This window comes from Butyricicoccus intestinisimiae (genome assembly GCF_018918345.1).
Lineage (GTDB): Bacteria > Bacillota > Clostridia > Oscillospirales > Butyricicoccaceae > Butyricicoccus_A > Butyricicoccus_A intestinisimiae.
Genome location: NZ_JAHLQI010000005.1, coordinates 172,153 through 214,969, shown reverse-complemented (window position 1 = coordinate 214,969; position 42,817 = coordinate 172,153). Strand labels below are relative to the sequence as shown.

Sequence of the window (42,817 nt, the reverse complement as noted above, 5' to 3'; positions counted from 1 at the left end):
TGACTGGTTTGTGATGCCCTCTCGTTGAGTGCCTGAATAGAATACACCTTTTTCGACACAAAGTCAACACTTTTTTCGCGTTTATTTGCGTTTTTTTGTGTAACTATACCGTTTTTTCTCATTCTATACACAAAAGCTGTCGTCTGGCATCACTGACACCCAGACGATAAGGTTCACAGCCGTTTCACCGCTCTCTCGTATGCCTGATACGTTGCGTGGTCAAAGCAAACCATGGTGACGCGCTCCATATCCGGATGCGTCTGCAAAAACTGCGCGATGGTCTGCACGGCAATATCTGCCGCCTGTTCCAACGGAAAATGATACACGCCCGTGCTGATAGACGGAAATGCCACGGTACGGCAGCCATGCTCCCACGCAACGGCCAGACTGTTTCGGTAGCTATTGGCGAGCAGCTGCGCTTCGTTATGGTTTCCACCGCGCCAAATCGGTCCCGGCGTGTGCACAACATACTTCGCTGGCAGCTGATAGCCCTTTGTGATTTTTGCTTTTCCGGTCTCACAGCCGTGCAGCGTGCGGCACTCTGCAAGCAGCTGCTTTCCTGCCGCCCGATGAATTGCGCCGTCCACACCGCCTCCGCCGAGCAGCGAACAATTCGCCGCATTAACAATCGCATCCACGGCATATGTCGTAATATCGCCCTGTTCAATGGATAATTTCATCGTTTTTTCCTCCTGACAAAAAAACGGCGCAGGAGTCCCCGCGCCGTTTGATTTATTTTGCATTGGAAAGCATCAGCTTGATACGATTTTCCTGATTGATGCGTGATGCACCCGGATCGTAGTCTACGCTGACGATGTTTGCCTCCGGATAGATCTCCCGAATTTTGCGAATCATGCCCTTGCCCGCAATGTGGTTCGGCAGACAGCCGAACGGCTGGGTCAGAACAATATTCGGCACATTTTCCTCAATCAGTTCTACCATTTCTGCCGGAAGCAGCCAGCCTTCACCCATCTTGACGCCAGGGCTGATAATTTTATGCGAAAGCTTGCGCACGCGCTCAAATTCCATCATCGGACGGAAATGTCCATCGCGCTTGATGACATCAATCATATCCTTCTGCTTGCTGAGCAGGAATCGATAAACCGCCTGCATAACAGCCGCACTTTTTATCGAGCGTCCGTACAGCTGGAAGTCAATAATGCCATTGTAGATACAATACAGACAGAAATCCAGCAGTCCCGCCAGCACCGGCTCCGTACCCTCTCCGAGCAGGAACTGTTCCAAATTGTTGTTTCCAAGCGGAGAAAATTTGACATAAATCTCTCCGACAATGCCGACTTTCTTTTTCGAACCAAAGTTTTCCATCTCAATCTGCGCAAACCGCTTACAGATGAGCACATACATCATGCGGACATACTTATAGCGAATCAACTTATCTCCGCGGAAGTCCTTTGTGATTTTATTGAACAGCTCATCCACTGCCTTCTGGCAGTCACCCTTGTGCACCTCATACGGGCGGCACTGGTTAAAGATGTGCATGATAAAGTCACCGAGCAGCACGCCGTAAGCAACCTGAATAAACGCCTTTCGCGTCAGCTTAAAGCCCGGATTTGCATTTTTCTCCAAGCCGGAGAAGTTCAGCGAGATGACCGGAATATACCCCATGCCGTTTTTGATGAGTGCCTTGCGCAGCAGATGAATGTAATTGGACGCACGGCAGCCGCCGCCCGTCTGCGTAATCATAAGCGCAACCTTGTGCAGGTCATACTTGCCGGATTCCAGCGCATCAATAAACTGACCGATGACGAGCAGAGCCGGATAACAGGTATCGTTATGTACATTTTTCAGACCGCACTCTGCAATCTGCGGCCCTTCGGTTTCCAGAACCTCCATGTTGTAGCCGTAGTTCTTCATGATGGAAGTAATCAGCTTGAGCTGCACCGGCAGCATGTTCGGAACCAGAATGGTATAGTCTTTTTTCATGTCCTCGGTAAACGGAACATGCGGGATTTCACGCGTTTCCTGCATTCTGTTTTCCCTCCTCTACTGCGGCGAGCATACTGCGGATACGAATTTTCGCAGCACCCAAATTGTTAATCTCATCAATTTTCAGCTGTGTATAAATTTTGCCGCCTTCTTCCGTGATGGCGCGCATTTCGTCGGTTGTAACGGCGTCAATGCCGCAGCCGAAGGATACCAGCTGTATGAGCTGTGCATCCGGTCTGTGTACGGCCCAGTTGGCAGCGGCATACATGCGGGAATGATACGTCCACTGGTTCAGGACATTGACGGTCGGCATCTCTGCCAGCGGTGCGACAGCGTCCTCGGATACAATGACCATGTTGTACGACTGAATCAAGCGGTCAATGCCGTGGTTGATTTCCGGATCAATGTGATACGGGCGTCCCGCCAGCACGGCAATCTCCAAGCCGTGCTCCTCAGCGTAGGCAATTGCCTCCTTGCCCTGTGCGGCAATGTCCGCATAATAGCGATCCAGCTCTGCATAGCCCGCTTCCGCTGCCTGCTTGACCATCTTTTTATTGATATGCGGATATTTCTTGACAAACAGCGCACATGCTGTCTTGAGGAAATCCTTCTTTCTGTCCAGCTCGATATACGGCATCATAAAATCGACACCCTGCAAATGGCTCATATTCGCCTTGAGCAGCTCCGGATAATACGCTACAACCGGACAGTTATAGCAGTTTGCCGTGCGGTGTTCATCCAGATTATACGTCATGCACGGATAGAAAATTGCATCGACGCCCTTGCTCAACAGGTTTTCTATGTGACCGTGCATGAGCTTAGCCGGATAACAGACGGTATCCGACGGAATCGAGTTCTGACCCTGTGCGTACATGGCGCGGGTCGAAACATCCGACAGCACAACTTCAAAATCCAAATGCGTCAAGAACGTGTGCCAGAACGGCAGCAGTTCAAACATATTGAGTCCAAACGGAATGCCGATTCTCGCCTTGCCCGGCTGGCTCTTGCGGTATTGCTGCAAGCGATTGAGCTTGTACTCATACAAATTCGGCAGCTTGAGCTTATCTCCGCCGCCAAGCGGACGTTCACAGCGATTGCCGGAGATAAATTTGCGGCCGCCCGGGAACATGGAAACCGTCAGGGAACAGTGATTGGTGCACATGCCGCACTTGACGGAGGTTGTTTTATGTGTAAAGTTTTTCAGCTCATCCAGAGAAATCAGCGAGCTGGTCTCTTTCTCGTTTGCCATTGCGTGCAGGGCTGCGCCATACGCGCCCATCAGGCCGGAAATCACCGGACGGGTGACATTTCTGCCAATTTCCATTTCAAACGAGCGCAAAATCGCATCATTCAGGAACGTACCGCCCTGTACCACGATGTGTTTGCCGAGATCGTCCGGAGAATGCGCACGAATAACTTTATACAGCGCATTTTTGACAACACTGACGGACAAACCGGCAGAAATGGCGTCAATGCCTGCGCCGTCCTTCTGCGCCTGCTTGACAGACGAGTTCATAAATACGGTGCAGCGCGAGCCGAGGTCAATCGGATGCTCTGCAAACAGACCCAAGCGGCAAAATTCTTCGATGCTGTATCCCATCGAGCGCGCGAAGGTCTCAATAAACGAGCCGCAGCCGGAGGAGCACGCCTCATTCAGAGAAATATTGTCGATACAATTGTTGGCAATCTTAAAGCACTTGATGTCCTGTCCGCCAATATCAATGATAAAGTCAACATCCGGCTCAAAATGACGCGCTGCCTTAAAATGCGCCATGGTTTCAACAAGACCATGATCGACGCCAAACGCATTGAGAATCAGCGCTTCACCATAGCCTGTAACGGCAGAACCGGCTATGCGAATGCGGTCTCCGCACAGCTCATACAGCTTGATGAGCTGTTCTCTGACGACATCAACCGGATTGCCCTTGTTCGGGCTGTAATAGTTAAACAAAATCTGATGGTTCTCACCGATCAGCACCAGTTTTGTTGTCGTCGAGCCGCAGTCAATGCCAAGATATGCCTTGCCGCTGTACATCGTCACGTTTTCGCGCATGATGTCATGCGAATTGTGACGGCGGCGGAACTCAATGTACGCTTCCTCCCCTTGGAACAGCGGCTCCAGCGTTGCTGTTTTCACGCGAATATTCGCGGTTTTTTCCAGCGTATCCAGCAGCTCCTGATAGGTATACGTCTTTTCCGACGTATCCTTTGCGTAAACTGCCGCACCGGCAGCAATGGCATACGGAGCCAATTCCGGAAAATGCGCGTGCTCATCAGACAGCTGCAGTGTCTCCTGAAACCGCTTCTGCAAGCCCTTAAAGAAAAACAGCGGGCCGCCGAGGAACACAACATCCCCTTCAATTTCACGTCCCTGCGCCAGACCGGCAACCGTCTGATTGACAACAGCCTGAAAAATAGAAGCCGCCACATCTTCTTTGCGGGCGCCTTCGTTGAGCAATGGCTGTATATCACTCTTTGCAAAGACGCCGCAGCGCGATGCGATGGTATAAATGCGCTCTGCCTTCAGCGAGAGTGCATCCAGTTCATTCGGCTGCACATCGAGCAGCACGGCCATCTGGTCAATAAAAGCGCCCGTACCACCGGCACAGGAGCCATTCATTCGTTCCTCCAGCTGTCCGGTCAGGAACACAATTTTTGCATCCTCGCCGCCCAATTCAATGACCACATCCGCCTTCGGCACAAAGGTTCCGACGCATTTTCTCGTCGCAAAAACTTCCTGTACAAAGTCTACACCACTTGCCTTTGCCACACCGAGGCCTGCCGAGCCGGTAATTGCCACGCAAATATTTGCATCACCGATTACCTGCTTGGCGTCCCGCAGCATCTCACAGGCTTTTTCACGCACCTTCGAGAAATGCCGCTCATATTTCCGATACAAAATTTCAAGGCGTCCAGTCGCATCATTTACGCCGGCCGCCACGAGTTTTACGGTTGTTGAACCGATATCAATACCTAAATACACATTCATATAATAACCTTTTTTCTTCTCGCTCTGTCATCACAGCAGAGCCATGTGACGCACACGAATTAAAAACTATTAGTATCATATTACTCATTTTCAAAAAAATAGTCAACATTTCTGCCGGCTGTTCCTGCCATTTTCTGATTCTTTTACAAAATTATAACACTTATCTTTCGGTATGGAGAACTATTTGCACAATGCAAAAAGCCGGCGATAGGAATCGCCGGCCATTTTTTCTTGTCACTCCAACCGATCTCGATCCAGTTTGCCGTTCTCTGTCATCGGGAGCGAATCCACGATGCGGACAATGCCTGGAATCATATGTGTCGGCAGATGCGGACGCGCCGCCGCGCGAATCTGTCCCGGTGTCATCTCATGGCTGACGGTGACATATGCCACCAGATGACCATAGCGTTCGACAACGCCGCAGCCGGTGACGCCATGAATGCGCACCATGTGATTTTCTACGTCGCCCGGCTCAATGCGCACACCGCGCACCTTAATCATGCCATTCTTTCGATAGCTCCAATACAGTCTGCCGTCCTCCGTTATCAGACCAATATCACCGGTGCGGAATGCAGGCTGTCCGTCAATCGTACAGAATCCGCCCTCTTCTTCGTTGGTATATCCGCCCGTCACACTCTTGCCGATCAGGACAATTTCGCCTTCTTCACCAACCGGAACATCCTCATTGTCCTTCATAATGCGAATGGTCGTGCAGGCATCCTTTACAATGCCCACCGGAAGTCTGTCATCACACATATCATCCGTAATTTGCGCCGCACAGACATTGCAGGTCGCCTCCGTCGGACCATATCCGTTGATGACCGTCAAATCCCCGTCAAAGCACTTGAGCAGGTGGCGCACCGTGCCCGGATGCAGCGACTCACCGGACAGATAAACTACCCGCAGGTTCGGCATCATCTCTCTGCCGAATCGGTTGCTCTGCATCATAAAATGCACAAGCGTCGGCGGAAGAACCATCATCGCCGCATTGGATTTTTCCAGATGCGGATATAGCTTGGTCAAATGCTGCTGAATTTCCGAATTGGTCGTCACAAGTGTGCGTCCATGCGTCAGCGCATAGTAAATATCTGTCAGAGACAGGTCAATCGAGAACATTGCCAGATTGAGGATCGTCCCCTCTTCCTCCGGCTTGAGCGGAATGGTTTTATCCATCCAGTCAATGTAATTGTTCAAATTGCCGCGCGTTGCCTGCACGCCCTTCGGATTGCCCGTACTGCCGGAAGTAAAGGTAATATAGGCGAGCTGATCTTCCGCATATGCATCCGGCAGCTGCACTTCCTGCTCCGGCGCCTCATCGGATACCGCCATAATGTTCAGCGACAGCGCCGAACCCGCTCCCGCAAAGCCGCGGCCAACGGCACATAAAATCAAGCCTGCGTCCGCCTGCGATGCAATCGCCTTGCGGCGGCCGACCGGCTGCTGCGGGCTGACCGGAATATACGGCACGCCCGCACGCAGACAGGCAACGTATGCCAGAACCATGCTGTATTCTTTATGACCGTACACAATGACACGCTTTGCGCCAGATGCAATGATATGCTTTGCCAGATTTTCCGATCTGCGGTACAGCTCTCCATAAGTAATCGAACCGGAAGAGGAAGTAACCGCTACGACGTCCTCCGGATGCTTGTAAATTGCAGAAATATCCATTTGATTCCACTCCTGTCTTGCGTGTGAAACGGCGTAACACAAAATAACCATCACTACTAAAAATCATACCATGCCGTGCGCGTTCTTTCAACCAAATTTCCTGTATTTTTTTGCAGAAAATTTGAAATTTATCTGATTTTATCCTTGACAGACCGGCGAAAAAGTATTAGGATAGTTGCAACAAGTGAATATCCTTATCAAGAGAGGTGGAGGGAACGGCCCTATGAAGCCCGGCAACCTACTATAGCAAGGTGCCAAATCCGGCGGTATTACCAGATCGAGAGATGAGGGATCGTTCGGCGCTCTGTGTAATTTGCAGAAGCGCTTTTTTATTCGTTAAATCAAAAAACATATCTCATAGAAAGAAGGTATCCCAATGGGAAAGAACTTATTTACCTCTGAGTCCGTTACCGAAGGACATCCGGACAAAATCTGCGATCAGATTTCTGACGCAATTCTAGACGCAATCATCGCAAAAGACCCGACCGCTCGTGTTGCTTGTGAGACGACCGTAACCACCGGCATCATCTCCATCATGGGCGAGATTACCACCAACGCCGTTGTCGATTACGGCACCATCGCTCGCGAGACCGTTCGTGAGATCGGCTATGACCGCGCAAAGTATGGCTTTGACTGCGACACCTGCGCTGTTGTCACCAGCATTGACAAGCAGTCCACCGACATTGCTATGGGCGTTGACAAGGCACTGGAAACCAAGGAAGACGCTGCTCTCGACCTGACCAATGGCGCAGGCGATCAGGGCATGATGTTCGGCTATGCCTGCACCGAGACGCCGGAGCTGATGCCGCTGCCGATTTCTCTGGCACAGAAGATGGCAAAGAAGCTGACCGACGTGCGCAAGGCTGGCACTGTCAGCTATCTGCGTCCGGACGGCAAGACACAGGTTACCGTTGAGTATGACGAAAACAACAAGCCGATTCACATCGACACGGTTGTTCTGTCCACCCAGCATGATCCGGATGTCACGCTGGAGCAGATCCGCAAGGATATGATTGAGCTGGTTATCAAGCCGACGCTGCCGGCAGATCTGTTCGACGAAAACACTCGCATTTTCGTCAATCCGACCGGCCGTTTCGTCATCGGCGGCCCGCAGGGCGACTCTGGTTTGACCGGCCGTAAGATCATCGTTGATACATACGGCGGTTCTGCACCGCACGGCGGCGGCGCATTCTCCGGCAAGGACCCGACCAAGGTTGACCGCTCTGCTGCTTACGCTGCTCGTTACGTGGCAAAGAACATCGTTGCTGCCGGTCTGGCTGACAAGTGTCAGGTACAGCTCGCATACGCCATCGGCGTAGCACAGCCGGTATCCGTCCGCGTAGACACCTTCGGCACCGGCACGGTTGCTGATTCCAAGCTGGAAGATGCCGTTGAGCAGGTATTCGATCTGCGTCCGACCGCAATCATCCGCGATTTGGATCTGCGCCGTCCGATTTACCGTCAGCTCGCCGCTTACGGTCACATGGGCCGCACCGATCTGGATGTGTCTTGGGAAAAGACCGACCGCGTAGATGCGCTCAAAGCTGCTGTCGCAGGCTAATTTCCATAATAACAGACAGAGTGTGTATCTTTTCAGATACACACTCTTTTTTTGCGCATACAAAAGAGGCTGCGGACGAATCCGCAGCCTCCCTGTGTACAAGAGAATGAGAGCCTATGTTTTTTTGAATGTTTCTTACGGGCGAACAGCGTTCTTTCTCATATCAACTACTACGGATACTACGATAATCAGACCCTTGATTACCTGTGTCAGGTTATCGTTAACACCCAGAAGAACGAGGCCGTTGTTGATGATGCCGAGGATCAGGATACCGGACAGTACACCGGACATGCGGCAGATACCGCCTGTCTGAGAAGTACCACCGATGGTAGCTGCTGCGATTGCATCGAACTCGTACTGCAGACCGTTGGTGGACGGGTCAGCAGAACCGGTACGAGCTGCCAGCATTGCGCCAGCCAGACCGGACACCAGACCACACCACATGTAGGTGAGAATCAGGTTCTTTTCTACGTTGATGCCTGCTACGCGTGCTGCCTGACGGTTGCCGCCGATTGCGAAGATGTTCTTGCCAAAGCGGCACTGCGTCATCATGAACCACGAAATGATAAATACAATCAAGAAGATGAATACAACCATCGGAATGCCGCCGACTTTATAAACGGCGAAATTACGGAAGCTCTGATCCAGATTAGATACCGGCTTATTGGAGTACATCTTTGCCAAAGCTCGACATATGAGCTGTGAACCCAACGTCGCGATAAACGGATGGATATGTGTGCAAGCGACCAGCCAGCCGCAGATAATACCAACAATTGCGCCGATAACCATAGCAACGATGATACAAACAACTGCCGGCATATGCACGCTAATCAGACGACTCGGCAGATCAGCTTGCTGTGCGAGGGATGCGGATACTACAGCGGACAGAGCAGCTACAGCACCAGGACCCAGATCGATACCGGCGGACAGGATGCACCAGCAAACGCCGCAGGTAATGATGCCCTTTACGGACTCAGAAGAAATCAGCGTGGTCAGGTTGCCGACCGTCATAAACTTCGGACGAACCGCGGTCAGAGCAATTGCCAGAATAATCAGAACAAACCACATAGCGTTGTCTGACATGAATTTTTTGAAATCAAAGCCCTTTTTTGTTGCTTCCATTATGAGAGTCTCCCCTTTCTTTTACTTGGCAGTGGCGAAGTCGTTCTTTTCGCCGTGTGCATAGGTCAACAGTTCCTGTGAATCATACGGATCGCCGCCGTCACGGTTACGGTCAATGATACCCATCATGTGACCCTCATACATAACCAGAATACGGTCAGCCATGCCGGATACTTCCGGAAGCTCGGAGGAAATCATGATGATTGCCTTGCCCTCGCCTGCCAGCTGTGTGATAATCGAATGGATTTCAGACTTCGCACCGACGTCGATACCACGAGTCGGTTCGTCGACAATCAGGATGTCCGGATTGAGCAGCAGCCAGCGCGCCAAAAGCACCTTCTGCTGGTTACCGCCGGACAGGTTCATAATGCGCTGACGCATAGACGGAGTCTTGGTGCGCATTGCCTGATTCCACTTGATTGCATCCGTTTCCATCTTCTTATGATTCTGGGGGAAACCATAGTTTTTCAGGGATGCCATTACAGTATTCTCTGTGATATCAAGCAGTCCAAAGATACCATTGCCGCGACGATCCTCGGTCAGAAGACCAATCGAGTTTGCAATTGCATCCTCCGGGCTCTTGATGTTAACTTCCTTGCCATTGAGGAAAATCTGACCGGCGGTCTTTTTGCGCATACCGAAGATGGTCTCTACAATCTCCGTACGACCCGCACCTACCAGACCTGCGAATCCAAAGATTTCGCCGCGGTGTACCTGGAAGCTTACGTGCTCGAACGCCTTGCCGGATGCCAGATCCTTAACCTCAAGAATAACATCACCGATTTCGCAATCTACCTTCGGGAACATGTTGCCAACCTGACGTCCTACCATCATCTCTACAACCTTGTCCACGTTGAGGTTTGCTGCGCGGTCTGTGCCGATGTACTCACCGTCACGGAATACGCTGATGTCATCACTGATGCGGAAGATTTCTTCCATTTTATGAGAAATGTAGATGATTGCAACGTTCTTGGACTTCAGATCCGCGATAATATCGAACAGATGCTCTACTTCCGTCTCGGTCAGAGCGGAAGTCGGCTCGTCCATGACTACGACCTTTGTATCGTAAGATACGGCCTTTGCAATTTCTACCATCTGCTGCTGAGCTACCGTCAGATCTCTCATCATATCGTCCGGATTCAGCGCCAGATTCCACTTTTCAAACAGTTCTTTTGCTTCCTTGCGTGCCCGCTTGTGGTCACACATCAGCTTGTTCTTCATCGGGAAGCGGCCAAGCCACAGGTTTTCGCATACGGTACGATCCGGTACCGGAGACAGCTCCTGATGGATCATGGTAATGCCTGCGTTCATCGCCTGCAGTGGACTTTTAAACTCCACTTCCTTGCCGTCGAAGATAATCTTGCCAGAGGTGCACGGCTGAATGCCGATCAGACACTTCATCAGTGTCGATTTACCTGCACCGTTTTCACCCATCAGAGTATGAACGGTACCGGGGCGAACGTTCAGCTGTACGCCTTTCAGAGCTCTTACGCCCGGAAATTCCTTGACAATGTCGTGCATTTCGAGGATATACTCACTCACGTTTGTGTTCACCCTGCCTTTCCTACCTTCTTGCTTAAATGAGGGCGTCAGACTATGTCCGACGCCCTCAACGTCTCACTCAATCATCAGTTGTTATCCTTCTCTCTCAAAGATAACTGCTTTTACATTAGAGATAGTCCGCTACGTTGTCCTTGGTTACCGGCTCGAACGGGATCCAAACGATGGAATCGCTGTAGTCCTTGCCGCTGTCATCCTTGGTGAACGAGGTGCCATCGTTGGCAGCCTTGCCTTCAACGAGGTTCAGAGCAGCTTCGATGCAGCCCTTGCCCTGTCCCAGCGGGTTCTGGTAAACGGTCATTGCCATCTTGCCAGCCTGTACTGCTGCTGCGCCGTCCTTGGTGCAGTCGATACCAACGATCGGGAAGGAAGCCGGATCGATGCCAGCAGCTTCGCAAGCCTCGATAGCGCCGAGAGCCATTGCGTCGTTGTTGGAGATGATGCAGTCAAATTCCTGTCCGGAAGTCAGAACCGGGCTGATCTTGTTCATTGCCTCTGCACGGTCGTACTTACCAGCCAGATCTACAACGGAAGTTGCCTTGATGCCGTTGTCTTTCAGTGCCTTCAGAACGCCTGCACAGCGCTTGATCTGGGATACCTGACCCAACTCGCCCTGCAGCAGGATGTACTTGATTTCGGTCTTGCCCTGCTTCTTGAAGTGGTCAGCCAGATACTCGCCCTGGAAGTAACCGGAGGTATCCTCGTTAGAACCACAGAAGCCAACATTCTTTGCTGCCAGAACTTCCATGTCAGACGGCGGACGGTTTACAAATACCAGCGGGGTGTCGCCAGCTGCGTCTACGAGGGACTGTGCTGCATCGGAGTCTACCGGGTTTACGATAACAGCTTCGTCACCGCCGTTTACTGCGGTCTCAATGTACTGAATCTGCTTTGCAGAGTCATTCTGTGCGTCCTGAGAAGTCAGCTTAACGCCTGCTTCTTCTGCGGAGGACATAGCTGCGGATTCCAGCGTAGACAGGAACTCATCACGTGTGGACATGATCAGTGTCATTGTTCCCTTTTCGCCGGAGCCACCGGAAGCCTTGGAATCGTCGCCGGACGGTCCGCAACCAGCCATCATGCCTGCGCAGGTAACGCCTGCCAGAACGACTGCCATCATTTTCTTCAGTTTCATAGTTTCTCTCCTCTTCTTTTCTGTCTTTTGCGTTTGGGATGACGCTCTCGACTTTTGATGTATCAAGAATAACACCACAATGTTACAATTGCAAGTATTTATTTGTTGATTTTGACCAAATACGCATTTTTCATGCAATTCTTCTAAGTTTTATGCAGATTTTTTATACAACATTAACATGAAATATATTGCTTACAATTCTCGTTTATTTTTCTTGTTTAGATACTGTTCATCTTTTATAGTACATTATCGTCATTTTCTTGCATTATTTCGCATTTTTATTCTGTTATTTTTATTTTTGCTCATGAAATTTCGTTTTTTTGTCGCGCGTGCCTTTGTGCACCTTGTCACCACCGCCCCATTTTTCCCTGCGTTCTCGCACACGCTTTTCGCTATTTTATTAAATAAATTGCTGTTTTATAAAAATTTTCCTATTTTTTCGTCCAATCTTCTCTTGTGTTCCCACGCAGCTCCTTGGCAGTTCTTTGTTTATTTTTTCACTATCTTTGAAGCAGTATTTCTTTGTGTTTTTTATTATTTTTTCATATTTTGTAATTTTTCCTTCCGCATTTCCTCCCAAAAACAACACAATCTTGTCTTTTTTCCATTGCTTTTACAAAAAGTTTCCTTGTATTTTTTACCCTTTCCCTGTATACTTTTTTACAGGAATTCCATGCAATTCAATTGCTATTTCAATAGAAACACAAAAGAATCAGGAGGTCTCCCATGAGGAAAAAGTCAATATTCGTATATATTCTTCTGCTCTTGGCAATCGTCTGCGCGGCCTGCTTCGGCGCGTATCAGTATTTCTTCGGCGCACTCGAGCACGATTCTTCCTTTGAGGACGCCGTGGACAATGCAGTAGATCGTCTCGCCGTCAATGAGCAAACCGATTTAAACAACGCGGATATCAAAAACATTGCCATCTTCGGCATTGACAGTCAGGACAGCAAAAAAGGCCGTTCGGACGCGACCATGATTCTATCCATTGACCGCGTACACAACAAAATCAAGCTGTGTTCCATTGCCCGCGACACCTTGGTTTATATTCCGGATAAAGATGTATACGAGAAGTTCACGCACGCCTATGCATACGGCGGCGCACAGCTCGCCGTGAAAACGCTCAACAAAAACTTCAATCTCAATATTACCGATTATGTCGCTGTCAATTTCAGCGAAATGGCGAGCATCGTGGACATGCTCGGCGGCGTACAGGTTAATCTGAGCGAAGCTGAGATTCCGTATCTCGGCGAATGCGGCAAATCCCTGACTGCCGGCGACAGCGTGACATTAAACGGAGAACAAGCGGTTTCCTATTCCCGCATCCGCCATTTGGACAGCGATGACATGCGCACAAGCCGTCAGCGCGAAGTCATGGCCTCTCTGTTTTCCAAAGCGGGCAGTCTGACCGCGACCCAATATCCCGCACTGATCCGTCAGGGACTGGGGCTGTGCACCACATCTCTGGACTATTCCGAGATTCTCAAGCTGTCACAGTTTTTGCTCACGAGCAAACCGACCTTGGAGCAGGACGCCCTTCCGGGCAGCCATGTCGATGCTTGGGGCGGTATTATGCCGTCCAGCCGCGCTTGGTGCTACGTCTATGACCTGCGAGAAGCATCAGATTATCTGCTCTCCTTTATTTATGAGGATATTTACACCAGCGCCGGCATCAATCTGCCGAGCGCAACCGTTGACAAGAGCTTTATCAAATAACGAAATGCACGCATGCGGCGGCTGTCTGTTTTCAGACGGCTGCCGTTTTCGTTTTTTCTTTACAAAAGGATTGGATTTTGGTACACTGAAGGTAAAGATACGGGTAATTGCTGATTGCATGTTTTCAAAATACATCGGCACTCGTCACATGGAAAGGAGTCCATATATTATGTCTTATGGTATCAAGTCCCCTGCTCGCTACATGCAGGGCAACGGTGAGCTGGCAAACCTCGGCCGCAATGTCAAGAAGATGGGCGAAAAGTTTCTCGTCCTCTGCTCCCCGAACAACAAAAAGCGCGTTGGCGTACAGATTGAGGAGAGTCTGAAGTCGGTAGAAAAGGAAGTTATTTTCTGCGAGTTCAACGGCGAGTGCACCAAGGCGGAAATCACCCGCGTTATGGATGCTGTCACCGAAAACAACTGCGATGTTGTCATCGGCGTCGGCGGCGGCAAGGTCATCGACACCGCAAAGGCTGTTGTCACCAATCTGGGCGGCTATCAGCTGGTTATCATCCCGACCGTTGCATCCAACGACTCCCCGTGCAGCGGCGTTGCAGTTATCTATAACGACGAAGGCGTTGTCATCAAGGCTCTGATGATGAAGCGCAATCCGGATCTCGTTCTGGTAGATACCGCTGTGATTGCACAGTCTCCGAAGCGTCTGCTCGTAGCCGGCATGGGCGATGCGCTGGCTACTTGGTTTGAAGCACGCGCATGCAAGGCATCCGGTGTCAAGACCATGGCGCGTGGCCAGTGCTCCAACACCGCACTGATGATGTCCAAGCTGTGCTATGACATTCTGATTCGCGACGGCGTCGGTGCGCTGGAAGCACTGGAGGCCAAGCAGTCCAACGATGCACTGGAAAATGTCGTTGAGGCTTGCATCTATCTGTCCGGCGTCGGCTTTGAGAGCGGCGGTCTGGCAGCAGCTCACGCCATCAACGATGGTTTTGCTTATGTTCCGCAGGCACACGGCATGTACCACGGCGAAAAGGTTGCCTTTGGCACACTGGCGCAGCTGGTTCTGGAGCATGCTTCCGAAGGCGAGATGAACGAAGTTCTGTCATTTATGAAGCTGGTTGGTCTGCCGATGACGCTGGCTGATCTGGGCATCACCGATGTCAAGGAAGAGGAAATCCGCAAGGTAGCAGAAGCTGCTGTTGTTCCGACGCAGTCCACCAAGAATCTGCGCAAGGACATCACCGCAGACGAAGTATACGCTGCCATCATGGAAGCAGACAAGATCGGCACCGCATACAAGGCATAACAGGTTCTGCTTCTTTGTCAGACAGGAGGGAGTATCATGGCAACGGCTTACAGCCCGAATATGGAATTTCACCTGAAAATCAAGTCCGGCGACATTGGCAGATATGTTATTTTGCCCGGTGATCCCGGACGATGCGAAAAAATTGCAGCTCTGTTTGACAATCCGGTAAAAATCGCATCCAACCGCGAATTTACCACATATACCGGCACGCTGGACGGCGTACCGGTCAGTGTGTGCTCAACCGGCATCGGCGGTCCGTCCGCAGCCATTGCGTTGGAAGAGCTGGTACACTGCGGCGCAGATACGTTTATTCGCGTCGGCACATCCGGCGGTATGCAGCCGGATGTGCTGGGCGGCGATTTGGTCATCGCAACCGGTGCCGTGCGTATGGACGGCACCGGCACAGAATACGCACCGATTGAATATCCGGCGACACCGCATTTTGATGTCGTGCAGGCGCTGCATCAGGCAGCGACACAGGCCGGGCACCGGTTTCACACCGGCGTTGTGCAGTGCAAGGATTCATTCTACGGACAGCATGAACCGGAAAATATGCCGGTATCTGCGGAGCTGGAGCAAAAGTGGAATGCTTGGCTCGGCTGCGGCGCGCTGGCGAGTGAAATGGAATCCGCGACACTGTTTATCGTCGGCGCGGTGCGCCGCGTGCGTGTCGGAACGATTTTGCTCGTGCTCGGCAATCAAACCCGCCGCGCGATGGGGCTGGAGGACATACAAGTGCATGACACCACAGCATGTGTGCAAACCGCAGTACAAGCATTGCGATTGCTCATCGCATCTGACAAACAAAAACAAGCATGACAAAAAGGCAGGAGCATCGCTCCTGCCTTTCTCATTTCATATTTGTAACATAATTACGGATCGACCAAAATGCCAATGCCTACCAGTCCCGGACCGGTGTTGATCGCCAGCGTTGCGGTAATCTGATCTTCTGCCACAATCTTTCCCTGTTTGATGATCTTTTTCAGGATCGGCTTGATGGCCGCCGCTTCTTCCTGTGCGCCTCCGTTCATGAGCGCCAGCAGCGCCGGTCTGCCGCCGCAGAAAGCTTCTACATGATGCAGCAGCTTTTCTTTTCCCGCCTTTGCACCGCGGATTTTCTCCACAGTATAATAGGAGCCTTCCTCATTGCACGAAATAATCGGCTTGATCTTGAGCAGGCTGCCTGCTACGGATGCAACACCGCCAATCCGGCCGCCCTTGCGCAGATATTCCAAGGTGTCCATATAAAAGAACACCTTGCTGTCACTGACTTTTCCGCTCAGCTTTGCACAGATTTCTTCAAACGGAATCTGTTTGCTCACCTGTTCCGCTGCCCAAATCGCAAGCAGTCCTGAGCCAATCGAAATGTTTTTCGAGTCCAAAATAAACGACTGAAGTTCCGGATGCTCCTCAAAGATCAGCCGTGCCGTATTATACGTACTGCTCAGCTTGCTGGAAATAAAGACGCCGATGACATTTTCATAGCCTTCTTCCTTGATCTCCTCAATGATGTCATAATAATCCTGCATAACCGGTGTGGAGGTATGCGGAATTTCCTCCGGAAAGCGCTTGTATACATCATGTGCCAGCGCAACGCTGTCCATATAGTGCTCGTTTTCATATGAAACGCGCAGCCGAAGCACCTTCATATCGTATTTCTGAATCAAAGACTGCGGAACATCACAGCCGGAATCAACGAGAATAACGGTCTTGCTCTTCTTCATGGTATATTCCTCACGATAAACATAGTTTTGATAACCATATAGTATAGTATTACATATCCACCGTTTTTTGTCAAGTATGCACTTGCCTGTCCGTCTGTTTTCTGTTAAGATATGTCCATAAAGGAGTTGATACGATGCCGAACACCGAAAAGCCGACTTTGCATCTGACACCGCAGGAAATAGAATTTTGCATTTCCGCTCTGCAAATCGAAATAGAAAACGTTGACCACGACGCGCAAACCAATGAGCTTTCCGAGACCGATTGCAAGGAACTGGACGCTTACGCCCAGCGGCTTGGTGCTGTACAGGACCAGCTGCTCATCGGACAGACGGATTTCCGCCCCGACACCCTGCTTCCGGTCTATGACTTGATAAAAAGTCAGCGCAACGCACTCAATGATATTCTTGACTACGAGGACGTGGCGCCCGATATGCGCCAGCAGGGACAGCAGCACGTGCGCACGGCAAATTCCGTTCTGCGCAGGCTGAAAAAGTACCTGCGGGAATTTGAAATCGAAATATAAACGCATACATAGATCAAAAAACAGGCTCTCTCTGATTTTTCAGAGAAAAGCCTGTTTTCATTTTATGATTTTGCGCGCTCGCGGTTGTCTAAGCGATGTTCATACACGCCCCAGCGCCTGCATCCGCCCAGCGATGCCAACAGCGCAAGCAGCGAAAAGCCGACCCAAACCGCAATGGCTGACCCCCAGCCAAAATTTTGTGCAACTGCGCCGACACCAAAACTGGAAATCGCCGAACCAACATATGCCGAACAATTCAAAATACCCGTCACAGATGAAGCGCGTCCGACTACGCCAAAATGCACCGGAATTAAATTGATTAACATGATATTTGCGCCTGTCATACAGGTACTTGCTACAGTCAGCAGAATCAGCGACAGCACGGCGCTGACATTGCAAACCAAATCCAGCACAATCAACACGATAATCGTCACGGCAAAAAATGCCGCAGACGCTTTGAGTTCGTTTTCCGTCCATTTTTTCGGCAGCGCCTTGGTAAAGAACACACCCAGCATATTAAACACCGGAATAATAATATCCAGTGCAACAGACGCTGACGTGCCAAAGTGGAAATTCTGCGTCATCAAGGTCGGCAGCCAAGTCTGGATGCCATCGCGCAGCATACCGTGCGTCATAGCCGGAATCGTCGCCAGCACAATGCCGGAGAGCAGCAGCAAACGCAGCATGTTTTCTTTTTTCTGTGTCTGCTTCGGCTGCAGCTCAATCACTTCGATTTCATCACTGGTTTCTATCTGTTTTTCAAACCAGCTCATGCGAATCATCCAGTTGATGCCCGTAATAATAATCATGCCGCCCGCCAGCAAAAATACGCCGCGCCAGTTCCAAGCCGTCAGCAATACCGTTGCCAGCACATAGGCGAGAATGGTCGCCAGCGGATAGGTCACCGCAATGTTATTGCAGCATTTTTTGCGCTCATCCGGCGGCATCTGCTCGGCAAAAATACGTGCAATGGGAGACCACATGGTTGACTGAAACAATCCGTTGAGTGCCCAGACCACCAGCATGACCGCATATTGTCCTGTCAAACCCATAATAAGGTTCAAAATACCGGAACCAATCAAGCCCACAAAAATCATCTTTTTCGGGCTGATGCGGTCACCGATCAAACCGCTGAAAATCTGCGACACGCCGTACACGACAAACAACGCCGTGCCGATGAGTCCCGCCTGTGCCTCATCCATACTGCCGTTTGCAATCAGCGCAACCATCACCGCGGAATAACTCATTCTTCCGAATAAAGCGATAATATACGTGATGGCGCACAGCCAGAACATCTTGCCGGACACCGCATGCGGACACACGCGGCGCTCTAGTCTCGTTACCATGTTTCTGCTCCATTTCTATTCTCTAATGAACCGTACAAATATAGAGTATAGTCATCCTTGCCTGTTCCGTCAATCCGCATTCCGCTGTTATTCCTGTATAGATTCTTGCGCTTTTCCGGTAAAATGCCCACTCTTCTGTACCTTAGAAAAGTGGGCATTGTTCATCAATAAATCAAATTGTCCGGATCAAGATTGGACCAGCCGCAGCCCTGCAGATTGCTGATAACCTGCATATCGGATTCTTCGAGAGAAAAATCAAAAATCCGGCTGTTTTCTGCGATTCTGGACGGCGTTACCGACTTCGGCAGCGGAATGACACCGCGCTGTACATGCCAGCGCAGAACAACCTGCGCGACGGTCTTGCCGTATTTTTTTGCCAGCTCCTGCACTTCCGGAACAGAGAAAATACGTCCGGTTGCCATCGGGCTCCAGCCCTCAACGACAATATTGTGCTCGCGGCAGTATGCAATCATGTCATCCTGCGGCATACCCGGATGAATTTCGATCTGATCCACCATCGGCGCAATCTCACAATTGTCGACCAGATTCTCGATATGACGCGGACGGAAGTTGCTGACGCCGATCGCCTTAATCTTGCCTTCACCGTACAGCTTTTCAAACGCACGCCACGTTTCGATGTTCATTTCTTCCCAGTTGTCAAAATACTTGCGGTCATGCGGCCAATGAATCAGGTATAAATCCAGATAATCGGTCTGAAGCATTTCCAGAGAACGCGCAAAGGCATCCAGCGTGCTCTGATAGCCCTGATGCGGGTTCCACAGCTTGCTGGTCAGGAAAATGTCTTTTCGCGCAATGCCGGATTCTGCGATTGCCTTGCCGACACCCGCCTCGTTGCCATAGGCTGTCGCCGTGTCAATGTGGCGGTAGCCGACGCGCAGCGCCTCTGCGACGGACTTCTCCGCCTCTTCATTTGGTGTCTTCCATGTACCGAAGCCCACACACGGAATGGATGTCCCGTTGGAAATCGGAATACGTGTCTGTAAATTCATGGATGTTCCCTCCTGTTGTTTGTTGTTAGGTTTAGTATAGCACAAGAGGATTTATTGGAAAAGCACAATTTTATGAAGATCGACACTCACTCTATTCTGCTTCCACTGTTATTTCCGCCACTTTCTTTGACCAACGCCATGCCTCTTTCCAATTTTTCTTTGTGCCAATACCCTTTCTGTAGCAGCGGATAAGATGTATCATCCCATCAATATCTCCAGATTCCGCTGCTTTTTTATACTGCTCAAACACCTGCACGTCATCTTTTTCCCCACTGACGCTATGATCATGCTGTATATAGTTTGTCTTCTTATCCCACGATGCGTCCCGCACATATTCCGTCGGACGGTCATAGGATGCATCTCTCACATGTTTTGTTTGACGATTACGCGATGATGCTTTGGATATTGCTTTTGTCTTGAGATTGCCGAGTGCAGCGCGCAATTCTCCTATCGTCTGCCAGCGATCCTGCGGTTGAACAGCCAGTCCCTTCATCAGTGCCTCACCATGTTCCATGCCCAACGGTGCATGCATGTTATCTTGAATGCATCGTAAATACGATGGCTGTGGTTCTTTCCCAGTTATCAGTCGATATAGTACCGCACTGAGTGCATAGACGTCCGTCCAAGTACCTTGTTTTCCATGTGGATCGTATTGTTCAATCGGTGCATATCCACTGGATACGACTGCAGATTTGGTATGCGTATCTATCTGTCTAGCATTGCCAAAATCAATCAGCTTCATCGTTTGATCCAATGCGCAAATCATAATATTAGAAGGCTTAACATCTCGATGAATCATTCCTTTTTGATGTACAGTTTCCAACGCATCAAAGATGTTTCTCATCAAATTATATGCGTGTTGTTCAGAAAAAATCCGGTTGGTTCTATTAAGATAAGACTGTACCGACTCCCCTATCAAAAATTCCATCGCCAAAAAGATATTCTCTTCATCCGAAATAATATTTTCTATCTTTACAATATTCGGATGATTTAATATGAGTAATTTTCGTGCTTCTCCTATAAATGTTGCACGTTCCTTTTGCATATTCAAATTTTTTCTATTCTCTGCGGTCGGATTAAATTGCTTAAGCACAAATGGTTTTAATCTCGTGCAAGCACAATAAGTAACACTCATACCACCAGCACCAAGCACCCCATAGATCTGGTAATCTCCATGTATAATTGTTCCTTGCGGCAAAACTTTCCGATCCGTTTCTACAGTTTTTACTTTTAAAGCTCTTGGACACCGTTTTTTATTTATTCGGCAATTTGTGCAGAAGTTCATTGTCTCTCTCCCATAAAACATGGATTTTTATTTATTATATCATAGTCCCAGATAAAATACAGCACCCGCCCTCTGTTATCAGAAAGCGGGTGCGGTTGGAAATAGAATAGATAAATAAAGAATAGGGGGGATTTATCTTCACAGGGAAATTCCCTGCAAAAAACTTAGTTTTTGATCTCTAGCAGATCCTGCGATGCCTTGACGGTACCGGAAGCGACTGCCTTGATCTCCTTGTAATCATCTGTGTTGCAGACGATCATCGGTGTGGTGCACAGATAACCTGCTGCCTTGATGGCATCCATATCGAAGGATACGAGCAGATCGCCCTTCTTGACGGTCTGGCCTTCCTTGACATGCGCTTCAAAGCCCTTGCCGCCCATCTTGACGGTATCAATGCCGATGTGCAGCAGCAGTTCAACATCATCATCGACAGACAAGCCAATCGCGTGCTTGGTCTCAAAGATATTGACAACCGTGCAGTCAGCCGGAGCATACAGCTTGCCTTCGGTCGGCTCAATGGCAACGCCATCGCCGAGTGCACCGGACGCAAATACTTCATCCTTGACCTGATCCATCGGTACAACCGTGCCGTTCAGATGCGCACCGAGTACCCAAGACTTTGCTGTGCCGGAAGATTCCTTCTTCGGTTCCGGCTTTGCCTCTTCCTTCGGCTGTTCCGGCTCGCCCATCAGAGCGGCTTCAGATACAGCACCGGCACGAATCTGTTCTACCAGTTCTTCCAGATTAGACTTAACAATGGTTACAGACGGACCATAGATAACCTGAATCGCATTGCCCTTGATGACAACGCCGGATGCACCGGTTGCCTTGAGCAGCGGCTGATTGACCTTGCCGCTGTCTACCAGCGTCAGACGCAGACGCGTTGCGCAGCAGTCAATTTCGGTTACGTTTTCGGAACCGCCGATACCCTTCAGGACATTGACAGCCTTCGGATCAATGTTTGCAGCCTTGCCGCCTGCAACGCCGATGCCGGTAGCCTTGCGGTATTCGTCCTTGGTCATCATCTTAACTTCTTCGCCGTCTTCTTCACGACCCGGCGTCTTGAGATTCCACTTGCGGATGAAGAAGCGGAAAATAAAGAAGTACAGGATGAAATATACAACGATAACAGGAATCAGCGTCATCCAGTTGGACTTTGCCTGACCTGGCAGAACGCCGTACAGAATAAAGTCAATCAAGCCGTCCGAGAATGTAGTACCGATGCAGATCTGCAGGATGTGACAGATTGCGAAGGATGCGCCAGCCAGTACAACGTGTACAGCAAACAGTGCCGGAGCAAGGAACAGGAAAGTAAACTCGATCGGCTCGGTAACGCCGGTCAGGAATGCAGTCAGTGCTACGGAGAACAGCAGAGAACCAGCTTCCTTCTTCTTCTCCGGACGAGCACAAACATACATAGCCAGTGCAGCACCCGGCAGACCGCCCATCATGAACGGATATTTACCGGTCAGGAAACGGCAAGCGTCTACAGAGAACTTGACGGTGTTCGGGGATGCCAGCTCTGCAAAGAAGATGTTCTGTGCGCCCATAACGGTCACGCCGTCGATGACAGCTGTGCCGCCAACGCCGGTCTGCCAGAACGGCATGTAGAAGATATGATGCAGGCCAAACGGAATCAGCGCACGCTCGATGCAGCCGTACAGGAAGGTTCCAAAGTAACCGGAAGCCTGTACCAGACCGCCCAGTGCATAAATGCCGTTCTGAATGACCGGCCAAACAACAAACAAAATCGCGCCGGTGATGATAGCAAATACCATGCTGACAATCGGAACAAATCGCGTGCCAGCGAAGAAGGACAGTGCGTCCGGCAGCTGGGTCTTATAGAATTTGTTGCACAGCACTGCGGTAATCAAACCGGCAATGATGCCGCCAAATACACCCATCTGTAAGGTTTGAATGCCTAGGACATTCGCAATTGCGCCTTCCTTGACGCCCTCTGCGATTTGTCCGTCTACAATTGAGCCGTTTAACGTCAACAGCACATTGATAGTTGTCAGCATAATCAAGTAGAAAATGCCTGCCGACAGAACGGCAACGCCCTTTTCCTTCTTTGCCATGCCGAGTGCAACTGCCAGCGCAAAAATCAGCGCCAAGTTGCTGAAAATCGCATTGCCCGCATAGTTGAGCATGAGCATGATGGAATACAGCAGCGTACCCGGATGCAGAACGCCGCTCAGACCATAGGTTGCAATGGTCGTTTCGTTGGTGAACGAACTGCCGATACCCAGCAGGATTCCGGCAAACGGAAGCACGGCGATTGGCAGGAACAAGGATTTACCAATCTGCTGGGCAGTGGCGAATACAACACTGCTCTTTTTTTCTTTCATATAATCTCCTCCTCTTTGTTTGGCTTTTGTGACACATACTATGAGTATGTCCCAAAGAAAATATAAAAACCCATACCAATCCCACAAAGACATACCAACCGTGTCAGTACGTGTTTTGTAAGACTCGTATGGGTTTCGCCCAAATTAGGTAACGATCCCAAATCCGAATCGGATTTCAATCTTTTCTTTTTATGCGCTCATATTGATGCGCTTGAGATGAATCGTGAGATAGATCAATTCTTCCTCAGACAACGTCTTGTCCCACGTGTTTTTCAGATAGTCTGCTATGCGCTGTGCGCATTGATAATGCTTTTTGCAACTATAGGCAATCATCTGCCGGAAATTGACATCATTTGCATCGCTGTTGTCCGGCAGCGTTTTTCCCTGAAAAACGCGTTTGGCAAAGTAACGCAGATGCACGACAAATCGGCTGAAGTCCAACGACTGCCGGTCAAATTGCTTGTGATAATACGCTTCTACCACATCAATGCAGCCATCTATGAGCTTGGTGATGTCATACATCTCTGACATGTGCGTATTCATCTCCGCATTGACAATGTGCAGAGCAATAAACGATGCCTCATCGTCATTCAGCGCAATGCCGGTTTTCTGCCGGATGGTCTCCAAGCAGCGGCGTCCCATCTGATATTCCGCCGGATAGTAGCACATAATAGAACCCGCCAGCGGATTGGTAAACGCAATGCCCTGCTGCTTGCGCTGCATCGCAAAGCTGATGTGATCGGTCAGTGTGATGAGAAGCGATTCATTGAGCGGCTGGGTAATGCTGCGCTTGATGTCTGCGACGAGCTGTTCTGTCAGCTGCAAATCCTCCATCGGGATCTGCTCGACCAGCTCACGCAGCTTGCGCTGCTCCTGCTTATCTACCATACGGTAGGTCTTTTCGATTTTGCTCTTGTCAAGGGTTTCGCCGGTATGCTTTTGGAAGCCGAGACCTTTTCCGGTAACGATCACTTCGTTTCCTTCTTCATCGATCGCACAGAGGATATTGTTGTTAAAAACTTTTTTGACCTTCATATCCCCTGTCCCTTCTGCTTGTCAATCAGGAAAAAAATAAACCACCCCTACACAGCAATCTTCTCTATACGATAGATTCAGCGCTGTACAGAGTTGGTTACGCCCGCCTGACCGGTAACATTCCAACGATTCCGTTTACGTTGTATAAATAGTAACATGTTTTTTATAAACTGTCAAGGAAATCTTTACAATTTTTTCACACTTTCTGGTCTGCAGGCAGTTCCAAAACAGATCCGGCTTTCTCACCTTGTGCTGTTTCTGCCGGCAGAAAAGTCATGCGGCGAAAGCGCAGTTCTGTTTTGTTTTATTTCATTTGAAATCGTTTATTGATTTCATTGCTTGTATTATATCTAATTTTCTAAAAAATCACAAGTATAATTTGTAACAAAAGAATCTTTACTTTCATTCGTAAATTTGGTATACTGTTCTCACGAAGAAAACCGGAGGAACAAACATGAATAACCGATGTCAGACCATTCTGTCTCTGTTGACAGAGGAACAAAAAATAGATGTCTCTGCCCTTGCAAAAAAATTGCAGGTATCGCAGGTCACAATCCGTAAGGATTTGGATGAATTGGAACGCCGCGGCATTGTCATCCGCGAACACGGTTTTGCTCGCCTGTGCAGCGCGGAAAACGTCGCATACCGCATCGCCTATCACTATGAAGAAAAGCGCCGCATTGCCGTTCGTGCTGCTGAGCTGGTCTCGGATGGTGAGACACTGATGATTGAAAACGGCAGCTGCTGCGCCTTACTGGCGGAAGTTCTGACGCAGACCAAGCATAACCTGACGATTTTGACAAACAGTGTCTTTATTGCTGATTACATCCGAAATCGAACGGATTTTCAGATTATTGTACTCGGCGGTATATATCAGCCGCATGCACAGGTGCTTGTCGGACCGATGGTTCGCCAATGCGCAGAAAACTTCTACGTTCCGCATTTTTTCCTCGGCATAGACGGTTATTCACCGCGCACAGGCTTTACCAACCGTGATTCTATGCGCGCGCAGGCTGTGCGCGACATGGCGCATCAGGCAGACGAGCTGATTGTTCTGACCGAGAGTGAAAAATTTGCTCATTCGTCAACCGTTCCTCTCAACGTAAGCAGCCAAATCAAAACCGTCATTACTGACAGCAAGCTGGATGCCGAAATGTATGCTCAGCTTCAAAACAGCGGCATCACCCCGATTCTTGTATAAAGGAGATTCTACATGCGTTATCAGCTCATTGCATTCGATATGGACGGCACACTGCTCGATTCCAACAAAAAAATTCTTTCCTCCAGTCTCACTGCGATTTCCGACGCAGTCAAAGCGGGAAAAAACGTCATCTTATCCACAGGACGCTGCCTGCCGGAACTGCGGGAATATCTGCCTCAGCTTTCCGAGGTGCGATATTTAAACTGTGTCAGCGGCGCCTTGGTGGTCGACCGACAGACAAACACGGCAATTTACAGCTGTAGCTTAGCTACAACGACTTGCCGCCAAATTCTGGATTTTGTGGAGCATCAGGATATCATGGTGCATCTGCTCGGCGAGACCACTTCCATCATCCAGCGCAGCCACTGCCAAAACATGGCGCACTTCGGCATGGGACAATATCAGGGATTATTTGAGCGCAACGCGGAACAATGGGAGGATCTTTTCGCGCAGTATCGCGAGAACCCTTTTCCTGTTGCCAAGCTGAATTTATATTTCACTAACCCAGAATCCCGCCAGCGCGTCGAACAGCAAATACTGGATGCAGAGATTCCGGTCACCATGGCACATGCCGAAGCAACGTCTTTGGAAATCAGCGCCAAGGGCGTCAGCAAGGCTGTCGGTCTGCGCAAGCTGTGCGAGCATCTGCACATTCCGATTTCCGAGACCATCGCGGTCGGCGATGCGCCAAATGATTTAGAGGTCTTAAAAGCTGCCGGTCTGGCTGTTGCCATGGGAAATTCCCGCCAGCAGATTTTAGATATGGCGGATGTTGTCGTGTCCGACTGCGACCATGACGGCTGCGCCGAAGCGATTCATCAATACTTACTGCGCGCATAACAAAATCGGCATCGAGCGACAAACTCGATGCCGATTTTTTCTTGTTTATACGAGATACCGTCCCACAGTCGGGATTTTGCGGATGAGCCACGTCAGGCCGCCGGAAACCACAAGCAGCAGCACAGAAGCGCCAATGACAAACAATCCCGCCGGAAGATAGATTCCATAGTCATTGAGAACCCAGCACAAAACCGCCAGCAAAATCGGATGGATGAGATAAATGCCAAAGCTGAGCTGCGCCAATCGAGCAATCGGACGCATAATCTTGACAGACAGGCGTTTTTTTGCCAGTGTATTCTTGGTCACCAAGAAAATTGCTGTCGCAATGAGCAGTGCATCCGGAGACAGCATCAGCTGTGCCGGATCGGTTGAGAATGAATCAAAGCCCCACAGACCGCGAAATGCCAAAATCACGCAGACCGCACCGAGCAGATAAAAAATCCGCAGCTGCTTGCGCGTCAGAAATGCCGTGCGCAGATACCATCCGGCGGCAAACACGCCGAGATACCCGAAGCCCATCAGCGCATAATCCGCCACGCGCACCGAGCCAATCTGACTTTGGACAAACGGATATACGCCGCCGAGCAGCACGCCGAACACGACCAGATACGCCAGTTCTCTCGGTTGTGCCGCGCGGGTAAACACGCGCAGCACCGGAGAAAACGCATACAAAATAAACAGCACAAACAAAAAGTTCAAATAGCATGAGCTGCCGGTCAGAATGCCCTGCAAAACGTTTCCGGTCAGCGCATTGACCAGCATCGCAAACATTCCCCATACCAGATAAGCGATGACCAGACGCAGCACATAGCATTTTCCCAGCTCTTTTCCGCTCAGATACCAGCTGCCATCCAAAAAGAACATGCCGCTGAGCATGAGGAACATCGGACACACCCATGTCAGCAATCCAATCGCAGGTGTGTATCCCGCCGCAATGCACGTGCTGAAAAGGACAGTCGCAACACATGCCGCTGCACGCAGAACATCCGGATACACCAGTCTTCTCTTCATCGTATCATTCACCCTTCTTTCTATGAATATCGTTCTATTCTCTATGCCTATCATCATATCATATCAAAATGCCAATGAAAACCGCTAACGCAGGAAATTTATAACAAAACTATGAATTTTGTCGGGTTTTGTCTCTCTGCAGTCATTGACTTCCCTGTTTGCAGCCGATATACTGATAGTATCATCAAAGGAGTTACCCACGCATGAAATCTATTACCAAAATCGTCATCACCGGCGGGCCATGCGGCGGCAAGTCAACTGCTATGGCATGGATTGAGAGCAATCTCTCCAAACAAGGCTATAAAGTTCTTTTTATTCCGGAAACTGCATCTGAACTGATTCTGGGCGGTGTCGCACCGTGGACGGTCAACACCAACTATGATTTTCAAAAAGCACTCGTCTCTCTGCAAATTCAGAAAGAGCGCGTGTTTGAGATGGCAGCCAACAATATGGAAAACGAAAAAATTCTGATTGTCGCAGACCGCGGCATTTCCGATAACAAAGCTTACATGACAAACGTCGAATGGGAATCTCTGTGCCGTGAGCTGGGCGGCAGCGAGATTGCGTTCCGCGATAACTACGACGCCGTTTTTCATCTCGTGACAGCAGCAAAAGGCGCCGAAAAATTCTATACGCTATCCAACAATCAAGCGCGCACAGAAACACCGGAGCAGGCCATTGCAATGGATGAAAAAATCATTACCTGCTGGACCGGACACCCGTATTTGCGCATCATCGACAATTCTACGGATTTCACCGGCAAGATGCGGCGTCTCGTCAGCGAAATTACGCATTTTCTCGGTGAACCGAACGCCTTTGAGACCGAACGCCGCTATCTCATCCGCATGCCGGATTTACAGGCATTGGAACGCCTGCCCAACTGCCGCAAGGTCGAGATCATTCAGACCTATTTGATTCGACAGGACGGAGAACCGCTTGTGCGCGTGCGCCAGCGCGGCAGCCACGGCAGCTATATTTATGTCAAAACCACAGTCCAGCAAACCGCTGACGGACATTTTCTTGAAACCGAACAGCGGCTCACCAAAGACGAGTATCTCAGCCTGCTCATGGATGCAGATACCTCACTGCGGCAGATTCGCAAAAATCGCTATTGCCTGACGGAAAACAATCTCTATTTTGAAATTGATGTCTATCCGTTTTGGAAACAGCAGGCATTGCTGGAAATTCAGGTCAATGACCCGCACCAGCACATTGCCTTTCCGCCGTTTCTTTCTATCCTCCGCGATGTCACACACAACAGTGCATACAAAAGCTACGGCATCTCCCAGCACATTCCGCCGGAGGACGCATAATTCTTTTCAAGAAGAAATCCCCTGTACCTCTACGAGATACAGGGGATTGTTTTGTTCTGGGATTAAAATTTAATCTCCTTGCCCTGCTTCATCCAAGTGCGGAATTCTGCAGTGGCGGCGAACAATACATCGCCGGAGGAATTGATTGCGGTCTCGCAGGAATCCTGCAGCACGCCGATGATAAAGCCGACGCTGACAACCTGCATCGCAATATCATTGTTGATGCCGAACAGCGAGCACGCCATCGGAATGAGCAGCAGAGAGCCGCCGGCGACACCGGACGAACCGCATGCACCCAGCGTTGCCAGCAGTGCCAGAACCAACGCCGTCGGAATATTGACCGACATATCCAGCGTATGTACAGCGGCCATCGTCATAATGGTAATGGTAATCGCTGCACCGTTCATATTGATGGTCGCACCGAGCGGAATCGAAACGGAATAAATATCTTTATCCAGTCCCAGCTTGTCGCACAGCGCCATATTTACCGGAATGTTAGCCGCAGAGCTGCGTGTAAAGAATGCGGTCAGACCGCTCTCCTTGAGGCAGCGGAACACCAGCGGATACGGATTTCTGTGCAGGCACAGCGCAACGATGAGCGGGTCAATGATCAGCGCAATCACTGCCATACAGCCGACCAGCAGCAGAAGCAGGCTGCCGTAATCCTTGAAAATGCCCAGACCATTTTGCGACACGGTTGTAAACACCAGACCCATGATGCCGAACGGTGCCAGATTGATGATCCAGCGCACTGCCTGTGATACCGCATTGGACAGTTCCGTGAGCGATTCCTTGGTGTGCTCGGATGCAATGTTGCGCAGTGCCAGACCCAGAATAATCGCCCATGTCAGCACGCCGACATAATTCGCGTTTACCAGCGCATCAATCGGGTTGGATACGATGTTGCCGAGCAGGTTGCTGAAAATCTCTGCCATGCCGCTCGGCGGAGCTGTTTCGGAAGCAGCAGCCTCAGCCAGCTTCAGCTTGACCGGAAAGGCAAAGCTCGCGCAAACAGCCAGAGCCGACGACAGCAGCGTGCTGAACAGATACAGAAAAATAACCGTTCGGAACTGCTTACCGATGCCCGAAGATGCCTGCGCCAGCGAGCTCATAACCAAAATAAATACCAACAGCGGCGCGATTGCTTTCAGTGCACCGACAAACATGGTGCCCAGAATAGAAATGCCTGCCGCCTGCGGCACAATCAGTGCCAGAATGATACCAATGATCAAACCGATGATGATACGGAGAATCAAACTGATATCATTCCATTTTTTGATGACATTTTTCATATTTTCTTGTCCTTCTATAACAGTATTCTTTTGATTTTCTCCACAAAAACCCAAAAGCCTACTTATTGTAGCACACTTTTCTCGTTTCTACAAGGCGCGTTGACGGTTTTTGACGCGGTTTGCCTGCTTTTTTCTACAGAAAATTTCACCAAAATTTCTAATAAAAATTTTTCTATTTTTATTAACATAGGCTTACTTCTTTTTTTCAGGCAATGTTTTGAAAAATACGCAGAATTGCGAGATTTTTTGCATTAAAAACCCAATTTTTCGCAACTTTTTGCACATTAAAGTTAGACTCCGTTTAGATTTATTTCATTTTTTTGAATTTTTTTAGTTGATTTCTCGAAAATCTATGATACAATAGGTACATAAGAAATCGCACAACGTTTGTGCATCTTTCTTTATTTTATATTCTGACATTTAATATGTAAAGTTTTTTAGGAGGTATATCATTATGGCTTATCAGATTAGCGATGCATGCATTAGCTGTGGTTCCTGCGCTGGCGAGTGTCCGGTAGGTGCTATTTCCGAGGGTGACGGCAAGTATCAGATCGATGCAGGTGCATGCCTGGATTGCGGTTCTTGCGCTGGCGCTTGCCCGATGGGTGCAATCTCTCAGGAGTAATTTGCTGCCTAGCAATGTACATCAAAAGGCTTCGGTTTGATACCGAAGCCTTTTTTCATATCCATATACCGAAAGAGACCGTCTGAATCAGACGGTCTCTTTCGGTATTTATGCTTGCTCTTTGATTTTTTCCAAAATACGACAGATGAGCGCCGTTCTCTGGAACGGTGTCATCAGATAGTAGCCATCGACATACGGCGCAATGCGCTTGGCAATTTCAGCGGAAATCGTGACGGCAAGCTCCTCGCCCTCCGCGCGATTTTTCCCCTCGTACATCTGTGTGATGGTTTCATCGACGCGGATGCCGTTGATTTCGCTGTCCATAAATCGTGCATTTTTCGCACTGACAACCGGAATAATACCGCCCAAAATATACGCACCGCCGAGTTCTTCGCGTGCACGCTTGAGGTTTTCAAACGCCTGCTCAGTCAGAATCGGCTGCGTCAGGAAGCCAATGATGCCGCGCTCCAGTTTTCCTTTGGCGAGCCGCAGCTGTACATCAAAGTTCAGTGCATTGACATTGAGCGCGCCGAACAGATGGAACGGGCTCGGCAAAACCGACTGTCCCAAGGAGGACACGAACGATGCCAGCTTGCGGGAATTAAACTGATAGACGCTCTTCACCTCATCGCGCTCCGCCGTCGGAATGGGGTCGCCGGTGACCAGCAAAATATTGCGTATGCCTTCGGCGTGCAGTCCCATGAGCAGTGCCTTGGTCGCATTGAGATTGCGGTCACGGCAAGTCATATGCGGCAGCGCATCCATATTCAATTCGCGCCGAATTTTGCACGCCAGCAGGCTGGAATCCACGCGTGCCCGCGCAATCGGACAATCCGCAATGGTGATAATATCGACATCGGCGCCTTTGAGCATCCACGCGCCGCTCATAAATTTGCTCAGATCCGCGTTGGCCGGCGGATCCAATTCAACGGCAACTACCTTCTCACCCTTGCGCAGCTTTTCCCAGAACAAGCTCTCCGGCAGCGTATCGACCAGTCCGACGCGCTGCTTTTTGCTCGCCTTGGGTTCCTTGGTATGCGTGTAGCCGTCCAGTGCTTTTTTTGCCTGTGCAATGTGCACCGGTGTTGTGCCGCAGCAGCCGCCCAGAATACCGGCGCCTTCTTTTGCCATTTCCAACAGCTGTGCCGCAAAGTACACCGGATCGCCTTCATAAAACGACCGATTGTTGATGACAACCGGATAACCGGCATTCGGCATCAAGGACAGCGTGATGCCGGTGTGATCCAACTCCTGTGCCAGCTCCAGCATATGCCGTGCGCCGCAAACACAGTTAAAGCCTATCGAATCAATGTCTGTGCACGCTTGTACCTCATGCAGCAGATCCGCCGCAAAACTGCCGTCCCGCGAGAAGCCGTCCAGCTGAATCGCAAACGAGACAATGATATATGCGTCCGGATTCTTTTGCTTGATATATGCCGCTGTCTCTTTTAGCCCCTCTGCATTTGCGTTGGTCTCGAACAGAAAATGCTGTGCGCCAAGCTGCAGAAAGCAGTCCGCAACAAAGCGAAATTCCTCTCGAATGTCCATGGTTTCCGGCAGACCGGAAATCGGTCCGATATCTGCAAAGACATATGCCTGATCCTTTGCCGCTTCACAGGCGAGCTTCCAACCTGCCTGAATGGTGCGTTCAACCAGTTCTTCATTGCCCTGAAAATTGACGCGATTGACAGCAAAAGTATTGGTCTTAATCGCCTTGCTGCCCGCCTCCAAATATTCCCGATGAATGTCCGCAATCAGCTCCGGCTGGCTGAGATTGGCCAGCTCACAGCCGCTTCCCACGCTCTGATTGCGCGTAGAAAAATAAGTGCCCATACCGCCGTCAAACAGCAGAATATGATGCTTGATATAGTCTCGAATGTTTGTCATATCGCGTTATCCCAATACTTCCTTTGCCACATCTACAGATGCCTTTGCATCCTTGGTATAGTAATCTGCGCCGATTTCTTCCGCATAATCCGCCGTCAGCACGGCGCCGCCGACCATGACCTTGCAGTCATGTCCCGATGCGCGGAGCGCTTCAATGGTTCGGCGCATAGAATCCACCGTTGTTGTCATCAGCGCCGACAGACCGACCAGCTTAACATCTTCTGCAATCGCCGTGTCCACAACTTTCTGTATCGGCACATCGCGCCCCAAATCAATGACCTGATAGCCGTAGTTTTCCAGTACCACGCGCACGATATTTTTGCCGATGTCGTGAATGTCACCTTCCACTGTCGCCATGATAATCTTGCCCTTGGAGACGCTCTCGCCGCCGCGCTTCGCGATGCGCAGCTTGATCAAATCGAAGCCTGCACACGCCGCATTGGCTGCATTGATGAGCTGCGGCAGGAAAATCTTCTGTTTTTCATATTTATCACCGACCAAATCCAGCGCCGGAATCAGTTTCTGATTGATGACATCCAGTTCAGACATGGTTTCCAGCAGCTTTTCAGTCAAATCTGCGGTTTCCTGCTTGAGTCCCTTGAGCACAGCATCCGCGATATTCATCTCTTTCGATACCGCACCGGATTTCGGTTCCTCTTCGACATTGGCGAAGCGCTCGATATACGCCTCGCAGCCGACATCTTCGCCGGACAGCGCGCGATAAGAAACAACGGTGTCCATAATCGGTTTCAGATTCGGATTGATAATCGGCAAGTCCAAACCGCACCACATCGCCTGTGTCAGGAAATTGGTCGTGATATTGTTTCGTTCCGGCAGGCCGAACGAAATGTTGCTGACACCGAGCACGCAATGCAGTCCCAGCTTTTCGTGTACCATGCGAACTGCTTTGAGTGTCTCCACTGCCTGTTCCTGCTGCGCGGAAATGGTCAGCGTCAAGCAGTCAATGAGCACATCTTCCTTCGGTATGCCATGCTTCATGGCTTCCTGCATGATTTTTTCCGCCATGTCAAATCGTGCCTGTGCCGTCTGCGGAATACCGGATTTATCCATGGTCAGACCGACAACTGCCGCACCGTATTTCTTAACGATGGGCAAAATCGTGTCCAGTTTGTCCTGCTCTGCATTGACGGAATTGACAATCGCCCGTCCGCTGCACGCGCGCAGCCCCGCTTCAATGGCCACCGGATCCGACGAATCAATTTGCAACGGCAGAGAAACGACGCTCTGCACCGCTTTGACCACAGCCGTCATCATTTTTGCCTCATCAATGCCCGGCAGACCTACGTTAATATCCAAAATATCCGCACCGGCGTCCTGCTGTTCAATCGCGCGCTCCATAATATAATTGAAATCGCACTCTCGCAGTGCCTGCTGGAAGCGTTTTTTGCCGGTCGGATTGATGCGTTCACCAATGACACGCACGCCGCCAAAATCCGTCATATGGCTGGCCGAGCACACACCGCGTTTGCGCACCGGACGAACATCCTCGTTCGCATCCGGCAGCGCCGCCAGCGCCGCGATAAAGTCCGGCGTTGTGCCGCAGCAGCCGCCCAAAATTGAAACGCCCAATTCCGGAAATTTCGCCATCTGTCTGCCGAACTCTGCGGCGTCCATGTCATAGCCGCCGGTTGCCGGATCCGGCAGACCTGCATTCGGCTTGACAATGAGCGGCTTGTCCGTCCACTTACGCATCTCCTCGATGAGCGGGAAAATTTCCTCCGGTCCGAGCGAGCAGTTGATGCCCATGGCAGCGACATCCAATCCTTCCAGCGTTGCCGCCATGCTGGCAACCGTCGTACCGGTAAACGTTCTGCCGGTCGCCTCAAAGCTCATGGTGACCCAAATCGGCAGATTGCTCTGCTCCCGCGCCGCGAGAACAGCGGCTTTCACTTCGTACAAATCGGTCATTGTCTCGAAGATTACGAGATCTGCGCCCGCCTGCTCGCCGGCACGCACCATCTGCGCATAAATCTCATACGCTTCATCAAATGCCAGCGTGCCAAGCGGCTCCATCAGCTCACCAATCGGGCCGACATCCAGAGCAACTCTCGCTCTGCCGTCCGCCGCCTTTTTCGCAATGGCAACATTTGCCGCCACCAGTTCTTCCGTTGTGTGGCCGGTGCCTTCCAGTTTATGTGCATTGGCACCAAACGTATTGGCATAAATAATATCGCTGCCAGCGTCTACATAGCTGCGCTGAATGCGTTCCAAAATTTCCGGATGCTGTACACCGAAAATTTCCGGGCGTTCGCCCAACCCCAATCCGGCAGCCTGCAGCATGGTGCCCATGCCGCCGTCAAGTAATGTCAGATGATTCATGACAAGCAAGTCCTTCCTTTCGATAGGGACAGGTCAGGAACATACTGCATACCTCACAGCCCCGTTTTCTCAGTTTTTGCGGATGATCGGAGATTCCCAGAATTGCCGTGACAGATTTCCGCGGAATCATCAAATAACTTGGTGTGACGGTCAGCCCGATGCGCCGCGCTGTGTTGAGCGCCTCGCACAGTCTGCGCTGGGTGTGCAGCGGCAAATCACCGTATCCCGGGCTAAAGCGGTCGGTCAGAAATTTCCCCTCCCGCTCCAGCTGCTCTCGCAGGTCAAATTCAAAATGGTCACACACATTTTCAATTGCCGCGCTGGCGCACGCGTCCATAATCAGAGCATCCGCCATATCCGTCACTTCTCGCCGCATAAGCATCTGTTCAATCTGCGGTCCCAATGTCACGGCGAGCAAAATCGCTTCCTGACAGCCGGATAGAATCTCCGGCATGTCTTTTCCTTCCAACGGAAAGCCGGCAATTTCGCCGTTTCGAACCGGCAGTCTGCGATAGACCAATCTCGGCTGACAGCTCTCAGTCACCTGTTTGATGCAGCGCTGTATCTGCTGCTCCAGCTCCGGCGGCCGTTCCTGCCCGCGATAGCCGAGATACATCAAAATTTCATTGTAGTTTATTTGTGTCAGTCTTGCTTCCAATCACCGTTCACCTCGCATTTCCTACCATTATACCATGCAAAACGCCGTCCCGCAACCAATCCAAAAAGCAACAAAAAACTGCTGCAGTTGTGCTCTGCAGCAGTTTTATTCTGTGTTCTCTCGATGCTGTTTATCCAGCAGGCGCCGCATGTTCTGCATGCGCTCGTCCATTCGGCGCATATCGCTCGCACACGCGAGCAGTTCTTTGTGCAAAGACCGCCCGATTTTGCTTTTCTTTTTATACTGTAATTCGTGCTCCATCACCGACCAGTAATCCATGCCCATCGTGCGGATTTGGATTTCCACCTTGCGCATATTGGGAAACTGTACCTGCATGTGCAAACTCTGATACCCGCTGTTCTTTGGCTTTTTGATAAAGTCTTTGATCTTCAAAACACGGATGCCCGGCAGCTTTTCCAAAAAAGCGCGCACGCGATCCACATCATCCAGATACAAGCACACCACGCGGATGCCTGCCAGATCATTGATATACCGATAGATGTTGTCGTTGGTTTTCTCACGCTTTTTGCGCCGGAGCTTTGCCAAAATACTCTGCTCGCTTTTGAGCCGCCATGCAATCTGCGAGACAAGCTCCCGATGCAGCTCCGCTTGCTGTTGTTCGGCAAACTGCCGCAATTTTTCGACCAATACCATGATGCAATCCTGATATTCCTGCTGCACCTCCGGATGCAAAAAATCCATATCCCATGTCTGTTGCTCCATACCACATCGCTCTCCCCTGCAACGCTGTCTCTATCTATTCTATTGTAGACCGTTGCCAGCTATGCTTCAATGCGTTCCGTGTAAAATTTGGAGCAAATTTGTAAATTACAGCGAAAACATCGGAAAAATATCTTCTGTCTCCTCCGGTGTGCCATTGTATATCGCAATGCCATGGCTGTCTGCATACTGCTTTGCCGTCTCAAATGCAGCGCGCATTTTTTCTTCCTTCGGCTGACAGCAGCCGCAGCCGACCAGCACCAGCTCGGTAAAGCCAAGATATACCGCAATCTGCATCAAAGAGTACACGGTATCATATCCGTCATACACAACCTCTAGGGCGTTATCACTGAATTTCACGCGATGCGTGTCATATGTATTGCAATAGTATTTGTACACGCCAAGATACGGATAGGCAATCCAGTTTTTCGGTGCCGGAGACGGCACCGGCAAATTATCTCCTGCCAAAATGCCCTGTTCCGGAATGTTGGTGATATAGTCTCTCATCTGCTCAAGCAGCGCCGGACTTTGTATGCCGAGATATGTCGGCTGCCATCCGGTCTTTCTGAGATTCGTCCAGCCCGCCGCGCTGCACAAGGTGACCTCATGGTTGAGGCGATCCAGCATAGATGGCTGAGCATCTGCTCCCAGAATCACGCAGTGGCCGCGCTGGCTGCCCCGCAGAGCCTGCAATGGCTGAAACAGCGGTTCCACGTGTCCATGTTTGCGCGCTTCCGCTTTTTTCAGTTCTTCTTCATAGTGTGCGCGCTGTTTGACCTTCTGCTTTTCCCAGCGCAGTTTTCCCAAAAATCCCATGGTTCACCTCATACATCTCTGCTTTTTTCGTTCATAATGAGCATTTGCAGCCGATTCTCTATATTTGCAAAGCTGACGTCCGGATCATAGTCCAGCGGCAAAATCTGCGCATCCGGATACAGCTCTTTGATTCTTTTCGCGATGCCGCGGCCAACGACATGATTCGGCAGACAGCCAAACGGTTGCAAAATAATAAAGTTCCTGCATCCATTCTTGGCATTGTGCAGAATTTCTCCCGGAATCAGCACACCTTCTCCCGCATCAAAGGTATGATGAATGATCGGATCGCTGTCCTTGGTAATCTCCTGCATCCGCGCCGCCCGATGGTACAGCGGATGTTTTTGGGCAATCGCGTCCGTCATGGCATGCGCCGCATTGAAAATCTCATCCGCAGTGAAGTACCAAATCTTTTCACCCAGCGGCTTTTTGAGCTTATATTCTCGAATCTGTGCATCAATGTAAAAATATGACTTGCGAATAACATCGGTCATGCGCGCTTCTATAATTTCAAAGCCGTTTTCTTCGAGATATTTTTCAATGTCATGATTGGCACCCGGATGAAAATTGAGCAAATACTCGCCGACGATGAGAACCGTCGGTCTGCGTCTACTGCGATCATACGCCACTTTGTCCATGATGTCAATTGCCTGTTTGAAGCCGCCGCGCATACCGAGAATGCCGCCGTGATCCATGCCGTCAATCACGGCATCCATGGCTTGTTCAAATGCAGCATCTGCACTGCCGGAAATGCATTCGTACGGGCGCATTTTGCGCAGTAATTCCTCCAAAACATCAATCATCGGCAGCGCAAACGCAATATTGAGCGCAGACATCAGATTCATGCGAAATCCCGGATGCATATCATGGCTGTCCTTGTCATCGTTGGTCAGAATCGGAACATCCGCAAATCCGGCATCATCCAACGCCTTGCGCAGCAGGGCACTATAATGCGTCAATCGGCAGTCACCGATATATTTTCCCATGCCGATGGCAACCTGTTTGTCCTTATATTTTCCGCTCATCAGCGCTTCCAGCGCTTCGCCAATGACAATCTGCGCCGGAAAGCAAATATCATTGTGCACATACTGCTTGCCGAGCTGGATGGCTCGTTCTCTGCCGATCGGCAGCGGTTCCGCCTTGATGTGCTGCGCACTGAACGCCGCCGACATCACGCGGCTGAATGCGTGTGAGGTGTTCGGCACGAGCACAACGCGCTCTTTGGCATCCTGTTTGGTGAATTTTGTCGGATATGGATCCGACAATTGCTGTACGTGCAGCGTCCTGCGCTTTCTGCGCTGTGCCGCTGTCTCCAAAAAGCTGCGCACACGAATGCGCAGCGGACCGGTGGCATCGCTTTCGTCCAGTTTCAGCACCAACGGATGTTTGCCGCTGATTTCATTCATCATGCGGATGATTTCATCCGACAAATATGCATCATGCCCACATCCGAAGCTGACGACCTGTGCGTACTCCAGATAATCACAGCCCGCCGCAAGCACAGCGCCGGACAGCATGCGCGCATGATAGTTGTTGACGATGTCCAATCGGCTGTTGCGCAGATCAACGCGATTGATGTCCGGCAGACTGTCTATGGTCAGCACCGGAATATGATGCTCGGTAAACAGCTCCGGCAAATCATGATTGACTAACGTATCATTTTGATACGGTCTGGACGCCAATACAACCGCATAGGTGCCTCTTTTTTGTACGTCATCTATAATTTTCTGCCCTTCGGCTTTGAGACGATCAGAAAATTCCCGCTGCGCCGCATCGCCCGCCGCAATCGCTTTGCGCGTCAGCTGCGGTGAAATGCCGAACGTCTCCTGCATGTACTGTGTGAGCTGGCGGTCTCTGTCCTCCGGCAAATGCCAATGAAACAGCGGCGCATCAAACGGAATGCCCCACCGGCGCTCCGGATTATCGGAATTGCGAATGACAAGCGGATAGCCTTTGACAACGGCACACATGGATTCACTGGTTTCCGCCAGATTTTCACTTTTTACCGTTGTGATAGACGGCATGAAAATTCGGTCTACGCCTTTTTCTTTCAAATTGCGCAGATGTCCGTGCACAAGCTTCGCGGGGAAACATACCGTGTCTGAGGTGACAGCAGACAGGCCGTTTTCATACATCGCGCGGGTGCTGCTGTCGGACACCTGCACATGATATCCCAAGCTGCGCCAGAACACCTTCCAAAACGGCATGGTCTCCCAAAACGACAGCACACGCGGGATACCAATGGTCAGCTGCTTGTCATCGTCCAGTTTTGGATAGTCATAATCCTGAAACAGCAGTTGTTCTCTTGTGCGAAACAAATTTGGTACTTCGTCTTTGCTTCGGTGTGTATGCTTGACCTGCTCGCGCACGGCCGCATCCTTCGGATTGCCTAAAATCTCACCGCGCTCACAGCGATTGCCCGTGATAAACGAACTGCCGTTTGAAAACCGGAGAATGGTTCTGCTGCAATGGTTGCCGCAAAACGGGCACGGCACACCGTCCTGTTTGCTGTACTGAAAGTCCGGCAGTGCTGCAAATCCAATAAAATTGCTGACCGCGTGGTTTCTCGCCTGCCGTTTGGTGAGCAGTGCCGCACCAATGGCACCCATTTCGCCCGGATACGGCGCACGGGTCACCGGTTGTCCCAAATACTGTTCCAGTGCACACAGCACCGCATCATTTTTGAAGGTGCCGCCCTGCACGACAACCTGTTTGCCGAGCATAGCCGAATTGGATATGCGCACAACTTTTGTGAACACATTGCGGATAATCGAACGGCACAGTCCTGCCATAATATCCTCCGGTGTGCGTCCGTTTTTCTGTTCTGTGATAATCGTGCTGTTCATAAACACGGTGCAGCGGCTACCCAAATCAGCGGGCTGCCGCGAACGAAACGCCGCATCGGCAATGCGATCGACCGGAATGCCTAATGCCGCTGCAAATCCCTCCAAGAACGAACCGCAGCCGGACGAGCAGGCTTCATTCAGCGTGATATTGGTCACAACACCGCCGTCAATCCACATAGCTTTCATGTCCTGTCCGCCGATATCCAGCACAAAGCTGACATCCGGCACATACGTCTGCGCCGCAGCGGCATGGGCAACCGTCTCTACCGTGTGATAATCTGCGCCAAATGCCTTGGCAAGCATGTGTTCGCCATAACCGGTTGTTCCCAAGCCGAGCACCTCTAAGCGAATGCCACGCTGGGCATAGCGCTCATACAGCTCCATCAGACCTTGCCGAACAACTTGAATTGGATCGCCGCGATTGTTGGCATAAAACTTGTCAATCACCGTCTCCTGTTCGTCTATCAGCACCAGTTTGCTCGTTGTACTGCCCGCATCGACACCGATATATACGCGCAGCGTGTCTCCCGCCTGTGCCGTGATGGGCGGTATTTGAGGACTTTCGTGCAGTTTCCGCCATGCGCGGCACGCCTGCTCCGTGGAAAAATACGGTTCTGCGTGTTTGCTGACCACATGCTTGCGTTGGGTTTCTGCCTGCCGGAGCTGTGCAATCACATGATCCAGCACATGAACATCCGTTGCATCTTGCCCGAACAGCTCCGGAATGCTCAGCGCAGCACCAAGTGCCACGATGGTATCCGGATGCGCCGGACGAATGATTTCATCTTCCGACAGCTGCAGGCGCTCACAAAATACACGCACCAGCGTCGGATTGAAGGTCAGCGGGCCTCCTTCAAAAATTACCGGCGGCGTGATGTCCAGACCCTGCGACAAACCGCCGATGGTCTGCTTGGCAATCGCATGAAACGCAGACAGCGCAATATCTTCCCGCGCACCGCCCGCATTGAGCACCGACTGAATATCTGTTTTGGCGAACACGCCGCATCGTCCGCTGATGCTGTGCACGGTTTCTCCCTGACTGGCAAGCGCCTCAAAGCCCTCTGTCGGTGTCTTGAGCAGCGCTGCAATCTCATCAATAAATGCGCCTGTGCCGCCCGCACAGCTGCCGTTCATGCGCATATCGCGCGCGACGAGCTGTCCTGCGTTTTCATCGTACTGGAAAAAGATAATCTTTGCGTCCTGTCCGCCCAATTCAATCGCCGTGCGCGTCTGCGGATACAAATGCCGCACCGCAGATGCATTGGCAACAACTTCCTGTACAAAATGGATACCCGTACAGTCGGCAATCGGCTTGCCGCCGCTGCCGCAAACTGCGATGCGGAATGCTGCCTGTGGGAATGCCTCGCGTACTTCTTCCAGCAGCAGGCGCATCGCGTGCATCTGCTCTGCATGGTGTCTGCGGTACCGCACAAACAGCGGTTTTTGTTCGTCCGGTTTTACAACTGCCGCTTTTACCGTTGTAGAACCGACATCCAGTCCCAGCAAAAGATATTCCTGTTGTCTGCTTAAATCGTTCATATCGTCCTTACTCTCACTTCTAAAAAACTGCTGTACTGTATGCACAGCCAGCAGAAATTTCTAAAAAATCTTGTCTCATTTTGTCCGAAGCTATTATACATCAATTTTGTTTCAAAAAAACAACGGAAGTGCAGATATTAACAATTTTATAACCCTTTGGAACGTAAAAAAATCAGTTGTCAAAATCATTGACAACTGATTCTCATGCTTCACGTGCTGTATTACAAATCAATTTCCAGCAGCACCGGACAATGGTCGCTGCCCATAATATCGGTCAAGATTTCCGCTTTCCGAATGGAATCCTTGATGCGGTCAGAGACCAAGAAATAGTCAATGCGCCAGCCCGCATTCTTTTCCCGTGCATGGAAGCGATACGACCACCAGCTATACGCGCCTTCCTGCTCCGGATACAGATACCGAAAGCTGTCCGTAAATCCGGACTCCAGCAATTCAGTCATCTTTGCACGTTCTTCATCCGAGAAACCTGCGTTTTTCCGATTGGTTTTCGGATTTTTCAGGTCAATTTCTTCGTGTGCCACGTTCAAATCGCCGCAAATAATCACCGGCTTGAGCGCGTCCAGCTCTTTTACATAGTCGCGGAAGTCATCTTCCCACTGCATGCGATAATCCAATCGTTTCAGCTCGCTCTGTGCATTGGGCGTGTAGCAGGTCACAAGATAAAAGTTCTCATACTCTGCCGTGATAATGCGCCCCTCGTGGTCATGTGCGTCCATACCCATGCCACACACCACTTCGATTGGCTTTTGCCGCGTAAACAGCGCCGTGCCGCTGTATCCCTTTTTCTCTGCACTGTACCAGTATTCGTTATAGCCCTCACAAGCCACTTGTGCCTGTCCCGGCTGCATTTTGGTCTCCTGCAGGCAGAATACGTCGGCGTCCAATGTATCAAAAACGTTCTGAAAGCCCTTGCCCAAGCAGGCCCGCAGACCATTGACATTCCATGAAACCAGCTTCATCGTTGGATTCCTCCTCATCGTGTACTCCTGCCATTGTAGCATAGAAGAAGGCAAATCTCAATTATTTTCAATAGTTTCATTTCGCACCTTATAGTACTTTTAAGTTCTATATACAGCATTGTAATGAAAATTTACTGTACTGTCAATAGTATCAATATGTACTATAGCAGAGGTGACTCCATGTATTTTCAGCGTTTGCGCGATTTGCGCGAAGATCGCGATCTCCGGCAGCAAGACATTGCCGAATTGCTGCACACCAGCCAAACAGTATATTCTCGCTACGAGCGCGGATTTCAAACCATTCCGGTTTCACATTTATTGACGCTCGCTGACTTTTACCAAACATCTACGGATTACTTACTCGGACGCACCAACATTCGAACACCTTACCCGAAAAAGTAAAGGCACAAAACCGCAATGCGCGGTCTCGTGCCTTTTTTCTTATTCCTCCGGCTTTTTCCAGATTGGCTCCTGATAGAAGCAGGTGCGATTGCCGGTGTGGCAGGTCGGTCCCT

General features: G+C 50.4%; 33 protein-coding genes and 1 riboswitch (1 of these 34 cut by a window edge). Of the genes, 10 read left to right on the top strand and 23 right to left on the bottom strand.

Features of this window, described 5'->3' with window-relative positions; translation table 11 throughout:
* Positions 1-173: 173 nt before the first annotated feature.
* The 4 genes from KQI75_RS10535 to KQI75_RS10520 all read right to left on the bottom strand — a co-directional run bounded on the left by KQI75_RS10535 (position 174) and on the right by KQI75_RS10520 (position 6,607).
* Positions 174-680 carry an O-acetyl-ADP-ribose deacetylase gene (locus KQI75_RS10535; protein WP_216470758.1) on the bottom strand — a complete coding sequence of 169 codons (507 nt, stop codon included), beginning with the start codon at positions 678-680 and terminating at the stop codon, positions 174-176.
* A gap of 52 nt (positions 681-732) precedes the next feature.
* On the bottom strand, positions 733-1,989 hold the full coding sequence (locus tag KQI75_RS10530) for a 2-hydroxyacyl-CoA dehydratase (protein WP_216470757.1): 1,257 nt from the start codon (positions 1,987-1,989) through the stop codon (positions 733-735).
* The gene (locus KQI75_RS10525; RefSeq protein WP_216470756.1) at positions 1,973-4,936 is read right to left on the bottom strand and encodes an acyl-CoA dehydratase activase-related protein; all 2,964 of its coding nucleotides are present in this window, start codon (positions 4,934-4,936) and stop codon (positions 1,973-1,975) included. The genes KQI75_RS10530 and KQI75_RS10525 overlap by 17 nt, the downstream gene beginning before the upstream one ends.
* Positions 4,937-5,170: 234 nt before the next feature.
* A complete protein-coding gene (locus KQI75_RS10520) occupies positions 5,171-6,607 on the bottom strand; it encodes an AMP-binding protein (RefSeq protein ID WP_216470755.1) in 1,437 nt (478 codons plus the stop codon).
* A gap of 191 nt (positions 6,608-6,798) precedes the next feature.
* Positions 6,799-6,898: riboswitch (SAM riboswitch) on the top strand.
* Between the two features lie 85 nt (positions 6,899-6,983).
* On the opposite strand from KQI75_RS10520, the gene metK reads away from it, so the two are divergent.
* Positions 6,984-8,168 carry a methionine adenosyltransferase gene (gene metK, locus KQI75_RS10515; RefSeq protein ID WP_216470754.1) on the top strand — a complete coding sequence of 395 codons (1,185 nt, stop codon included), beginning with the start codon at positions 6,984-6,986 and terminating at the stop codon, positions 8,166-8,168.
* A 135-nt stretch (positions 8,169-8,303) separates the two neighbouring features.
* Here the strand turns inward: metK and KQI75_RS10510 are convergent, their stop codons facing one another.
* From KQI75_RS10510 to KQI75_RS10500, 3 genes are all read right to left on the bottom strand, one after another.
* Positions 8,304-9,290 carry an ABC transporter permease subunit gene (locus tag KQI75_RS10510; RefSeq protein ID WP_216470753.1) on the bottom strand — a complete coding sequence of 329 codons (987 nt, stop codon included), beginning with the start codon at positions 9,288-9,290 and terminating at the stop codon, positions 8,304-8,306.
* 21 nt (positions 9,291-9,311) lie between these two features.
* Positions 9,312-10,832, bottom strand: coding sequence for a sugar ABC transporter ATP-binding protein (locus KQI75_RS10505; RefSeq protein ID WP_216470752.1), 1,521 nt, complete (start codon positions 10,830-10,832; stop codon positions 9,312-9,314).
* A 127-nt stretch (positions 10,833-10,959) separates the two neighbouring features.
* On the bottom strand, positions 10,960-11,985 hold the full coding sequence (locus tag KQI75_RS10500; protein ID WP_216470751.1) for a substrate-binding domain-containing protein: 1,026 nt from the start codon (positions 11,983-11,985) through the stop codon (positions 10,960-10,962).
* A gap of 726 nt (positions 11,986-12,711) precedes the next feature.
* On the opposite strand from KQI75_RS10500, the gene KQI75_RS10495 reads away from it, so the two are divergent.
* From KQI75_RS10495 to udp, 3 genes are all read left to right on the top strand, one after another.
* Positions 12,712-13,701 carry an LCP family protein gene (locus tag KQI75_RS10495; RefSeq protein ID WP_216470750.1) on the top strand — a complete coding sequence of 330 codons (990 nt, stop codon included), beginning with the start codon at positions 12,712-12,714 and terminating at the stop codon, positions 13,699-13,701.
* A 169-nt stretch (positions 13,702-13,870) separates the two neighbouring features.
* Positions 13,871-14,968: a glycerol dehydrogenase gene (locus KQI75_RS10490; protein WP_216470749.1), complete on the top strand. Its 1,098-nt coding sequence runs from the start codon at positions 13,871-13,873 to the stop codon at positions 14,966-14,968.
* 36 nt (positions 14,969-15,004) lie between these two features.
* Positions 15,005-15,787, top strand: a complete 783-nt coding sequence (gene udp / locus KQI75_RS10485) for a uridine phosphorylase (protein ID WP_216470748.1) — start codon at positions 15,005-15,007, stop codon at positions 15,785-15,787.
* 53 nt (positions 15,788-15,840) lie between these two features.
* Here udp and KQI75_RS10480 read toward each other — a convergent pair whose 3' ends face one another.
* Positions 15,841-16,692: a DegV family protein gene (locus tag KQI75_RS10480; RefSeq protein WP_216470747.1), complete on the bottom strand. Its 852-nt coding sequence runs from the start codon at positions 16,690-16,692 to the stop codon at positions 15,841-15,843.
* 134 nt (positions 16,693-16,826) lie between these two features.
* On the opposite strand from KQI75_RS10480, the gene KQI75_RS10475 reads away from it, so the two are divergent.
* Positions 16,827-17,216, top strand: a complete 390-nt coding sequence (locus KQI75_RS10475; RefSeq protein WP_216470746.1) for a hypothetical protein — start codon at positions 16,827-16,829, stop codon at positions 17,214-17,216.
* A 62-nt stretch (positions 17,217-17,278) separates the two neighbouring features.
* On the opposite strand, the gene KQI75_RS10470 is transcribed toward KQI75_RS10475, so the two are convergent.
* From KQI75_RS10470 to licT, 5 genes are all read right to left on the bottom strand, one after another.
* Positions 17,279-18,562 (bottom strand): MFS transporter, encoded by a 1,284-nt coding sequence (locus KQI75_RS10470; RefSeq protein ID WP_216470745.1) that lies wholly within the window; start codon positions 18,560-18,562, stop codon positions 17,279-17,281.
* Between the two features lie 164 nt (positions 18,563-18,726).
* On the bottom strand, positions 18,727-19,572 hold the full coding sequence (locus KQI75_RS10465; protein WP_216470744.1) for an aldo/keto reductase: 846 nt from the start codon (positions 19,570-19,572) through the stop codon (positions 18,727-18,729).
* A 91-nt stretch (positions 19,573-19,663) separates the two neighbouring features.
* The gene (locus KQI75_RS10460; protein WP_216470743.1) at positions 19,664-20,857 is read right to left on the bottom strand and encodes a serine/threonine-protein kinase; all 1,194 of its coding nucleotides are present in this window, start codon (positions 20,855-20,857) and stop codon (positions 19,664-19,666) included.
* 164 nt (positions 20,858-21,021) lie between these two features.
* Complete coding sequence (locus KQI75_RS10455) at positions 21,022-23,205, bottom strand: PTS transporter subunit IIABC (RefSeq protein ID WP_216470742.1); 2,184 nt, start codon at positions 23,203-23,205, stop codon at positions 21,022-21,024.
* A 189-nt stretch (positions 23,206-23,394) separates the two neighbouring features.
* Positions 23,395-24,240, bottom strand: a complete 846-nt coding sequence (gene licT / locus KQI75_RS10450; RefSeq protein ID WP_216470741.1) for a BglG family transcription antiterminator LicT — start codon at positions 24,238-24,240, stop codon at positions 23,395-23,397.
* A gap of 454 nt (positions 24,241-24,694) precedes the next feature.
* Here licT and KQI75_RS10445 point away from each other — a divergent pair, with 454 nt between their 5' ends.
* Both KQI75_RS10445 and KQI75_RS10440 read left to right on the top strand, forming a co-directional pair.
* Positions 24,695-25,441, top strand: coding sequence for a DeoR/GlpR family DNA-binding transcription regulator (locus KQI75_RS10445; RefSeq protein ID WP_216470740.1), 747 nt, complete (start codon positions 24,695-24,697; stop codon positions 25,439-25,441).
* A 12-nt stretch (positions 25,442-25,453) separates the two neighbouring features.
* Complete coding sequence (locus tag KQI75_RS10440) at positions 25,454-26,281, top strand: Cof-type HAD-IIB family hydrolase (RefSeq protein WP_216470739.1); 828 nt, start codon at positions 25,454-25,456, stop codon at positions 26,279-26,281.
* A 45-nt stretch (positions 26,282-26,326) separates the two neighbouring features.
* On the opposite strand, the gene KQI75_RS10435 is transcribed toward KQI75_RS10440, so the two are convergent.
* Entirely contained in the window at positions 26,327-27,292 is a 966-nt protein-coding gene (locus tag KQI75_RS10435; protein WP_216470738.1) for an acyltransferase, read from the bottom strand.
* Between the two features lie 203 nt (positions 27,293-27,495).
* Here KQI75_RS10435 and KQI75_RS10430 point away from each other — a divergent pair, with 203 nt between their 5' ends.
* Positions 27,496-28,605, top strand: a complete 1,110-nt coding sequence (locus KQI75_RS10430) for an AAA family ATPase (protein ID WP_216470737.1) — start codon at positions 27,496-27,498, stop codon at positions 28,603-28,605.
* Between the two features lie 62 nt (positions 28,606-28,667).
* On the opposite strand, the gene sstT is transcribed toward KQI75_RS10430, so the two are convergent.
* Entirely contained in the window at positions 28,668-29,897 is a 1,230-nt protein-coding gene (sstT, locus tag KQI75_RS10425; protein WP_216470736.1) for a serine/threonine transporter SstT, read from the bottom strand.
* A 454-nt stretch (positions 29,898-30,351) separates the two neighbouring features.
* Between sstT and KQI75_RS10420 the strand changes: the two genes are divergently transcribed.
* Entirely contained in the window at positions 30,352-30,522 is a 171-nt protein-coding gene (locus tag KQI75_RS10420; RefSeq protein ID WP_216470735.1) for a DUF362 domain-containing protein, read from the top strand.
* 108 nt (positions 30,523-30,630) lie between these two features.
* Here the strand turns inward: KQI75_RS10420 and KQI75_RS10415 are convergent, their stop codons facing one another.
* The 7 genes from KQI75_RS10415 to KQI75_RS10385 form a co-directional block, all read right to left on the bottom strand.
* Positions 30,631-32,409, bottom strand: a complete 1,779-nt coding sequence (locus KQI75_RS10415) for a bifunctional homocysteine S-methyltransferase/methylenetetrahydrofolate reductase (protein WP_216470734.1) — start codon at positions 32,407-32,409, stop codon at positions 30,631-30,633.
* A gap of 6 nt (positions 32,410-32,415) precedes the next feature.
* Positions 32,416-34,749, bottom strand: a complete 2,334-nt coding sequence (locus tag KQI75_RS10410; RefSeq protein WP_216470733.1) for a homocysteine S-methyltransferase family protein — start codon at positions 34,747-34,749, stop codon at positions 32,416-32,418.
* On the bottom strand, positions 34,727-35,407 hold the full coding sequence (locus tag KQI75_RS10405; protein ID WP_216470732.1) for a vitamin B12 dependent-methionine synthase activation domain-containing protein: 681 nt from the start codon (positions 35,405-35,407) through the stop codon (positions 34,727-34,729). Before KQI75_RS10405 ends, KQI75_RS10410 begins: the two co-directional genes overlap by 23 nt.
* Positions 35,408-35,512: 105 nt before the next feature.
* Positions 35,513-36,130: a GTP pyrophosphokinase gene (locus tag KQI75_RS10400; RefSeq protein ID WP_216470731.1), complete on the bottom strand. Its 618-nt coding sequence runs from the start codon at positions 36,128-36,130 to the stop codon at positions 35,513-35,515.
* A gap of 105 nt (positions 36,131-36,235) precedes the next feature.
* Positions 36,236-36,943, bottom strand: a complete 708-nt coding sequence (locus KQI75_RS10395) for a hypothetical protein (RefSeq protein ID WP_216470730.1) — start codon at positions 36,941-36,943, stop codon at positions 36,236-36,238.
* An 8-nt stretch (positions 36,944-36,951) separates the two neighbouring features.
* On the bottom strand, positions 36,952-41,325 hold the full coding sequence (locus KQI75_RS10390; protein WP_246566586.1) for an acyl-CoA dehydratase activase: 4,374 nt from the start codon (positions 41,323-41,325) through the stop codon (positions 36,952-36,954).
* A 221-nt stretch (positions 41,326-41,546) separates the two neighbouring features.
* A complete protein-coding gene (locus KQI75_RS10385; protein ID WP_216470729.1) occupies positions 41,547-42,302 on the bottom strand; it encodes an exodeoxyribonuclease III in 756 nt (251 codons plus the stop codon).
* 180 nt (positions 42,303-42,482) lie between these two features.
* Here KQI75_RS10385 and KQI75_RS10380 point away from each other — a divergent pair, with 180 nt between their 5' ends.
* Positions 42,483-42,704, top strand: a complete 222-nt coding sequence (locus tag KQI75_RS10380; RefSeq protein WP_216470728.1) for a helix-turn-helix domain-containing protein — start codon at positions 42,483-42,485, stop codon at positions 42,702-42,704.
* 39 nt (positions 42,705-42,743) lie between these two features.
* Here the strand turns inward: KQI75_RS10380 and hisI are convergent, their stop codons facing one another.
* On the bottom strand, positions 42,744-42,817 hold the 3' portion of the coding sequence (hisI, locus tag KQI75_RS10375) for a phosphoribosyl-AMP cyclohydrolase (RefSeq protein ID WP_216470727.1). Its footprint extends 259 nt past the window's final position; the window shows 74 of its 333 coding nt (coding positions 260-333); its start codon lies off the right edge, out of view; its stop codon occupies positions 42,744-42,746.

Bases quoted from the DNA above. Each gene is read 5' to 3' on its own strand.
- KQI75_RS10480 (WP_216470747.1), bottom strand. From the start codon at position 16,692: ATGAAGAAGAGCAAGACCGTTATTCTCGTTGATTCCGGCTGTGATGTT.
- KQI75_RS10535 (WP_216470758.1), bottom strand. From the start codon at position 680: ATGAAATTATCCATTGAACAGGGCGATATTACGACATATGCCGTGGAT.
- licT (WP_216470741.1), bottom strand. From the start codon at position 24,240: ATGAAGGTCAAAAAAGTTTTTAACAACAATATCCTCTGTGCGATCGAT.
- KQI75_RS10510 (WP_216470753.1), bottom strand. From the start codon at position 9,290: ATGGAAGCAACAAAAAAGGGCTTTGATTTCAAAAAATTCATGTCAGAC.
- KQI75_RS10455 (WP_216470742.1), bottom strand. From the start codon at position 23,205: ATGAAAGAAAAAAAGAGCAGTGTTGTATTCGCCACTGCCCAGCAGATT.
- KQI75_RS10390 (WP_246566586.1), bottom strand. From the start codon at position 41,325: ATGAACGATTTAAGCAGACAACAGGAATATCTTTTGCTGGGACTGGAT.
- KQI75_RS10530 (WP_216470757.1), bottom strand. From the start codon at position 1,989: ATGCAGGAAACGCGTGAAATCCCGCATGTTCCGTTTACCGAGGACATG.
- sstT (WP_216470736.1), bottom strand. From the start codon at position 29,897: ATGAAAAATGTCATCAAAAAATGGAATGATATCAGTTTGATTCTCCGT.
- KQI75_RS10420 (WP_216470735.1), top strand. From the start codon at position 30,352: ATGGCTTATCAGATTAGCGATGCATGCATTAGCTGTGGTTCCTGCGCT.
- udp (WP_216470748.1), top strand. From the start codon at position 15,005: ATGGCAACGGCTTACAGCCCGAATATGGAATTTCACCTGAAAATCAAG.
- KQI75_RS10440 (WP_216470739.1), top strand. From the start codon at position 25,454: ATGCGTTATCAGCTCATTGCATTCGATATGGACGGCACACTGCTCGAT.
- KQI75_RS10490 (WP_216470749.1), top strand. From the start codon at position 13,871: ATGTCTTATGGTATCAAGTCCCCTGCTCGCTACATGCAGGGCAACGGT.
- KQI75_RS10385 (WP_216470729.1), bottom strand. From the start codon at position 42,302: ATGAAGCTGGTTTCATGGAATGTCAATGGTCTGCGGGCCTGCTTGGGC.
- KQI75_RS10410 (WP_216470733.1), bottom strand. From the start codon at position 34,749: ATGAATCATCTGACATTACTTGACGGCGGCATGGGCACCATGCTGCAG.
- KQI75_RS10380 (WP_216470728.1), top strand. From the start codon at position 42,483: ATGTATTTTCAGCGTTTGCGCGATTTGCGCGAAGATCGCGATCTCCGG.
- KQI75_RS10495 (WP_216470750.1), top strand. From the start codon at position 12,712: ATGAGGAAAAAGTCAATATTCGTATATATTCTTCTGCTCTTGGCAATC.
- KQI75_RS10395 (WP_216470730.1), bottom strand. From the start codon at position 36,943: ATGGGATTTTTGGGAAAACTGCGCTGGGAAAAGCAGAAGGTCAAACAG.
- KQI75_RS10435 (WP_216470738.1), bottom strand. From the start codon at position 27,292: ATGAAGAGAAGACTGGTGTATCCGGATGTTCTGCGTGCAGCGGCATGT.
- KQI75_RS10475 (WP_216470746.1), top strand. From the start codon at position 16,827: ATGCCGAACACCGAAAAGCCGACTTTGCATCTGACACCGCAGGAAATA.
- KQI75_RS10500 (WP_216470751.1), bottom strand. From the start codon at position 11,985: ATGAAACTGAAGAAAATGATGGCAGTCGTTCTGGCAGGCGTTACCTGC.
- metK (WP_216470754.1), top strand. From the start codon at position 6,984: ATGGGAAAGAACTTATTTACCTCTGAGTCCGTTACCGAAGGACATCCG.
- KQI75_RS10400 (WP_216470731.1), bottom strand. From the start codon at position 36,130: ATGGAGCAACAGACATGGGATATGGATTTTTTGCATCCGGAGGTGCAG.
- KQI75_RS10470 (WP_216470745.1), bottom strand. From the start codon at position 18,562: ATGGTAACGAGACTAGAGCGCCGCGTGTGTCCGCATGCGGTGTCCGGC.
- KQI75_RS10525 (WP_216470756.1), bottom strand. From the start codon at position 4,936: ATGAATGTGTATTTAGGTATTGATATCGGTTCAACAACCGTAAAACTC.
- KQI75_RS10520 (WP_216470755.1), bottom strand. From the start codon at position 6,607: ATGGATATTTCTGCAATTTACAAGCATCCGGAGGACGTCGTAGCGGTT.
- KQI75_RS10460 (WP_216470743.1), bottom strand. From the start codon at position 20,857: ATGAACTTCTGCACAAATTGCCGAATAAATAAAAAACGGTGTCCAAGA.
- KQI75_RS10430 (WP_216470737.1), top strand. From the start codon at position 27,496: ATGAAATCTATTACCAAAATCGTCATCACCGGCGGGCCATGCGGCGGC.
- KQI75_RS10445 (WP_216470740.1), top strand. From the start codon at position 24,695: ATGAATAACCGATGTCAGACCATTCTGTCTCTGTTGACAGAGGAACAA.
- KQI75_RS10465 (WP_216470744.1), bottom strand. From the start codon at position 19,572: ATGAATTTACAGACACGTATTCCGATTTCCAACGGGACATCCATTCCG.
- KQI75_RS10415 (WP_216470734.1), bottom strand. From the start codon at position 32,409: ATGACAAACATTCGAGACTATATCAAGCATCATATTCTGCTGTTTGAC.